Origin of the sequence: Candidatus Kinetoplastibacterium galatii TCC219 (assembly GCF_000340905.1) — a bacterium.
GTDB classification, from domain to species: domain Bacteria; phylum Pseudomonadota; class Gammaproteobacteria; order Burkholderiales; family Burkholderiaceae_B; genus Kinetoplastidibacterium; species Kinetoplastidibacterium galati.
This window is the reverse complement of the sequence record NC_020284.1, coordinates 749729-806884: the sequence shown is the minus strand read 5'-3', so window position 1 is coordinate 806884 and position 57156 is coordinate 749729. Positions and strand designations below refer to the sequence as shown.

The following is a 57156-nucleotide window of genomic DNA, read 5'->3' as shown; positions in this document are numbered from 1 at the left end:
GCTAATGGAGGTCCTTCTAAATTATTAAAAGGGTCATTGATTACTAAAGATTATCTTCGTTCTATTGATCATTGGCACTGGTTTGATATACGTCTTGAGTCAGAAGAGTTGGCTAATATCTTAGAGCAAGCAAAATACTCTCTTGAGCAGGAGCGGAAGCAGTTTGACTCATTGTTTGAGGAAAAAAGGAAAAAATTAACACAAGGAGACGAGTTGCCTCCTGGTGTATTGAAGATGGTAAAAGTATATCTAGCTGTAAAACGTAGGTTGCAACCAGGTGATAAAATGGCTGGTAGACACGGCAATAAGGGTGTTGTTTCTAGAATAGTTCCTGTCGAGGATATGCCTTATATGGCTGATGGAACACCAGTTGATATTGTTTTGAACCCTTTGGGTGTTCCTTCTAGGATGAATGTTGGTCAAGTTTTAGAAGTTCATTTAGGATGGGCTGCTAAAGGAATAGGAGCTCGTATTAGTGATGCTCTCAACTCTGAATTAAAACAACAAGTTTTAAAAATTAGAGAATATCTAAGCAAAATTTATGAATCTAATACTATTTCTGTAGATAATTTGACAGACAAAGAAGTTTTAGAGTTGGCTAATAATTTAAGATCAGGTTTACCTGTCGCAACTCCAGTTTTTGATGGTGTTAATGAAAGAGAGATTCAGGAGCTGCTAAACACAGCCTATCCAGATGATATTGCCGATGAAATGCAATTGACTAAATCTCGAGCACAGTCTTGGTTGTTTGATGGTAGAACAGGAGAGAAGTTTGAACGGCCTGTTACTGTAGGGTATATGTATTATTTAAAATTACACCATTTGGTTGATGATAAAATGCATGCAAGATCGATTGGTCCATATTCGTTGGTTACTCAGCAACCTTTAGGTGGTAAAGCACAATTTGGTGGTCAGCGCTTCGGTGAAATGGAGGTTTGGGCTTTGGAAGCTTATGGTGCTGCTTATACATTGCAGGAAATGTTAACTGTAAAATCTGATGATATTTCTGGGAGGACCAAGGTTTACGAAAGTATAGTTAAGGGAGATCATTTAATTGATGCTGGAATGCCTGAGTCATTTAATGTTCTTGTTAAAGAAATTCGTTCTTTAGGTTTGGATATAGATTTGGAGCGTAACTAATGAAAGCTCTTATTGATCTTTTTAAACAGGTTTCCCAGGATGAGCAATTTGATTCTATTAAGGTCAGTCTTGCTTCACCAGAGAAGATTCGTTCTTGGTCATACGGAGAAGTTCGTAAACCAGAAACTATAAATTATCGTACTTTTAAGCCGGAAAGAGATGGCTTATTCTGCTCAAAGATATTTGGTCCTATAAAGGATTATGAATGTTTATGTGGTAAATATAAGCGCCTAAAACATAGGGGTGTTATTTGTGAGAAGTGTGGTGTTGAAGTAACTGCATCAAAAGTTCGCAGAGAAAGAATGGGCCACATAGAACTTGCTAGCCCAGTTGCTCATATTTGGTTTCTAAAGAGTCTGCCATCTAGATTAGGTATAGTATTGGACATGACGTTACGTGATATAGAGAGAGTTCTATATTTTGAAGCTTGGTGTGTTATTGATGCAGGCATGACTCCTTTAAAACGTTGTCAGATTATGACTGATGATGATTTTTTGTCAAAAACAGAAGAATATGGTGATGAGTTTAAGGCTTTAATGGGAGCCGAGGCTGTGCGCGAATTGTTGCGCACTATGGATATTAGTCGAGAAATTGAAACTCTTAGAAGTGAAATTAAAAATACTACTTCTGAGGCAAAAATAAAAAAAATATCTAAAAGACTAAAAGTTATGGAAGGATTCCATAGATCTGAAATAAAAGCGGAATGGATGATCATGGAGGTGTTGCCTGTATTGCCACCTGATTTAAGGCCATTAGTTCCTTTAGATGGTGGACGTTTTGCAACTTCCGACTTAAATGATTTATATCGTCGTGTTATAAACCGTAACAATCGTTTGAAAAGATTAATAGAGTTAAAAGCGCCAGAGATTATTCTTAGAAATGAAAAGAGAATGCTTCAAGAGGCAGTTGATTCTTTGCTTGATAATGGTCGTAGAGGTAAAGCAATGACTGGTGTTAATAAACGTCAGTTGAAATCTTTAGCGGATATGATTAAAGGTAAGGGTGGTAGGTTCCGCCAGAATCTATTAGGAAAGAGAGTCGATTATTCAGGACGTTCTGTTATAGTGGTTGGTCCTCAGCTTAAATTACACCAATGTGGTATACCAAAACTAATGGCTTTGGAATTATTTAAACCATTTATATTCAACAAGCTTGAGATGATGGGGCTTGCTAATACAATTAAAGCTTCTAAAAAGATGGTTGATAGTCAAGATCCAGTAGTTTGGGATATATTAGAAGAAGTTATTAGAGAGCATCCAGTTATGTTGAATAGGGCGCCAACATTACACAGATTAGGGATTCAAGCTTTTGAGCCGGTCCTCATTGAAGGAAAAGCAATACAGTTACATCCATTGGTATGTGCAGCTTTTAATGCTGATTTTGATGGAGATCAGATGGCTGTCCATGTTCCTTTATCTCTGGAGGCGCAACTTGAGGCACGTACTCTTATGTTGTCTTCTAATAATATATTGTTCCCTGCTAATGGTGAACCATCTATAGTTCCCTCTCAGGATATAGTATTGGGTTTGTATTATGCTACTCGTGAACGTATAAATGGTTTAGGCGAGCACATGTGTTTTTCTGATGTTTCAGAAGTTCAGAGAGCTTATCATAATAATGAGGTTGAGTTACAAAGTCGTGTTTCAGTTCGAATTACTGAATATGAGCGTAATAATGAAGATGATTTTTGTCCAGTTGTTCATCGCTATGAAACCACTGTTGGTAGAGCATTGCTATCAGAAACATTGCCTAAGGGTTTATCTTTCTCTGTTTTAAATAAGGCATTGAAAAAGAAGGAAATTTCTCGTTTAATAAATTATTCTTTTAGGCGTTGTGGTTTAAGGGCTACTGTAATTTTTGCTGATAGACTTATGCAAGCAGGATTTTCTCTGGCAACTAGAGCAGGCATATCTATTGCTATGGAAGATATGTTAATTCCAAAAGCAAAGGCAGATATTCTTGCAGAGGCAAATAAAGAAGTTAAAGAGATAGATAAGCAATATTCATCAGGACTAGTTACATCTCAGGAAAGATATAATAATGTTGTAGATATATGGGGAAAAGCTAGTGATAAAGTAGGCAAGGCCATGATGGAATATATAGCCACTGAACCTGTATTAGATAGAAATGGGAATAGTACGAGTCAGGAATCATTTAATTCTATTTATATGATGGCTGATTCTGGTGCTAGAGGATCTGCTGCTCAAATACGTCAATTGGCTGGTATGAGAGGATTGATGGCAAAGCCTGACGGATCCATAATTGAGACACCTATTAGTGCTAACTTTCGAGAAGGATTGAATGTTTTACAATATTTTATTTCTACCCATGGTGCTCGTAAAGGTCTAGCTGATACTGCTTTAAAAACAGCTAATTCTGGGTACTTGACTCGTCGTTTAGTAGATGTTACTCAGGATTTAGTAATCACGGAATATGACTGTGGCACATCTCATGGCTATAGTATGAAGGCTCTTATTGAGGGTGGTGAGGTAATAGAATCCTTGCATGATAGAATACTAGGACGTGTTACGGCGTCTGATATTGTCAATCCCGATACTAGAGATATTGTTATTCCTGTTGGTACTTTATTAGATGAAAGTTTGGTAGAAAAAATAGATTCTCTAGGTATAGATGAGGTTCGAATCAGAACACCTTTAACTTGTGAGACAAGACGCGGTTTATGTGCTTCTTGTTATGGTAGAGATTTAGGCAGAGGTACTTCTGTTGATATAGGAGAAGCTGTTGGTGTTATAGCAGCCCAGTCTATTGGAGAGCCAGGTACTCAGTTGACTATGAGAACTTTCCATATAGGCGGTGCAGCTTCTCGATCAGCTCTTGCTAGTTTTGTAGAAACAAAATCAAATGGTGTTGTTGGTTTTATGGGGACCATGAGATACGTAACTAATCCGAAGGGTGAACGTATAGCAATTTCTCGTTCAGGAGAATTGGCAGTTTTTGATGAAAATTCTCGAGAACGTGAAAGGCATAAAATACCATATGGTGCCATTTTGTTAGTTGGAGATGGTGAAAATATTAAAGCTGGAATGAGATTGTCATCATGGGATCCTTTAACTAGGCCTATAGTATCAGAGTATTCAGGAGTGGTTAAATTCGAGAATATAGAAGAAGGTGTCACTGTAGCCAAGCAAGTAGATGAATTAACAGGTTTATCTACTTTAGTCGTGATCACTCCTAAAACTCGCGGTAATAAGATTATGATGCGTCCGCAAATCAAGCTTACTAATGATTCTGGAGATGATGTCAAGATAGCTGGTACAGATCATTCTGTGAGCATAGCTTTTCCAATTGGAGCTCTTATTACTGTTCGTGATGGTCAATCTGTATCAATAGGAGAGATACTGGCAAGAATACCACAAGAATCACAAAAGATACGTGATATAACTGGAGGCTTACCTCGTGTTGCTGAATTGTTTGAAGCTAGATCTCCGAAAGATTCTGGTATGCTTGCTGAGGTTACAGGAACAGTTTCATTTGGAAAAGAAACAAAAGGAAAACAAAGACTTGTTATTACCGATCTTGATGGTATATCTCACGAATTTTTAATTTCTAAAGAGAAACAAATATTGGTACATGATGGGCAGGTAGTAAATAAGGGCGAAATTATAGTAGATGGCCCGGCTGATCCTCATGATATATTGAGGTTACAGGGTGTAGAAAGCCTTGTATCTTATATAGTAAATGAAGTCCAAGATGTCTATCGTCTCCAAGGTGTAAAAATAAATGATAAGCATATAGAAGTAATTGTCCGTCAAATGTTGCGTAGAGTAGTTATCTCTAGCCCAGGAGATACTAAATTCATTCCTGGAGAGCAAGTAGAACGATCAGAGCTATTAAATGAGAATGATCGTGTTAATTCTCGAGGAGAGATGCAAGCAACTTACGATAATATTTTATTAGGGATCACAAAAGCTTCTCTATCTACAGATTCTTTTATATCAGCAGCATCCTTTCAAGAGACTACTCGTGTTTTAACAGAAGCTGCGATTATGGGTAAGCGTGATGACTTAAGAGGTCTTAAGGAAAATGTTATTGTCGGTCGTTTAATTCCAGCAGGTACTGGTTTATCTTGCCATAATGCTCGTAAGGCTAAGATCAGTCATTCTGATGAGTCAGATAAATCCTTGTCTAGAAGAGATCCTATTGATCCTTTCGAAAATGCTGTTTTTTAATGATTTGCATGACTGATTGTGTATTGTTATTTTTCTACTTTGACAATCAGTCATAACGAAGGTATTATCCTCAATTATGTCTTATTTTTATAATTGTGGTTATGTTACGGTGCTACTTTAGCATCTTTTGTTGTATTATTTGCGGGTCCCTATTTACAATATAGCCGTTTTAATGTGTTTATTGTTTTAGTTACCTGCTTTACTATTTTTTGCCTGTAGAAACATAAATAATTGTTAAACAGAAATGTAATATAAAGGGATTTTATAGTATATGCCTACTATCAGCCAGCTTGTGCGTAGACCGCGCGAGGTCAGCATTATCAAGAATAAAAGTCCAGCTTTGGAAAATTGTCCTCAACGTAGAGGGGTGTGTACCCGTGTTTACACAACAACCCCTAAAAAGCCTAACTCAGCTATGCGTAAGGTTGCTAAGGTTCGCTTAACCAATGGTTATGAAGTTATCTCATATATTGGTGGAGAGGGACATAATTTGCAAGAGCACTCGGTAGTTCTAGTTCGTGGTGGTCGTGTAAAAGACCTTCCAGGTGTTAGATATCATATCGTTCGAGGTTCCCTTGATTTGCAAGGGGTGAAAAATCGCAAACAAGCTCGTTCAAAATATGGAGCGAAACGTTCCAAAAAATCGTAATGCTACGATGAAAAATTATAGAAAGTGTGGCCATTTTTTATTAAATGGCATGTAAGTAGCTGCTTTTTAAGCAGCTTTGACTTTAATGGTTCAACTGAATTACACAAGGAAGTTAGTAAATGTCACGTCGTAGAGAGATTCCCAAGAGAGAGATTTTGCCAGATCCTAAATTTGGTAGTGTTGAGTTAGCTAAATTTATTAATATTGTTATGTTGAGTGGCAAAAAAGCTGTTGCTGAACGTATTGTTTACGGAGCATTAGATCAGATTGGCAATAAGACAGGTAAAAATCCTCTGGAGATCTTTAGTCTTGCTATCAGCAATGTAAAACCTATAGTGGAAGTAAAAAGTCGTCGTGTTGGTGGAGCAAACTATCAAGTTCCTATTGAAGTTAGACCTATTCGTCGATTAGCTCTATCTATGCGTTGGGTTCGTGAAGCAGCTAAAAAACGTGGTGAGAAATCTATGGATCTTCGTTTGGCTGGGGAATTAATTGATGCATCCGAATCTAGAGGTTCTGCTATGAAAAAGAGAGAGGATACTCATAAGATGGCAGAGGCTAATAAAGCGTTTAGCCATTTTCGTTGGTAGTTGGAGGTAATATAATGTCCCGTAAAACTCCGGTAGAATACTACCGTAACATAGGTATTTCTGCTCATATAGATGCAGGTAAAACTACTACTACAGAGAGAATCTTATTTTATACTGGTGTTAATCATAAGATTGGTGAAGTCCATGATGGCGCTGCTACTATGGATTGGATGGAGCAAGAACAAGAACGTGGTATTACTATTACTTCTGCTGCTACTACTGCTTTCTGGAAAGGGATGGCTAATAATTATCCAGAGCATAGAATAAATATTATTGATACTCCAGGTCACGTAGACTTTACTATAGAAGTAGAACGTTCCATGAGGGTCTTGGATGGTGCTTGCATGGTTTACTGCGCTGTTGGAGGAGTTCAGCCTCAATCAGAGACAGTATGGCGTCAAGCAAATAAATATAAAGTCCCTCGCCTTGCATTTGTTAATAAGATGGATAGGACAGGCGCTAATTTCTTTAAAGTTTATGATCAGTTGAGATTACGTTTGAGAGCAAATCCGGTCCCTATTGTTATACCTATTGGTTCTGAAGATAAATTTATGGGTGTTGTAGATCTTGTAAAAATGAAGGCCATTATATGGGATGAACAAAGTCAGGGTACTAAATTTAACTATCAAGAAATATCTTCAGATTTAAGAGATCAGGTAGAGAAATGGAGAGAGAATCTATTAGAAGTAGCTGCTGAATTCTCAGAAGAATTTATGAACAAGTATCTGGAAACTGGCAATTTGGATGAGTCAGATATTAATTCTGCTATAAGGGCCAGGACTATTGCTTGTGAGATCCAACCTATGCTTTGCGGCTCTGCCTTTAAAAATAAAGGCGTACAAAGAATGTTGGATGCTGTTATTGATTATCTTCCTTCTCCTATAGATATACCACCTGTTTCTGGTATAGATGATGAAGGTAATGAGATTCTCCGTAAAGCTGATGATAAAGAGAAATTGTCAGCACTAGCTTTTAAGTTAATGAGTGATCCATTTGTTGGCCAGTTAACTTTTATTAGAGTTTACTCAGGAGTTCTAAAATCTGGAGATACTATTTTTAATCCCATAAAGGGGAAGAAAGAGCGTATTGGTAGATTATTACAGATGCATGCTAATAATAGAGAAGAGATTAAAGAAGTTCTGTCTGGTGACATTGCTGCAGTTGTTGGCCTTAAAGAAGTTACAACAGGAGAGACTCTTTGTGATTTAGACTCGCATATTACTCTAGAGAGAATGATATTTCCTGAGCCCGTTATATCTCAGGCAGTTGAACCAAAGTCTAAGAGCGATCAAGAAAGAATGGGTATGGCCTTATCACGTTTAGCTCAAGAAGATCCTTCTTTCAGAGTCCGTAGTGATGAAGAGTCTGGTCAGACTATAATTTCTGGAATGGGGGAGTTGCATTTAGAGATTCTAGTTGATCGAATGAAAAGAGAGTTTGGTGTAGAAGCTAATGTTGGTAGACCACAGGTTGCTTACAGGGAGACCATTAGAAAAACTTGCGAAGAAGCTGAAGGTAAATTTATTAAACAGTCTGGTGGGCGCGGTCAGTATGGCCATGTTGTACTAAAAGTTGAGCCATTGTCTCCAGGGGAAGGATATCAGTTTGTTGATGCGATTAAGGGTGGTGTTGTTCCTAGAGAATACATACCTGCTGTAGATAAAGGTATTCAAGAAACTTTACCATCTGGCGTCCTTGCTGGTTATCCTATAGTGGATGTTAAAGTTACATTGTTTTTTGGATCATATCATGATGTCGATTCTAACGAAAATGCATTCAAGATGGCCGGTTCTATGGCATTTAAGGATGGCCTAAGGAAAGCTAGTCCAGTACTACTTGAGCCTATGATGGCAGTAGAAGTGGAAACTCCAGAGGATTATGCCGGTACCGTTATGGGTGACCTATCTTCTCGCAGAGGAATAGTTCAAGGCATGGATGATATCATGGGTGGGGGGAAAATAATAAAAGCAGAGGTGCCTCTGGCTGAAATGTTTGGTTATGCTACTAGTCTTCGTTCTTTAACTCAAGGACGAGCTACATATACAATGGAGTTTAAGCATTATTCAGAAGCACCGAAGAATGTAGCAGATGATGTTATTGCAGCAAGATCAAAGTAAATATTAACGAATATCGTTCACATTTTTATGTGAATGATATTTATCTGAATTTAAGAAAGTTTAAGGAATGACATATGGCGAAAAGGCAAGTTTGAACGTAGCAAGCCGCACGTAAATGTAGGTACGATTGGTCACGTTGATCATGGTAAAACAACTTTAACTGCTGCTATTACTACGGTTTTAGTCTACTAAAATTTGGTGGAGAAGCACGAGCTTATGCTCAGATTGATGCTGCTCCAGAAGAGAAAGCTAGGGGTATTACTATAAATACCGCTCATGTTGAATATGAGACATCAGCACGTCACTATGCCCATGTTGACTGTCCTGGGCATGCTGACTATGTTAAGAATATGATAACTGGTGCGGCACAGATGGATGGTGCGATATTAGTGGTTTCTGCTGCTGATGGCCCAATGCCACAGACTAGAGAGCATATATTGTTATCTCGTCAGGTTGGTGTGCCTTACATTGTTGTTTTTCTAAACAAGGCAGATATGGTTGATGATGAAGAGCTCTTGGAACTTGTTGAAATGGAAGTTCGAGAACTATTATCAAAATATGATTTTCCTGGTGATGATACTCCTATAATAAAAGGTTCTGCTAAATTAGCCTTGGAAGGTGATAAGGGTGAGCTTGGAGAACAAGCAATTTTAGCTCTAGCAGATGCTTTAGATACCTACATACCAACACCAGAGAGAGCAGTTGATGGTGCGTTTTTATTGCCTGTTGAGGATGTGTTCTCAATATCTGGACGTGGAACAGTTGTTACTGGTCGTGTAGAACGTGGAGTGGTAAAAGTAGGAGAGGAAATAGAGATTATAGGTATTAAGCCTACAGTCAAGACTATATGTACTGGTGTTGAAATGTTTCGCAAGATGCTTGATCAAGGTCAGGCAGGTGATAATGTAGGTATTTTGCTTCGAGGTACTAAGAGGGAAGATGTAGAGAGAGGTCAGGTATTAGCTAAACCAGGATCTATTACTCCACATACAGAATTTACTGCTGAAGTATATGTGTTATCTAAAGAAGAAGGTGGTAGACATACTCCATTTTTTAAGGGATATCGCCCACAATTCTATTTTAGAACTACAGATGTAACAGGAACTATTGAGTTGCCAGAAGATAAGGAGATGGTATTGCCAGGTGATAATGTTGCCATGACAGTAAGATTATTATCACCTATAGCAATGGAAGAAGGTTTTGCGTTTTGCTATCCGTGAAGGTGGTAGAACTGTTGGTGCTGGTGTAGTATCCAAAAATTATTGCTTGAAAATATAACGAAGGCAGTAGGCCTTCGTTTTTCGTTCTTTAGGAAGATTTATGAAAAATCAAAAGATTCGTATTCGCTTGAAAGCATTTGACTACAAGTTAATCGATCAATCTGCTGCAGAAATAGTTGATACAGCAAAGCGTACTGGTGCTATTGTCAGGGGTCCAGTTCCTTTACCGACTAGAATTCGTCGTTATGATTTATTGCGATCTCCACATGTTAATAAAACTTCTCGTGACCAGTTTGAGGTTCGTACTCATCAACGTTTAATGGATATAGTAGAACCTACAGACAAAACCGTAGATGCGTTAATGAGGCTAGACTTGCCAGCTGGAGTTGATGTAGAGATCGCTTTACAATAATTTTTATAATATTTTGTCACGTTGTGTTATCTTATGCGTGTATATAATTGCTCAGTTATAATTTAACATGGTAGAATCAAAAACTTGGGCAAATATAGATTGTTAGTTATCTATGTTTGTTTTTGTTTTATGTTTTTTTATTAAAGCTTAGTAGTACATTGGCCAATCGTAGCCAAAATGGAGATAATAATGTTGAATTCGACTTCTACGTCCTATAGATTAGGAATGTTAGGTCGCAAGATTGGCATGACTAGAATTTTTACGGATGAAGGTGAGTCTATTCCCGTAACTGTCCTGGATGTGTCAAATAATCGTATTGCACAAATAAAATCAGTAGAGAAAGATGGTTATGCAGCCGTTCAGTTGGCTTATGGTATTGGAAAACCATCACGTATTACCAAATCACTAGCTGGTCATTATTCTAAGGCTGGTATTGATTCTGGTAGCGTATTAAAAGAATTTCGCCTAAATCCTGCCGATTCTTTAGATTTTGCTGTTGGTTCTGTTTTAGATATAAATTCAATCTTTGAGGTTGGTCAGCAGGTTGATGTTTCTGGAACAACTATAGGTAAAGGTTTTGCTGGAGCAATAAAGCGTCATAATTTTGGTTCACAAAGAGCTTCTCATGGTAATTCTCGTTCCCATAGGGCTCCTGGCTCTATAGGTCAGGCTCAAGATCCTGGTAGAGTATTTCCTGGAAAAAAAATGCCTGGACATCTAGGATCTGTTTCTTGCACTATTCAAAATTTGGAAATAGTTAGAATAGATTCCGCTAGAAGCTTGATAATAGTTAGAGGCGCTGTTCCAGGTTATTCTGATTCTGAAATAGTTGTTCTTCCAGCCATAAAGAAAATCTTAAAGAAGAGGAGCTAGAAAATGGACATAAAGCTCCTTGATAATCAAGATCAGGCATCTATAATGAATGTTTCTGATCTGGTTTTTGGTAGCGAAGTAAATGAATCATTGATTCATCAAATAGTTGTTGCGTTCCAAGCAAATGCAAGATCTGGTAATCGAGCACAAAAAGATCGTGCAAGTGTTAAGCATAGTACTAAAAAACCTTGGCGTCAAAAGGGTACTGGTCGTGCAAGGGCAGGGATGACTTCTTCTCCTTTGTGGAGAGGGGGTGGTCGTATATTTCCTAATTCTCCAGAGGAAAATTTTTCTCAGAAGATTAATAAAAAGATGTATAGAGCTGGGATTAGATCTATATTATCTCAATTGGTCAAAGAAGATCGTATATTGGTAATTGATTCTTTAAAGCTTGATTCTCCAAAGACCAAAGAGGCTGCTTTAAAAATTAAAAATTTTGGCTCTGAATCAATATTGATTATATTAGACGAGATTGATGAAAATATTTATCTAGCTACTCGTAATTTATCACATGTAGCCGTTATAGAACCGCACTATATAGATCCATTGTCGTTGATTCATTATAAGAAGATAGTGATTGCAAAATCAGCTGTTAATCAACTAGAGGAGATGTTTGGATGAGTGCGGAACGCTTAATGCAAGTTATTTTAGCTCCAGTAGTTACAGAGAAAACAACAAATATTGCTGATAAGTATAGACAAGTTGCTTTTAGAGTTTTACCAGATGCTACAAAAATAGAAGTTAAGGCGGCTGTAGAGCTCTTGTTTAATGTAAAAGTAGACTCTGTAAGCATATTTAATAAAAAAGGCAAAGTTAAACGTTTTGGTCGTTTTATTGGCCATCGTCGTAATGAAAAGAAAGCTTATGTATCCCTTAGCGATGGTCATGAGATTAACTTTGCAGAGGTGGTGTAAATGTCTATTGTAAAGGTAAAACCTACTTCTCCTGGTAGGAGAGGATTAGTAAAATTAGTAAATCCATCCCTTCATAAGGGCGATCCTTTTTTTGCTTTACTGGAAAAAAAGAATCGCATCTCTGGTAGAAATAATAACGGTCATATCACTGTTAGACATAAGGGCGGGGGTCACAAGAAACATTATAGATTGATTGATTTTTGTCGTAGTAAAGACGGTATATCTGCTAAAGTAGAGCGTTTTGAATATGATCCTAATCGTAGCGCATATATAGCTCTTTTATGTTATTCAGATGGTGAGCGTCGTTATATAATAGCCCCTAGAGATCTTAGCGTTGGTGATGTTTTAATGTCTGGAATTGAATCTCCAATTCGTATTGGTAATGCTTTACCTATACGAAATATACCTGTTGGATCAACCATACATTGTATAGAGATGCGTCCTGGCAAAGGTGCCCAATTAGCTAGATCAGCTGGATCATCTGCAGTTTTGCTTGCTAGAGAAGGTGTTTATGCTCAGATTCGTTTGAGATCTGGAGAGGTTCGTAACATTCATATTGATTGTCGCGCAACTCTTGGAGAAGTTGGAAATGGTGAGCATAGTCTTCGTCAAATAGGCAAGGCAGGAGCAATGCGCTGGCGTGGTGTTCGTCCTACGGTTCGTGGTGTAGCCATGAATCCGGTAGATCATCCGCATGGTGGCGGAGAGGGTCGTACCGGTGAGGCTAGAGAGCCTGTAAGTCCATGGGGAACTCCAGCTAAGGGGTATAAAACTCGTCGCAATAAAAGGACTGATAATATGATAGTCCAAAAACGTAAGCGTAAATAATAAGAGGCGAACGAATATGTCACGTTCTATCAAAAAAGGACCTTTTGTCGATCTTCATCTGATGAAAAAGATAGAGGCAGCCTTTGCAAATAAGGATAAAAAACCAATTAAAACATGGTCGCGTAGGTCAACTATTCTCCCTGATTTTATTGGATTAACAATTGCAGTCCATAATGGTCGTCAGCAAGTGCCTGTTTATATAAACGAAAACATGGTTGGTCATAAATTAGGTGAGTTTGCTGCTACCAGAACATTTAAAGGACATGCTGCAGACAAGAAGGCTAAGAGGTAATTAAATGATAACTACTGCTGTTATCCGTGGAATTCATATGTCAGCTCAAAAGGTTCGATTAGTTGCTGATTTAATAAGAAATAAATCTGTTGCGCAAGCGGTTAATATATTAACGTTTTCGCCTAAAAAAGCTGCTTGTGTTATTAAAAAAGCTGTTGAATCTGCAATTGCTAATGCTGAGCACAATAATGGTGCTGATGTAGATGAGTTATATGTTAAAGAAATTTTTATTGACAAGGCTCAGTCTATGAAACGTTTTTCTGCTCGCGCTAAAGGTCGTGGTAATCGCATTGAAAAACAAACTTGTCATATTACCGTTAAGGTAGAATCCTAGGGAGAGAGGTAATATATGGGTCAGAAAATTTGTCCTACAGGGTTTCGTTTATCAGTCTCCAGGAACTGGTCGTCGCGTTGGTACGCTGAAGACCGTGATTTCAGCGGTATGCTGGCTGGTGATATACGAATTCGTGAATATTTAAAGAAAAAACTTAAAGGAGCTTCTGTCAGCAGAGTGCTAATAGAAAGACCAGCTAAGAATGCTAGAGTAACTATTTATTCAGCTCGTCCTGGGGTAGTTATAGGTAAGCGTGGAGAAGATATAGAAATTTTGAAGACAGATCTTCAAAGATTAGCTGGTGTTCCTGTACATGTTAATATAGAGGAAGTTCGAAAACCAGAAATTGATGCTCAACTAATTGCTGATTCTATAGCGCAACAGTTGGAGAAACGCATAATGTTTCGTAGGGCAATGAAACGAGCAATGCAAAATGCTATGAGATTAGGAGCAAAGGGCATTAAAATAATGAGCTCAGGAAGACTGAATGGTATAGAAATAGCACGTACCGAATGGTATCGTGAAGGCAGGGTTCCTTTACATACCCTTAAGGCTAATATTGACTATGCAACCTCTGAGGCTCGTACAACTTACGGTGTTATAGGCGTCAAAGTCTGGATATATAAAGGCGATATGTCTTTTTCTAATGAAGTGTTGTCGAATGATGTCAAGTCTTTAAAAGAAGAAGATAATCGTAAACCAAGACGTTCTTCAAAGGGAGATAGGTCAGATAAGGCGTCTCGTAATCGCGGATCTGGAAAAACTAACTATCGTGCCCAACAGAATAATAACGTTGCTTCTTCAGAAAATGAGGTAGGCTAATTATGCTACAACCAGCTCGTAGAAAATATCGTAAAGAACATAAAGGTAGAAATACTGGACTTGCCACTAGTGGAGCTAATGTGGCCTTTGGTGAGTTTGGGCTTAAGGCTACAGGTAGAGGAAGATTAACAGCTAGACAAATAGAATCTGCTAGACGTGCTATTAATAGACATATTAAGCGTGGCGGTAGGGTCTGGATTCGTATTTTCCCTGATAAGCCAATATCTCAAAAACCAGCAGAAGTTCGTATGGGTAATGGTAAGGGCAATCCAGAATATTGGGTATCAGAAATTCAGCCAGGAAAGGTGCTGTATGAGATGGAGGGCGTTAGCGAAGAATTAGCAAGAGAAGCTTTCCGTTTAGCTGCAGCTAAATTGCCGGTTTCTACTGTTTTTGTATCTCGTCGTATAGGTGCTTAAAGGGATTTTTATGAAAGCTAGTGAGCTTCGTTTAAAAAATAAAACTGATCTTAAGAGTGAGCTTGATAGTTTATTAAAAGCTCAGTTTAGATTGCGTATGCAAGTAGCTACAAAGCAACTTGTTAATACTAGTCAGATATGTAAAGTACGTAGAGATATAGCTAGGATACGTACTATATTGACAGAGGAAATAAGAAATGGATAATTCTGCTGTAATTCAGAATTCTAAACGTCAACGGACACTAATTGGAAAAGTTGTTAGTAATAAAATGGATAAGTCTGTTGTCGTTGTAGTTGAGAGAAGAGTAAAACACAATATTCTTGGCAAGATAGTAACTCGTTCTGTAAAGTACAAAGCTCATGATATAGATAATAAATATAATGAGGGGGATACAGTAGAAATAAAAGAATGCAGACCAATTTCTCGTACTAAATCTTGGCTTGTTGTGCGTTTAATTGATGCAGCAAGAGTTATCTAGTATTCTGAATTTATGTTTACTGTTTTTAGTTAGTGTATTCTTGTGTTCTTTATAAAAACATGAGACAATACCGGGAGATGTTTCTCTTATCTTAATGATGGAGAGACATTATATTAAGATTTCAACCCATATCTGTTTGGTCAATGTACCATGTCAGAAGAACGGGGCCAAAACTGACAACAATTGAATTGAGTTGTTAAGTTGGAATAGGAAAAATCATGATCCAAATGCAAACCACGCTAGATGTGGCTGATAATACTGGTGCGCGTCATGTTATGTGTATCAAAGTTCTCGGCGGATCTAAGCGACGTTATGCCGGAATCGGCGATATTATTAAAGTAAGCGTTAAAGATGCAGCTCCACGTGGACGTGTAAAAAAAGGCGAAGTGTATAATGCTGTTGTTGTGCGCACAGCAAAAGGTGTGCGCCGAAAAGACGGAGCGTTACTTAAATTTGATAGTAACGCTGCTGTGTTATTAAATGCAAAGTTAGAGCCAATTGGTACTCGTATCTTTGGGCCTGTCACGCGTGAATTACGTAATGAAAGGTTTATGAAGATTGTATCTTTGGCTCCAGAAGTTTTGTAGGGAAGCTTTGATGAATAAAATTCGTAAAGGTGATGAGGTTATTATTCTTACTGGTCGTGATAAAAAGCGTCGTGGAATAGTTTCAGCTGTTGTTGGAAAGGATCACCTGTTGGTAGATGGGATAAATGTTGTGAAAAAGCATATGAAAGCTAATCCAATGAATAATAATCCAGGAGGTATTACCAGCAAGTCTATGCCTATACATATATCTAATGTAGCTTTATTTAATAAGGTTACAGGAAAAGGAGAGCGTGTCCTTATTAAGGAATTAGATGGAGTAAGGACTAGAATATTCCGTTCCGATGGTTCTTCTGTAGATAATAAATCATAGGGAGCGAAGTATGTCTCGTTTGCAAGATTTGTATAAGAATACAGTTATAGATAGTTTAAAGTCCAAATTTGGATACAAGAGTGTAATGGAAGTCCCACGTCTTTCTAAGATTACTCTGAATATGGGAGTATCTGAAGCTGTTTCTGATAAAAAAATTGTTGATCATGCTGCATCTGATTTAACAAAAATATCAGGACAAAAGGTTGTTGTTACTAAAACTCGTAAAGCTATAGCTGGTTTTAAGATTCGTGAAAATTATCCAATAGGTTGTATGGTTACTCTACGTGGTGAACGCATGTATGAGTTTTTGGATCGTTTGGTTTCTGTTGCTTTGCCTAGAGTTCGCGATTTTAGAGGTGTCTCTGGTCGTGCTTTTGATGGTCATGGCAACTATAATATAGGTGTTAAAGAACAGATCATTTTCCCAGAGGTCGAGTATGATAAAGTCGATACTTTGCGTGGAATGAATATTAGCATCACTACTACAGCGAAGACTGATGAAGAAGCGAAAGCTTTATTAACAGCCTTCGGATTTCCTTTTCGTAATTAATGGGATTACAAAGTGGCTAAATTGTCCCTGATAAATCGTGATATTAAACGTACCAAATTGGTTAATAAATTCGCTGTTAAACGTGCTCAACTGAAATCTATAATTGATGATCAATCAAAAGGCGACGAAGAGAGATACCAAGCTAGATTACAGCTGCAGCAGTTACCACGCAATTCTAATCCCACAAGACAGCGTAATCGATGTGTTGTGACGGGTCGTCCGCGAGGTGTTTTTCGTAAGTTTGGATTAGCTCGACACAAATTGCGAGAAATGGCAATGAGAGGAGAGATTCCTGGAATGATTAAGGCTAGCTGGTAGGAGAAATAGCATGAGCATGAGTGATCCAATTGCTGATATGTTGACTCGTATCCGCAATGCGCAGCAGACTGATAAAGTAAAGGTTATCATTCCGTCTTCAAATATAAAAGTAGCAATTGCTACGGTTTTAAAAGAAGAGGGATATATAGATAGTTTTGAAATTAAAGGTGTTGCTAGTAAGCCAGAAATAGAAATTATTCTCAAGTATTATGCTGGACGTCCAGTCATAGAGAGAATTGATAGAGTTTCTCGCCCTGGTTTAAGAGTTTATAAAAAGAGTTCTAGTATTCCACAAGTAATGAATGGCTTGGGTATAGCTATAGTTTCCACTTCACACGGTGTTATGACAGACCGTAAAGCCAAAGCTAATGGTATTGGTGGTGAAGTTTTATGTTATGTGGCCTAAGGAGAAATTCTAATGTCACGAATTGCTAAATATCCAATTGATTTGCCTAGTAAAGTTGAGGCAAAAATTGAAGGTAACGAAATTACGATAAATGGCCCTCTAGGCTCTTTAAAACAGTTCCTTGTTGATGATGTAAAAGTAGAGCTTATTGATAATAAAATATTTTTCTCAATTGTAAATATTTCAGATAAATCAAAAGCTATGATAGGAACTTTACGTGCTCTTATATCTAATATGGTTGTAGGAGTTAGTAAAGGATTTGAAAGAAAACTAATGCTAGTTGGCGTTGGCTTTAGAGCTTCCGTACAGGGAACTATAGTTAAATTGCAGCTTGGTTTTTCTCATGATATCTTCCATCAGCTACCATCTGGAATTGTCGCAGAAAGTTCTATTCCTACAGAGCTTATTATAAAAGGCATAGATAAACAATCTGTAGGCCAAGTTGCAGCAAAAATTAGATCGTATCGTACACCTGAGCCTTACAAGGGTAAGGGAGTGCGTTATGCTGATGAGAAAGTAGTGCTTAAAGAAGCTAAGAAAAAGTAATTTAGGCAAAAGAGGAAGATATGAATAAAAAAAATTCCAGGTTGCGCCGTGCAATTCCAACTCGGCGAAAAATTAGTAGACTAGAAGTTAATCGTCTATCGGTATTTAGATCTAATTTACATATTTACGCCAATATTTTCTCACCGGAAGGAGATAGAGTTCTAGTAAGTGCTTCAACTCTAGAGCCTGAAGTTAGATCTTTATTGAGCGAGAAAACTACTAATGGTGGTAATAAGATAGCTGCTGCTATAGTAGGAGCACGCATTGCAGAAAAAGCTAAATGTGCTGGTATAGACTCCGTAGCTTTTGATCGTTCCGGTTTTCATTATCACGGCAGAGTTAAAGTTTTAGCTGAAGCTGCTCGTGAGGCTGGATTAAAGTTTTGATCGAGGATTTTATAAATGGCCAAAGTACAAGGCAAGAATAACGCGGAAAAAGATAACGAAGATGGCTTACGTGAGAAAATGATAGCCGTTAATCGTGTTAGTAAAGTTGTTAAAGGTGGTCGCACAATGAGTTTTGCGGCTCTTACTGTAGTTGGTGATGGTGATGGCCGTATAGGTATGGGGAAAGGAAAAGCTAGGGAAGTTCCAGTTTCTGTACAGAAAGCAATGGAGCAAGCACGCCGCAATATGTTTAAAATTTCTTTAAAAAGTGGTACGTTGCAACATGCTGTTGTTGGTAAGCATGGAGCCTCTAAAGTGATTATTTCTCCTGCAGCTGAGGGTTCAGGTGTAATAGCTGGAGGTCCTATGCGTGCTATTTTTGAGGTAATGGGTATCCGTAATGTTGTTGCCAAAAGTTTGGGATCTAGCAATCCATATAACCTAGTTAGGGCAACTTTTAATGGATTGCGTAATTCTATGACTCCCTCTGAAGTTGCTGCTAAAAGAGGTAAGAGTGTAGAGGAAATATTAGGATAGTTCTTATGACTCATGATCAATTAAAGATTAGACTTTTACGTTCTACTATTGGAACAAATAAATCTCATAGAGAGACTATTAGGGGTTTAGGACTTCGTAGAATAAATAGTATAAGTATTTTAAATAACACACCTGAGGTTAGGGGAATGCTTAGAAAAGTAAAATATCTTATTGATGTTTCGCATGTTTAGGAAAGCTATATGTTAGAAATAAGATTAAATTCAATAAATCCTGCTGAAGGTAGTAAATTTTCTAGGCGCCGTGTTGGTCGAGGAATAGGTTCTGGTTTAGGGAAGACAGCAGGTCGTGGTCATAAAGGACAGAAATCTCGTTCAGGAGGTTTTCATAAAGTTGGATTTGAAGGCGGCCAAATGCCATTACAAAGACGATTACCAAAAAGAGGTTTTAGGAAATTTGATGATCATTTGTACGCACAGATTAATCTATCTGATTTGCAGTCTTTACCAGTTGACGAAATTGATTTACAAGTATTGAAAAGTAGCTCCTTAGTTAAGGGAGAAGTAAGATTTGTGAAGGTTATAAAATCAGGAAGTTTGTCACGAAAATTAGTATTAAAAGGTATCGCAGCAACAGCTGGCGCTTCCTCTGTTATAGAAGCTGCTGGTGGATCAGTAATAGTTTAAGAGGTATTTATAAAAGTGACTAGATGGCAATCATCGCCGAAGACTAATTCTGGCTATTATGACTTGAAACGTAGGATTATTTTCCTTGTTCTTGCCATTATAGTTTATCGTGTTGGTACTCATATCCCTGTTCCTGGAGTTAATCCTTATGTTTTGGCTGATTTGTTTCAACAGAATCAAGGTGGAATAATAGGTTTATTCAATATGTTTTCAGGAGGAGCATTAGTCCGTTTTTCCGTGTTTTCATTAGGAATTATGCCTTATATTTCGGCTTCTATAGTTGTACAGTTAATGAGTATGGTAGTTCCTTATTTAGAATCTTTAAGAAAGGAAGGAGAATCTGGCCGTAGAAAGATATCTCAATATACTAGATACGGTGCTGTTTTAGTTGCTTCTATACAAGCTTTTGGCGTTTGCCTTGTGTTACAGTCTCAGCCTGGACTTATAATTGATGATGGTGTATTTTACTTGACAACTAGAATCCTAACCCTGGTTACGGGAACTATGTTTGTAATGTGGTTAGGAGAACAGATAACTGAACGTGGTATTGGCAACGGTATATCTATTATTATATTTGCAGGTATAGTTTCAGAGCTACCATCTTCTTTCTTGCTATTATTAGATATGGTTCGTGTCAATTCTATGTCTGTTCCATCAGCTTTCTTTATACTAAGCATAGTATTTTTAGTAACAGCATTAGTCGTATTTGTAGAAATGGGACAGAGAAAAATTCCTGTAAATTATGCACAGCGTCAAGTTGGTAATAAGTTGTATAGAGGACAAAGTTCACATTTGCCATTGAAATTAAATATGTCAGGTGTAATTCCTCCTATATTTGCTTCTTCTTTAATGTTACTACCAGGTACAATAGCAAGTTGGTTTTCTGGTGCTAGAGAAATCACTTGGTTGTCTAATTTAGCTATTATGATTTCACCTAGACAGCCTTTGTACATAGTTTTATACTCATTGTTTATTTTGTTTTTCTGTTTTTTCTATACCGCTCTTGTTTTTAATAGTAGAGAAACTGCAGATAATCTTAAAAAAAGTGGTGCATTAATTCCTGGAATTCGTCCAGGGGAACAAACATCTCGTTATATTGATAAAATTCTTGTGCGTCTAACATTGATTGGTGCAATGTATGTTGTGTTAGTGTGTCTCGTTCCAGAATTTTTAGTAACGAAATGGAATGTGCCTTTTAATTTTGGAGGTACTTCTTTATTAATTATCGTTGTGGTAACGATGGATTTTATGACACAAGTTCAATCTTGTGTAATGTCCTACCAATATGATTCCCTACTTAAGAAATCTAATTTTAAGAGTTAAGGAAATGAAAAATTTTTATTGTTTTAAGTAGAAGATAATGTCTAAGGACGATGTCATACAAATGCAAGGAGAGATTCTAGAGAATCTTCCTAATGCAAATTTTCGTGTAAAGCTTGAAAATGGTCATGTGGTTCTTGGTCATATATCTGGTAAAATGCGTATGCACTATATCAGAATATTACCGGGAGACAAGGTGACTGTTGAGCTTACACCTTACGATCTTACTAGGGCTAGAATTATTTTCCGTGCTAAGTAAGTCAAAAATTATTACGGAAAGTTAGGAGTTAACGATGAAAGTAATGGCATCAGTTAAGCGAGTTTGCCGAAATTGTAAGATTATTAAACGTCACGGAGTAGTACGAATTATTTGTACTGATCCGCGTCATAAACAACGTCAAGGATAGCATTTTGCTATTTTTGGCTATAATTGATTTATTCAAGGAACAGTCATGGCCCGTATTGCTGGCATTAATATCCCGCCACAACAGCATGCTGAGATTGGTTTAACCGCAATTTTTGGGATTGGACGATCTCGTGCTTGTAAGATTTGTGAAGCATCAAAGATTTCTCCTTCTAAAAAAATAAAGGATATGACCGATGCTGAATTAGAGCGAATTCGTGAGCAAGTTGGATTATTTACGGTAGAAGGAGACCTTCGTCGTGAGATTCAGTTTTCAATTAAACGATTAATCGATTTGGGTACTTACCGAGGAATGCGTCATAAACGTGGATTGCCTGTACGTGGTCAACGCACTCGTACTAACGCACGCACTCGTAAAGGACCACGTCGAGCAGCTGCTTCTCTGAAAAAGTAGTAATTGAGGAATTTATAGAATATGGCGAAATCTCCAGCAAGTGGCGCTTCTCGCGTCAGAAAGAAAGTAAAGAAAAACGTTTCAGATGGTATAGTGCATGTTCATGCTTCTTTTAATAATACCATTGTTACAATAACAGATCGTCAAGGTAACGCTTTGTCTTGGGCGACTTCGGGATCATCTGGATTCAAAGGATCCAGAAAATCTACTCCTTTTGCAGCACAGGTAGCAGCTGAAGCTGCTGGTCGTGCAGCTATGGAATTTGGAATTAAAACCCTTGAAGTAAGAATAAAAGGACCAGGTCCAGGTCGTGAATCTTCCGTAAGAGCTCTAAATGCTCTTGGAATTAAGATTTCTAGTATTTCCGACATAACACCTATTCCACATAACGGATGTCGTCCTCCAAAGCGTCGTCGTATTTAAGGATAAAATAATATTATGGCACGTTATATTGGACCAAAATGTAAACTCTCACGCCGTGAGGGTACAGATCTCTTTCTAAAGAGTGCTCGTAGATCGTTTGATTCAAAATGTAAATCGGAATCAAAACCAGGTCAACATGGTAGAACGTCTGGATCTAGACTCTCGGATTACGGTCTTCAAATGAGAGAGAAACAAAAACTTAAAAGAATGTATGGTGTTTTAGAAAAACAATTTCGTAGGTATTTTGAAGAGTCTGAGAGACGCAAAGGTAATACTGGAGAAATTTTAATTCAGTTACTTGAATCTAGATTAGACAATGTTGTCTATAGGATGGGGTTTGGTTCAACTAGAGCAGAGGCTCGTCAGTTAATTAGTCATCGTGCAATTGAAGTAAATGGTCATACTGTAGATATAGCTTCTTTGTCAGTAAAAACTGGTGATATAATATCCGTTCGAGAGAAGTCTAAGAATCAAAATAGAATCAAGGAAGCTATAAAATTAGCTGTTAGTATTGGTATTCCTCAGTGGTTAGATCTTGACTCCGAGAAGCAAATCGGAACATTTAAAGCTGTTCCTGATCGTTCTGATGTTGCTCGCGATATAAATGAGTCTATGGTGGTAGAGTTATATTCTCGTTAAGATATTAACGAGCTTAATTTATTATTTTTCAGCCTTATCGGTGTAACGAGCTGAGGGTATTGAATAGGAAATATGTATGTCTAATCAGGATTTTTTAAAACCGAGAGTGGTTGAGGTTGAGCCTATATCCCATAATAGGGCAAAAATTATTATGGAGCCGTTTGAGCGCGGTTATGGGCATACTCTTGGTAATGCTTTACGTCGCATTTTGTTATCTTCTATGGAAGGGTATGCTCCAACTGAAGTTCAAATTAGTGGTGTTGTTCATGAGTATTCTACTATTCCTGGAGTAAGAGAAGATCTTATCGATATATTAATGAATTTAAAAAATGTCATTTTTAAATTACATAGTCGTGATGAAGTAAGTTTATCTATTAATAAAAAAGGCTCTGCTGTAGTTTTAGCAAAAGACATAGAGTTACCACATGACGTAGAGATAATAAATCCTGATCATTTGATTTGTAATTTAACAGATTCTGGTCAATTAGATATGCATTTTAAGGTAAACAAAGGTCGTGGATATATTCCTGGAAATATACGTTCTTCTTCAGTTAATGATAAGAACGTTTCTATTGGAAAGATAATCTTAGATGCATCCTACAGCCCTGTACGTAGAGTTAGTTATAGTGTGGAAAGTGCTCGCGTAGAACAGAGAACTGATCTTGATAAATTAGTTATAGATATTGAAACCAACGGAGTTTTGACTCCAGAAGAATCTGTTAGACAGGCTGCTTGTATCTTAATGGATCAGGTTTCCGTATTTGCATCTTTGCAAGGGGCTCAAGAATCTAATGAGTCTCAGTCTTCTAGAAATACTCCTGGGATTGACCCTGTTCTATTAAAACCAGTAGATGATTTAGAATTAACTGTTCGTTCTGCTAATTGCCTAAAAGCAGAAAATATTTACTATATTGGCGATCTGATTCAGAGAACTGAAACAGAGCTTCTAAAAACTCCTAATTTGGGTCGTAAATCATTGAATGAAATTAAAGAAGTATTAGCTACACGTGGTTTAACTCTTGGTATGAAATTAGATAATTGGCCACCTGTAGAAATGGAATAATGTAATTATATCGATAGTTTTCTGAGAGATTGGAATGCATATTTCTTCTGATCTACTGTAGAACTATCTAAGTTAAAATAAATATGTCGAGCTTTGTATTTTTGATAAAGCTCTTTGGATACTGTAAAGGAAATTATTATGCGTCATGGTCATGGTTTACGCAAACTGAATCGCACAAGCAGCCATCGTCTTGCTATGTTTCGTAATATGGCTGTTTCTCTTATTCATCATGAGGCAATCAAGACTACTTTGCCAAAAGCTAAAGAATTACGTCATGTTATTGAGCCTCTAATTACACTAGGCAAAAATCCAACTCTTGCAAATAAAAGACTGGCGTTTTCTAGATTACGTGATCGAGATGCTGTAGTTAAATTATTTGCAGATATAGGACCTAGATTTTCTAGTAGACCAGGAGGTTATACTAGGATTTTGAAGACAGGATTTCGTAGTGGTGATAATGCTCCTATGGCCTATATGGAAATGGTAGAGAGAGTATCTAAGAAAGAAGTAAATGAGTAACATATTGTATTTATAATAACTCTTTAATTTACAGTAAATCTTGTTTATTTTTTTATATATTTTTGTAAAAAAAGCATGACTATATAACTATTATGGTCATGCTAATTATTTTTGAGTTTTATAAATCGTCTAATTGCGTTTTATTTTGATTTAATTAATAATTCTGCAGCTTCCAAAGCAAAGTATGTTAGTATACCATCTGCTCCTGCCCGTCTGAAACATATAAGAGATTCTAGTATTATCTCATCATTCCTTATCCAGCCATTTAGTGAAGCAGCTTTTATCATAGAATACTCTCCGCTTACTTGATAAGCAAAAGTTGGCATTCTGAATTTTTCTTTAATTTTAGCTAATACATCTAGGTATGGCATGCCGGGTTTAACTATCAGCATATCAGCGCCTTCAGTAATATCAGCAGCTGCTTCTCTAATAGCTTCATCTATGTTACTTGGGTTCATTTGGTAACTATTTTTATTTCCTTTTTTTAAATTATTGGTGGATCTTATAGCATCCCTAAAAGGTCCATAGAACGAACTGGAGTACTTAGCAGAATAAGCCATTATTATGGTGTTTTTATACTGATTAGATTCTAGTTCTTGTCTTATTACTCCTATTCTTCCATCCATCATATCACTAGGTGCTACTATATCTACTCCTACACTGGCATGTAAAAGAGATTGTTTTGTAAGCATTGTAATAGTTTCATCATTCAAAACATATCCATTGTTATCTAATATGCCGTCTTGGCCATGTATTGTATAAGGATCTAAGGCTACATCGGTCATGATTCCTAGTTCTGGAAAATGTTTTTTAATTTCAATTACCGTTCTAGGTATTAGTCCATCAGCATTAATCGACTCTATACCATTATTTGTTTTTAGCTCAGGATTTACAACAGGAAACAGTGCTATTGTAGGGATTCCTAGTTCTATACATTTCTCAGCCATATATAGTATTTCATCAATAGAATAAACATATATTCCAGGCATTGATGATACTTGTTCTTTTATTCTATTTCCCTCTATAACAAACAAAGGGAATATTAAGTTGTTAGTGGACAAATTATTTTCTGTTAGCATTCTAAGGATAAAATCACTTTTCCTAAGGCGTCTCATTCTTGATTTTGGATATGATGGAGAAAAAATTTGTGAGTTCATATCTAAGTCCTATTATGTAATTAATTTGTTTATAATATCAGATACCTCTGATATCCCTATTCTTTTAGTAGCGGAAAATTCTACTATGTCTGTAATATTTTTAAATTTAATTAACTTTTCAGTAGTTGTTTTTCTTATTATTAAACGTTCTGTATGATTTAACTTGTCAGCTTTAGTAAGCATTATTGTTATAGGTTTCGAGTTTACTAAATTTAGAAAATCATTATCTAGGGATGTAATACCTCTACGCATATCTATTAGTAGTATTATTCCTACTAGTGACTTTCTGTATTGAACATATTTAGTTAAATTTTTCTCAAAGTCAATTTTTTCTTGATTAGATAGATTTGCATAACCATAGCCAGGAAGGTCTACTAGATAACCAATGGTTTTGTGGTTTTTTTGTTCAACTATGTTAAACATGTTTATAAGACGGGTACGGCCAGGTGTTTTGCTTGAGAAAGCTAACTTTTTTTTATTTGTTATTTTATTAATTGCTGTTGATTTACCAACATTTGATCTTCCTACGAAACAGACTTCTGGGAGCTCATCTTGTGGCAATGTGTCTAGTATTTTAGACGAAGAATGGAAGTATATATTATGTAGTATTGACACTTTGATTAGATAATTGCCTTAATGATATAAATTATGAATCTTACCAACAAGACATCACTAATTAAAAGATGTCTTGTTTTTTATATTGGTCTTAAGATATGGTTGACTCTAGTCTTAATAAATCATCTATAGTTTCTCGTCTTTTTATTATATAGTAGTCTGATTTATCTACCATAATTTCTGCTGCACGTCCTCTGGTATTGTAATTACTTGCCATAGTCATGCAGTATGCTCCAATTGACTCTATTGCTAAAAGTTCTCCTTCTTGTAGCTCATTAAGCAATCTATTTTTAGCTAACCAATCAGAACTTTCACATATAGGGCCGACAACATCATACTCTTTTTTTGCTACGTTTCTTTCTACTACAGTGACTATTTCATGATATGAATGATATAGCGCTGGTCTTATAAGATCATTCATTGCAGCATCTACTATTGCAAAATTGCGATCTTCAGATTCTTTTAAATATTGAACTTTTGTGACTAATATACCGGCATTTCCTATCAAAGATCTACCAGGCTCAAGTATAACTTGTAGGTGTTCTAGATTATTATCTTCTAATTTATCAAAAACTTTATCAATAAGTTCTTTAGGTGATATACATGATTCTTCTTTATACTGAATACCTATCCCGCCACCTATATCAATATGTTTTATCTGTATTCCATAGGTATTAATTTTATTAATTAACAGTATAATTTTTTCTAATGAATCTATGAAAGGTTTAATTTCTGTAAGTTGTGAGCCTATGTGACAATCTATACCAACTATATCAATATTTGGAAGTTTACTAGCCACTTGATAGCAATCAAAAGCTGTATTTATCGATATCCCAAACTTATTTTCTTTTAATCCGGTAGATATATATGGATGAGTATTAGCATCTACATCTGGATTTACTCTTAAGGATATAGGGGCTACCAAGCCAAAGTGTTTTGCTATTCTTGATATATTATGAAGTTCTGCTTCAGATTCAACATTAAAACATTTTATGCCAGCTTTTATTGCTTTCTCTATTTCCCATGATTGTTTACCAACTCCAGAGAAGACAACTTTCTTAGGATCTGCTTTAATAGCAAGTACTCTTTCTAACTCACCACCTGAGACTATATCGAAACCAGAACCAAGTTTTGAAAATTCCTTTAAAACAGCTAAATTAGAATTTGCTTTCATCCCATAACATACCAAACAATTTCTATTTTTGATAGCCTGATAATAACTATCCCAAGCTTCCAATATTGCTTTTTTAGAATAAATATAGAGAGGTGTTCCTAACTTCTCTATAATAGAGGGAACAGAAATATTTTCTACGAACAAAAGATTATTTTTAAATTTAAAGTTATGATTCTTCATAATGTACAATTATTATTTAAGTGTATATTCTTATAATGGTTTTTATCTAATAGCATACTTATATTGTAGGTCTTATTTTTATAAATTGGATTGTTTGAATTAAGTTGACATTTGTATCCACATGAGCTAAGTGTACTACAAGTTAATATAACAGTGATTAGTGTAATGGTAAATTTCTTATTAGGCATGAAATTAGTAGGTGAATTAGTTTAACGTAGCATAATAGTTTTTGCTATTCTATATTTATTATTATTTTTAATAAAGATTATGAAAGATTCCGATTTTAGTATTTTAATTGATAAGCTTCTGGAAGATGTTGAAGATAAGATCAATGATCTGTTTTCATCTGAGGTAGACACTGCGAAGAATGGTAATGTCTTGAGCATCAGATTTGATAATGGAAGAAGTATGGTTATTAACAGTCAGAATAGTATACAAGAGTTATGGTTCGCTGTAAGTAATATTGGTGGATTCCATTATAAATACGATAATGGTAGATGGATAGATAACCGAAACGGTTTAGATTTTTATGATTTATTATCAAAATGTTGTTCAGATGTTATTGGCAGAAAAGTTGTTTTAAAGTTTTAGTTTTCAAATCTGTTTTGTATAACATTTCTTAATTCCTCATCATAAAACTCTTCTGATGGTTTAATTTCTGATATGGCTATCTCAGGTGGGAATTCTTTCAAATATAATTCATTGTTATATACAATTATTCCTTCTGGGACCTTTTTTTCTTCTTGCTCAGGATAATTTCTAATTACATCTTTCATATAATTAATCCATACCGGCATAGCTATGTTGCTACCTGTCTCATTTGATCCTAAGGATTTAGGCTGATCAAATCCGACCCATGCTGTTGCTACGATATCTTTTGTATATCCAGAGAACCATGCATCAACTGAATCATTTGTTGTGCCAGTTTTGCCGGCTATATCATCACGTCTTAGCGCTTTTTTAGCCTTAGATGCTGTTCCATGTTTCACAACACCTCTTAGGATATCATTCATTATATATGCTACACGTGAGTCTATGGCTTGGTTGCTTTTGTTAGGCCTGATTTTATTATGTTGCATGATGGTTCTACCATAACTATCAGTTACCTTCTCTATTAAGTATGGAGGTATTAGATGTCCTTCATTAGCAAATATACTGAAAGCGCTTGTTAATTGCAAAGGAGTTACTAGTCCTGTTCCAAGTGCTAGTGATATAACAGCAGGTTGACGTGATTTATCAAAACCAAATTTCTCTAAGTAATTTCTAGCGTATTCAGGCCCTATATTTTGCAATATTCTTATGGATACCATATTTTTTGACTTATAAAGACCATTTCGCATAGACACCATATCTTTTTCATATCTATGACCATAGTTTTTTGGATTCCACGCTTTTGATCCTGTTTGCTCTGCTGTCATAATTAAAGGAAGGTCAGAAATTCTTGTTGCAGGAGATATTCCTTTTTCTATAGCTGATGCGTATATGAATGGTTTAATACTCGATCCAGGCTGCCTCCATGCTTGTGTTACTCTATTAAAATTTCCTCTATAAAAATCGAAACCACCAACTAAAGAGAGTATCCGGCCATCTTGTGGTGATATAGAGACAAAGGCTGCTTGCAAAGTTGGCATATTTATAATCCTTAGTTCTTCTTTATCTTTATATAAATGTATTATTGATCCACGTTTTATTTCTTTTGATAATTCATTATTGTTTATATTGCTGTTTGCTTTATTTATTTTTACAATAACTTTATCTTTCTTTATTGCTGTTATATATTCATCATTAGCTGATATAACTAATGCTGCAGATATTTCGTCACTATCATTATATTTATCAAATATTTCTGTGATTCTGTTTCCAGACAAAATTGATGAAATGTCTAATTCTATTGGTATTTCTATTTGATCTTCTGGACCTAAATATTTTGTTTTTGTATAGTCAATAACTACTTTCCTTACAGCTTTATAGGCAGAATCTTGATCTTTTGATCTTATGGTAGTGTATACATTAATGCCTTTAGAATATAGGTCACTCTTGAAGTTTTTAAATAGAAGCTGTCTAACTAGTTCAGCTACATACTCCCCATGAACTTCATAAACATGTTGTTTTTTGAATGCATTGTAGATTTTTACATCTGTATCAATTGCTTCTCGATATTCATTCATTGTTATGTATCCAAGAGATATCATTCTCTTTAGAACATAATTTTGGCGTAATTTTGTTCTTTTAAAATTTGAAATGGGATTAAAAATTGATGGAGCTTTTGGTATTCCGGCAAGCATAGCGGATTCGGCCAAGTTAATTTCTGATAATGGCTTGTTAAAATATACTAATGAAGCTGCGGCAAAACCATATGCTCTATTACCTAGATATATTTGATTCATATAGAGTTCTAATATTTTATTTTTTGTTAGTTCAGATTCTATTTTTAAAGTTAGCATTAATTCATATAATTTTCTTGAGTATGTTTTTTCTGATGACAGATAAAAGTTACGAGCTAATTGCATTGTTATAGTACTAGCTCCTTGAGTTTTTGACATGTTTTTTAGATTTATTAATCCAGCTCTAACTATACCGATCCAATCTATTCCACCATGCTTATAGAATCTATCATCTTCTGCTGCTAATATTGATAATTTCATTATATTTGGTATATCTTGGAAATTGAGTACACTCCTACGTTCTTCTCCAAATTCTCCAATTAATATATTGTCTGAACTATATATTCTCAAAGGGATTCTTGGTTTATAGTCTATCATTGCACTAAGATCTGGCAGTTTTCTCCAAGTTAATGAAATAAGTATACAAATTACAAAGATAATAATGGCAAGTATACTTAGAGATATGGTGATGATATTAATCAAAAATTTTGGCAATATATATTTTTGTTTCATTACAAATATTGTTAGTTTTAATCAGTTTGAATTATTTAAGAAAATATTTTAAATGTGTTTAATTTATTTTAATTTTGTTCTTTATAAGTAATAATTATCTTATGATTAATTTAAGGAAATTATCTAAAATGGTTGATTTAGAGAGTATATTACCTGAATCTAGAAATCAAAATATGGAATTTGCAAATATTGTTAAGGAAAATCTACCTTATGACACACCAATTTTTTTAATTGGCATGATGGGTTCTGGCAAAACAACTATAGGAAGGAATATTTCTAATATTTTAGATCGGAAGTTCATTGACTTAGATCTTGCTATTGAGAACCGCTGCGGGGTAAATATACCAACTATATTCGAAATAGAAGGAGAAGTTGGTTTTAGGAAAAGAGAAGAGATAGCTCTATTAGAGTGTTCTAATGAAATTAATACAGTATTAGCAACAGGAGGTGGGGCTGTACTTTCTAATCAGAATAGAGATATTTTAAAGAAAAGAGGCATTGTCGTATATTTTCAAGCATCAATTGATGATTTATTTCAGCGTACTAGCTTAGATTCTAATAGACCGATTTTAACCAATACGAGTAAACCTTATGAAAAACTTAGAGATTTACTGAATCAGAGAGACCCTATTTACAGAGAAGTTGCTGATATCATTATAAATACTAGTAACACTAGTATTAGTGACTTAATTAATAATTTAGTATCTATTTTACAAACATACGAGAAATTTAAATGAATTTAGTTAAGGTAAATATTACAAATGGATTCTATCCGATTAATATTGAATCAGGTAGATTGGATTATTTAGATCATAGCATACCTGAAGATGCAACTTCTATTGCCATCATTACCAACTCTACCGTTGGTGGTCTATATGGTAAGCGTGTTAGAGATGTATTATTAAGAACAGGAAAAAATGTTTTCTATGTCGAATTACCTGATGGGGAAAAATATAAAGATTGGATTACATTGAATAAAATTTTCGATTCTTTATTAAGTTTCAAGCTAGATAGGAGAGCTGTATTAGTAGCTTTAGGTGGCGGAGTTATAGGAGACATGACTGGTTTTGCTGCATCAGTATATATGCGTGGTATCCGTTTTATTCAAGTTCCTACTACACTCCTAGCACAAGTAGACTCTTCAGTTGGTGGCAAGACAGCTATAAATCATCCTATGGGAAAGAATATGATAGGATCGTTTTATCAGCCTATTTCTGTAGAAATAGACACAGATGTTCTTACTACTCTTGCTCCTAGAGAAATTTCTGCGGGCTTAGCAGAGGTAGTTAAATATGGCCTAATACTAGATTATGATTTTTGGGAATGGTGTGAGAATAATGTTAATAATTTACTTGGCCTAGACGAGATCGCTATAGAGTACGCTGTTAAACGTTCTTGTGAACTGAAATCCTATATTGTTGGGGAAGATGAAAAAGAGTCTGGTATTCGGGCTATACTTAACCTTGGTCATACTTTCGGTCATGCAATAGAATCTGGACTTGGCTATGGTAAATGGTTACATGGTGAGGCTGTTGGCTGTGGTTTAGTACAGGCTGCCGAATTATCAGCATATTCTATTGGATTCAAAGAAACTGATGTTGCTCGTGTACGTTACATGGTTTCATCTATAGGATGTCCATCTAAGGCTCCAAATTTTGGTCTAGATAGATGGCTAGAATTAATGTTATTGGATAAAAAGAATGATAGCGGTGAAATACGTTTTATTCTTATGAAAAAGATAGGAGAAGCAGTTATTCAGAATGTATCAAATGACGCTATAGAATATGTGTTAAATAAAACAGCAACCGGTTTGTTTTGATTCTAGTGATATATAATAAGTATAGACACGGGCTGTTTATTTTATATTGATGTTGAGTTTTTCTGTGTCTATACTTTTTATTATTTTAATTAACACTCAGATTCTCAGATTATTTGTGATGAGAATGTTTTTATAGTCAATTTAAAATTCATTATAAGTATATACCAGTATAGCTATCTTTAGAGCTAGCTATTGCGTCTATAGTTCCTTGAGCTATAATAGATCCACCTTTTATGCCTCCTCCTGGGCCAATATCTATAACCCAATCTGCCATTTTTATTATATCTATATTATGTTCTACCACTATAACAGTGTTATCACTATCTATTATACGTTTTATTACATTTAATAAAAATTTAACATCATGATCATGTAATCCAACAGTTGGCTCATCTAAAATATATAATGTTCTACCTTTAGTTTGTTTCGATAGTTCAATAGAAATTTGAATTCTTTGAGATTCACCACAAGATAATGAATTGATACTATGTCCTAGTGATAAGTATGACAAACCAAACTCTATTAACATATCTATTTTACTAATTACTCTAGGTATATTTTTAAAGAAAGTTTTTGCTTCTCCGATTGTCATATCAAGCACATTACTAATATTTAGACCACCGTAATAAATTTCGAGAGTCTCCCTATTATATTTGCTACCTTTACATTCTTCACAAATTGCGTATATATCAGGCATAAAATACATTTCTACTTTACTTGTACCTGCTCCTTTACATATTTCACATCTGCCACCTCTTATATTACAACTAAATCTATCTGGAGCATATCCTCTTTTTTTAGATTCTATTGTTTTAGAAAAGAGCTCCCTGATTGTATTAAAAATCCCGCAGTATGTAGCAATATTACTATTAGTTGTACAATTCCTAATACTGTTTTGATCTATCTTTATTAAATCATCAAAAAATTCAGCTCCATATATAGAATCATATCTATCCGGAGAACTTTTATAATTAGATAGATTATTCATTATTCCATATTTGATTATATCATCTACTAGAGTTGATTTTCCAGATCCAGATACTCCGGTAACACATGTTAGGTATCCTACTGGTATGCGAACATCTATGGATCTCAGGTTATTAAACTTTGCTTTTTTTACTCGTAGCCATTTAGTTTGATTATTAATACATTTTTTTAAAGTTTTATCATTAAAATTATTTCTTAAATAAAATCCAGTTAATGAGTTAGGATTATCCATTACTTGTTTTGGTGTGCCTTGAGCTGTTATAAAACCACCTTTTTTACCACCCTCTGGGCCCATATCTACAATCCAGTCTGCTGATAATATAATTTCTTTATCATGCTCTATAATAATTACACTGTTTCCTAAATCTCTGAGATTTTTTAGTGCATTTATAAGTATTTTAGTATCATGTTTATGTAGTCCTTGGGATGGCTCATCAAGAATATAAGTTATGCCCATTAAACCTGAACATATTTGACTAGAGAGTCTGATTCTTTGGGCTTCTCCACCGGAAATTGTATTTATATTTCTTCCTAATGATAGATAACCTAGTCCCATTTTGATTAAAAAAGACAAGCGAGGAAGTATACGTTTTAATATTGGCTCTGATATGAGATCTCCGTGTTTTTTAAGATTCTCAAAAAACATTAAACAATCATCTATAGACATAGATTCGATTTCAGATATTGAAGTGTAATGATTTTTTTTATCTGTTTTAGAATCAGAATATAACATGACATGCCTAGCTTCTAGGCACAATTTAGTACCATTACATTCTGAACAAGGTCTTATGTTTTGACATTTATTTAATAATGATTTTAAATAACTTGATTTATTCTCTTTAGATAAATTTTCTAAGAAAGGAATTATTTCTTCAGGAGTGGGATTTATTTCCTCTTGTAACCCATGAGGTACTTTTATTTTACTAAGCATAAAATACTTTTTGTTTATATCTATGGAGTCAAATGATTCTTCGCTATCTAGTCCATAAATCTTAGATAATTTTTCTATTGTAATACCATTTTTTAGGCAATATATCTCTAGTATCTCAGATAATTTGCCATTATTAATAATAATGGATTTATCAAAATAGTGTTCTGTGCCTATACCCTTGCATTTTTTACAACATCCTTTACTATTAAAATTAAATAAATTTGGCTCAATTATATCTATAGAATAATTACAAATTGGACATGAATGCACAGTAGAGAAAGTTTTCTCATTACCACTACTTAGATTTTTTATTAATACATGACCTCTACCTATTTTTGTTGCTATCTCGAAACTAGAAGATAAACGATCTTTGTGATTTTCTTTAATCTTTAATCTATCTATGATTACGGCTATTTTTTTAATACCATCTAATTTTTTATCATTTATAGCTTCTTCTATTTCTATAATCTGATTATCAATATACAATCTTAAAAACCCTTGTGCCAATAAATTTCTACATATTGTCTCCAGTGACGCAAAGTCATCCTTTGTAACAGGAGAGAGTATTAGTATGTCGTTATTTTTTGGCAGAGACATTGTCCAATCAGTTATTTGACTAATATTTTTTACTATCAACGGTTCATTATGCTTTGGGCAAAAAGGTATACCGATTTTTGCAAATAATAATCTTACGTAATCATGTATTTCTGTTACTGTTCCAACAGTATTTCTTGTGTTTTTATAATTTGGTTTTTGTTTGATTGCAATAGCAGGCGACAATCCATCTATTAAATCAATATCAGGTTGTCTTAGCATATGGATAAATTGCCTAAAGCTAGTTGACATGCTCTCTATATATTTTCTTTGACTTTCTGAGTATATAGTATCAAATACTAATGAAGATTTTCCAGATCCTGATACTCCAGTGACAACAACTAATTTATTGTGAGGTATGTCAATGTGTATATTTTTTAAATTATTAGTGCGTGCACCTTGTATATGAATATAACTCATTATAAAATTTTCACTGAAGATAAGTGTTGTATTCTACTTCTATATAAAATATCAGAATATTTTATTCGTTAATATTAGAGACTTTATTTTTAGGTTAATTATCATGTTTAGTAATATCTAGAAATATAAAACATATATTCTATAGTTGCTATTAAACATTCCAAAAATTTATTTCATCTAATAGTTAAAAACAAATCTTATTAATAACTTGGAGTAATTATAGTGGCATCTGTTAATAAAGTCATACTTCTAGGAAATTTAGGACGCGATCCTGAACTGAGATATACTCCTGAAGGTTCTACGATCTGTAACTTATCTATAGCTACAACATCTCAATGGAAGGATAGAAATAGCGGAGAAAGAAAAGAAGAGACCGAGTGGCATAGAGTTGTTTTATATAACCGTTTAGCAGAGATAGCAGGAGAATTTTTAAAAAAAGGTAAACCTATATATCTAGAAGGAAGGCTAAAGACAAGGAAATGGCAGGATAAAGACACAGGGTCTGATAGATATATCACTGAGATAGTTGCAGATCAAATGCAGATGTTGGGTAACAAGGATACATCAGTCATGGAGTCCCAGGAGGGCACATCACATCATAAAGGAAATACCTCAAATAATGAGAGAAATAATATGAGTATCTCAGAAATGGAAGATGACATCCCATTTTAGTTTCAGTAAACCCAATATTAGTAAAAATATTACCACATAATTTATAAGAAAATATTAAACATGACTACTCTTCATCAAAATCGGAAAAATATACCTTTCATTAAAGAATCAAAAGGGAAAAGAAAACTAGTAATGTTGACAGCATATACTTCTTCAGTAGCTAATAATATTGATCCGTATGTGGATATTATATTAGTTGGGGATTCATTAGGAATGGTTATTTATGGCTTTAACGACACATTGTCAGTATCATTAGATATGATGATAGCGCACGGATCTGCAGTGGCTAGGAGTTCTAAAAATGCTTGTGTTGTAGTTGATATGCCATTTGGATCCTATCAAGAATCAAAATCACAAGCATTTAGAAATGCAGCTCATATATTATCAGCAACTAAAGCCAGTGGTGTTAAGCTTGAGGGTGGAGAAGAGATGGCAGAAACAGTCTATTTCCTTCATAAAAGAGGAATACCAGTTATGGGTCATATAGGATTAATGCCTCAAAAATTTAATATTTCTGGTGGGTTTAAGGCTCTTTCCCCAGATCAACATATTGTTGATAATGTTATATCAGAAGCTATTGCTTTAGAGCAATCTGGAGCATTTGCTTTGGTATTAGAATGTGTTGCTGAGTCTATAGGTAAAAAAGTAACAGAAGCAGTAAATATTCCCGTAATTGGAATAGGAGCCTCTTCCGATTGTGATGGTCAAGTTCTTGTGGTGGATGATATATTAGGAATGAATCCAGATTCTTCTTTAAAATTTGTCAAGACTTATGCAAATGTAGGAAAAGATATACAACATGCAGCTAAATGTTATGCTGAAGAAGTTCGTTCTGGAATGTTCCCTAGCAAAGAAAATTATTTCTTTGCTAAAAAATGAGTGCTTTTTATTTTATGAACATAGTACCTGTAAGTGAACATGATACTAGTAATATTCCGACCCAGATATTTTGAAGAAATAGATAGAAATTTCTCTTCTGATTTTTTGGTTGGAAATTAATAATTTGCCACATGAAATGTAAAAGAATAACCGTCATTCCTATGTAATAACTGAAATGTAATTTCAGGTTATATCCTACCAAAAACCAAAAAATTAATGCAAACAAGTAAAATAATGATATAAAAAATTTTCCATTTTCTGAGAATAAAATGGCTGTAGATTTTAACCCTATAGTTTTATCATATTCTGAATCTACATATGCATATATACTGTCATAACCTACTTGCCAAAATATTGCTCCAAACCATAATAAAAAAGTATTTAAAGTAATAGAGTTGGTCACCTCTGACCATGCAATCAGTATTCCCCAATTAAAGCATATTCCAAGAATGATTTGCGGCCAGTAAGTAAATCTTTTACATAAAGGATATATTAGAACTATGGGAACTAATATTATGCTCAGCAACTTACTGTTGTGGTTTATGAAAATTAAAAGTGATGAGCATAATATTAGTTGTATTAAAAGAAAGGTGATAGCTTTTTTCAAAGTTATACTACCTATAGCTAACGGTCTATAGCATGTTCTGCTTACTTTTTTGTCGAATTCATAATCACAGATATCATTAAATGTGCATCCCATGCTTCTCATTAATATTGCTCCGACAGAAAATATAACAATATTACTTATATTAGGTATTCCATCAGAGCATATTATAAGGGCACTGAAACATGGTAGCAAAGTTAGCCATATACCTATTGGCCTATCTAAACGACAAAGTATAATGAAAGGTATCCAATTGCTTGGTAAAATAGTGTTTAAGAAACTATTCGTATTGATGTCATTAAGGTTTTTGTCGTTTTTCATATTTTGTTTTATAGATTTTCTTTTATGAGTTGACCTAGTATAGAAATACCTATTTTTATTTTTCTTCTGGAACTGTCGCAAAACTCAGACGTATAGTATTGTTCTGTCCATATCCGGGGGCAATATAGAAAGGTCTGCCGGTCACAAAAGCAACGTTTCTATCTACTGCTTTTTTTAGAAGCTCTGTGCTATTAATATGTTCTGGTAATGTTATCCATAAAAACATACCTCCTTCTGGTTTTGTCCACTTTGTTTCAGCTGGAAACTCTTTTCGAATAGCTTCAAGCATACAACTACCTTGAGTTTTGTAAATATTTCTTACTTTTGGTAAATGTTTTTCAAGAAATCCATCCTTAACAACATCATATACAGCCATTTGAGTTAAGGTGCAAGTATGAAGATCAGCAGCTTGTTTTGCTTGAACCAATTTTTTAATGATATTTGTTGGGGCTACAATGTAACCTAGTCTTAATCCTGGGGCTAGAACTTTAGAAAAAGTTCCTAATCTAATAACAGTTCCACCAAGTTTATTGGATAGTGATAGGAGACTAGGCTTAGGTGTTCCATTATACCTTAATTCACCATAAGGATCATCTTCTATAATAGGTATATTTAAATTAGCCATTATGCTAACTAGTTTCTCACGTCTTTCTAAATTGAGAGTTCGTCCAGTAGGATTTTGAAAGTTAGGTAAGGCATATATAAAACGTGCATCCTTAGCAATTTGAGGTGTTATGGAATCAGGAACAAGACCACCATCATCTGTTAATACAGGCATATAGTTGGGTTGATAAACACTGAAAGCTTGTAAAGCTCCTAAGTAGCTTGGATTTTCTACAAGTATTTTATCTCCTTCATTAACCATTATTTTGCTTATCAGATCTAAAGCTTGTTGTGATCCTGATACCATTAATATTTGATCACTAGTTATATTTGCTCCCTCTTTATTCATTTCTTCAGTAATCCAATGACGTAAGGGCGCAAAACCTTCTGTTGTTCCGTACTGAAGCGCAACTTTACCATTATCACGTAATATTTTATCGAAAGCTGCTCTTATTACTTCGACAGGAAACCCACTGGGAGCTGGTAACCCACCTGCAAACGAGATTATTTCAGCTCTTTCTGTAACTTTAAGGATTTCCCGAATAGCAGAACTTGTTAATTGTTGAGCACGTCTTGAAAAATGAAACTCGTGTTCTATTGATTTATCCATAGATCATTCTCATACAGATTTAAAAAATTAAAATTTAGACATAGCAATTTAACATTACACTAGTGTAATGTTAAATACTAAAACATATGACACAGTGTCATTTCGAATTGGGTTTACTATCATGTAGTGTTTTGTGGTTTTTAGCTTTTTCTTGTGTGAAATTACAAACACCAGTTGTACAAAAGTATTTTATATAGGTTACATTATATGTTCTGTATTAACTAAATTCCATGTTTAATTCATGATTGTGATTTTATTGTGTAAAATCTAAATATTTTTAGTATTTAAATATTAACTAATTTATTTGTATATTGATGTTTCTTGTTTCTATGATCTTATGAAAACAAAATATAATTTTTGTAGAGTATTTTGAAAAACAAAATAAATTTAATTATCATAAGATTATATATTTACGATAAAATATACCCATTAGTTGTTGTTTGTTAAAGCATTTTTATGACTGTTTCTGCTTGATATATTCAACTCACTATTATAAATAATCTAAACTCTAACCGCTGGGGTTCTTCTCAGTAATGTTTTAAAAGTGATATCAATGTTTAAAAAATACTTCATTACTGGTTTGTTAGTATGGGTTCCTATAGTCATAACCTTATGGGTGTTAGGACTATTGGTTGGCATAATGGAAGCCTCTGTTCCAAATTTCTTATCTTCAAAATATTTATTTGGCTATGATATACCAGGCTTTCAGTTAATTATGGTTGTGGTGGTTATATGGACAAGTGGGGTAATGACTGCCAATTTGATCGGACGCACCTTATTAGGTTACTGGAATGCTGTTTTAGGTAAAATACCATTGGTACGTTCTATATATAATTCTGTTAAGCAGGTTAGCGACACGGTTTTGTCATCTGATAGCCAATCTTTTAGACAAGCTGTTCTAATTGAGTATCCTAGACAAGGTTGTTGGACTATAGCTTTCCTTACAGGAACACCTGGTAATAATATAGTATCTTATTTGCCACTCGATGAGTATATTAGCGTCTATGTTCCTACAACACCAAATCCAACATCAGGTTTCTTCTTGATAGTTGGGAGAGATGTTATTAAGCCTTTAGATATGAACGTAGATACAGCTCTGAAATATATTGTTTCAATGGGTGTTGTTTCATCTCACAAGATTAAATAATAATTCTAAATATTATGATTTAAAATATTAGTGTTATAGTACACCCTTATTTATTATTAAATGGAGTTATTCCAATGCGTACCTGCTATGTTGGACAGGTTTGTAGTAAAAATTTAGGACAAAAGGTCACTTTGTATGGCTGGGTACATCGTAGACGTGATCATGGCGGCGTAATCTTTATAGATTTACGTGATCGAACTGGTTTAGTGCAAATTGTTTTTAGCCCTGATAAACAAGTATTTAGTGCAGCAGAAACTCTTCGTAATGAATTCTGTATAGGAATCACAGGCATAGTTCAATCACGCCCAGATGGAACAGTTAATGTTGATATGTCTACTGGTAATCTAGAAGTTTTATGTGATGAGATTACAGTATTCAATGCAGCAATCTCTTTGCCATTTCAACTGGATGACACAAATCTGTCAGAAAATACAAGATTGCTCAATCGCGTATTAGATTTGCGCAGAGTTAAGATGCAAAAAAACCTAATGACAAGATATAGTGTTTCTTCTGCTGTACGTAGTTTCTTAGACAGGATGGGTTTTATTGAAATAGAAACTCCTATGCTAACAAAAAGTACTCCAGAAGGAGCTCGTGATTATCTAGTACCATCTCGTGTACATGGAGGGCATTTTTTTGCTCTTCCTCAATCACCACAACTTTTTAAGCAGATGTTGATGATTTCTGGGTTTGACAGATATTATCAGATTACAAAATGTTTTCGTGATGAAGATTTAAGAGCAGATAGACAGCCAGAGTTTACTCAGATTGATTGCGAGTTATCGTTTTTAGAAGAAGACGAGATACGTCATATATTCGAAGACATGATTAAGTTTATTTTTAAAAAAGTTAAGGATATTAGCTTACCAGAAACATTTCCAATTATGACTTGGAAAGAAGCAATGTATAATTATGGTTCTGATAAACCAGACCTTAGAGTAAATCTAAAACTTATAGATGTCACTGATATAGTGGCTGATTCTGATTTGAAAATTTTTTCTAATGCAGCAACTAGCTCTGATAGTCGTGTAGCTGCTTTAAAAGTACCAGGTGGTGTTAATTTTTCTAGAAAAGAGATAGATGATTATACAAAATTTGTAGGAATTTATGGTGCTAAAGGTTTGGCATATATAAAAGTGAATAAAGTAGGCGATGGTCGCGATGGATTACAGTCTCCAATATTAAAAAATATTAATGATTCAATTCTATTAAAATTAATGGAACATATTGAGGTATCAGATGGAGATATTATCTTTTTCTGTGCTGATAAAAATAAAATAGTTAATGATTCTCTGGGATCTTTGAGAGTGAAAATAGGTCATAGTGAGTTTGGAAAGGCCACAGGGATATTTTCAAATAGTTGGAGACCGTTATGGGTAATTGATTTCCCTATGTTTGAATTTGACGATAAAAATAATCGGTACTCTGCTGTACATCATCCTTTTACAAGTATAAAAAATGGTCATGATGCTTTCCTTGATAACGAAGAGTATGATAAGGTCATTTCTAAAGCTTATGACATGGTATTAAATGGATGGGAAATAGGAGGTGGCTCTATACGCATATCTAATAGTAGCTTGCAAAGTAAAATATTTAAAGCACTAGGTATTGATGAAGAGATGTCAAGAGAGCAGTTTGGTTTTCTGTTAGATGCTTTGAGATATGGGGCCCCACCTCATGGTGGTATAGCTTTTGGTCTTGACAGGATTGTTGCCTTATTAACTAATTCTGATTCTATAAGAGATGTTATAGCATTTCCTAAAACTCAGAGAGCTCAGTGTTTAATTACTGAAGCACCATCTATTGTTAATGATGATCAATTAAAAGATTTGCATATTAAATTGAGGTAAATATTAACGATTGATGTATAGAGAGTACAGTTATTTAAATAGACTGTTATTTATATATTTTTGTAACTAGTATTCTCTAACACAAAACTATCTAAAGTATTTATGGAGAGCGTTAGTTAGATTACATTGCTTTATTTTGTCTATCAATGTAATTATGAATATTGTTTTCCCATTAAGTTATTAATTAGGGAATATCTAATTCTTATGATCTATATGACGTATACTTTACTATTATATTTATGTGCTCCTTTTATTTGGATATATTTATTATTATGTGGTAGAAACAAAAAAACAATACAGGCTATTTTCTCTAGAGAGAAGTTTGGGATTTATAAAAACAAATTCAAAGAAGGTGTTATAGTATGGATTCATGCAGCTAGTCTTGGCGAGCTTAGGGCGTCTTGTCCACTTGTTCATCATCTATTAGACAATGGATTTTTAATTCTAATAACGGGTAATACTTCTAGCGTTAAGGAAGAGGGGCATAGATTATTTTGTAGTTATTTAATATCAAAAAGAATGGCATTGGTATTTTTACCATATGATTTCCCTGGCTGTGTTCAAAGATTTTTAAGTTGCTATAAACCTAAAATTGGAATAATTATAGAGAGAGAAATTTGGCCGAATTTGTTACATTATGCGCATAAATTGAGATTACCAATTGTTTTAGCTAGTGCAAGATTATCCAAAAGATCATTTATTAGAATGATGAGGTTTAAGTCAATAGTCCGTTTGTCATTGAAAAACATATCGCTAGTATTGGCTCAAACAACTTCAGATGCTTATTTATTAAAAAAAGCTGGTGCTTTGTCCATTATAGTTACTGGTAATATTAAGTTCGATATGGATGTTCCAAAATATCAAATATTGGCAGGAGCAAAGTTTAAAAAAAATATAAAAAAATCTATAGTGCTTATAGCCAGTATGAGAGAAGATGAAGAGACTATGTTTATAGAGCATATTAAGCAATCAAGAGAAGACAATATTCTATTTTTACTAGTGCCTCGTCATGAAGAAAGGTTTGATATTTTGGCTGATATTTTAAGAAGAGAGAACATACCGTTCGAAAGAAAGTCATCTATATCTGATAAGCATTCGCTGAATAATTTTAGTATTATGCTCGGAGATTCTATGGGTGAAATGTTTTTTTATTATGGTATGTCAGATGTTTCTATAGTTGCTGGTAGTTTTGCTCCACTAGGTGGTCATAATTTTATAGAAGCATGTCTTGCAGATGTTCCTGTAATTGTAGGTCCTTATACTTTTAATTTCCAAGACCTATCTATTGAGGCAGAAAAACTTGGTGTTATTTTAAGAGCAAATAATGCTGAGGAAGCAATAGATATGGCTAAGTGTTTAATGTACAATAAAAACAAAGTTTCTTTAATGAAACAATCTGCTTGGTCATGGGTAAATTCTCACAGAGGTTCTACTAAAAGGATAGTTAGAGAGATAGAAACTTTTTTATAATATGTTTCTAGCCATAATAGCTAATCCATCTAGAACTGGCCTATTTTCGTATATTATTTCTGTTTTTTTCTCACCTCTAAATTTTATTCCATTAATCAGTTGTCTTGTTTCTTTCTCTATTTCTGGCCATACTCCACCAGTTACATATATTATTGGAAATTGATTATATTCTCTAAATGTTACTATGCATTGTCTTACTAGCGCTCCTGATTGTGCTGAGGAAATTCCTGAATTTATAGAATTAATAGTATCTAATGGAAAGTCAGAGGATTCTCCGCTAGACATTGGTAGATTTGCTGTTCCATTTGTAAGAGATTGTCTCATCATAAAAGACCCAGGAAGTATTATACCTCCTACAAAAATATTATTAGGGCTTATGATATCTATCGTAGTTGCTGTACCGAAACTTGCTACAATTAATGGTGGATGAGTTTTCTTCTGTTTCTCTACTATTCCTAGCATTGCAGCCCATCTATCTGCTCCTAATTGATCATGGTTTTTATACTTGTTTATTAGTAACGATGTCCTTTCTTGAGCTATCACCCATTCAATTTTGCAATCTATATTATTTAACTCGTATTCTATTATATTTTCGCGATGTTTGCCTGCTACATTAACACCCAATGCGTAATTTGGTTTTTTGGGTAAACATTCTAGCCATTGACTAAGAGATTTTATATTTAAATTATCAAATATTGCTGCATGTGGTTCTCTGTGGATAGAACCATCTTTATTTAATAACCAACCTACTTTTATTCTACTGTTTCCAGAGTCGATTAATATTATCATGTTAGAATTTAACAGAGACGTTGCCTAGATGTACGGTATGAGTGTCGTTAATAGTCTTAACAATTAGATGTCCTTTATTATTTATGCCACATGCTATACCACATGTACTGGAATTATGGCTTTCGATTGTAACAGATTTGCCATATAAAATATCTACATTGTGAAATTGTCTAATAACTGATGGTAATTTATTGTTTCCTAACAAGTTTATAAATTTTAACCAAGATAAGGATAGTGATTGTATTATATTTATGAAATTATCGCTAGACACTGGACTATCGACGATTTGTTTCCAGCTAGTTATGTTTTGATCTATTTTTTCTGATAGCTTGTCCGTAATATCTATATTTATGCCTATTCCTATTACTATATTATTATTTTTGATTATTTCTATCAAAATTCCAGCTAGTTTCTTATTTTTCCAATAAATATCATTAGGCCATTTTAAACCTATATCTTTTCTGTTAGATAATTTCTGCAGTGATTTACAAGTAGCTATTCCTATAATTATCGGCAGTATACTCAAATCTATCCTTGATACAGAAAGATTAAAAGCACAAGAAAACATTAATGTTGATTCAAAATCATCTATCCAAATTTTACCATTTCTTCCTCTGCCATTGTATTGATGATTTGTTCCTAATAAACAAGGTAGTGAAGAATTATTGTTTCTTATAAGTGAAAGTAAATCTAAATTTGTAGAACCAGTAGATTCTTTCCAAGATATTTTTTTGAAACTTGTAAGATATTTTTCTAATTGCTTAACTATACCACCGATAGTCAAATTTTTATAGCTATCCATCATATATGAATTGTAACCTTACTGCATATAATATAATATTATCTTTGTATAATATATATTATGTGTGACCATAAAATATAAAATAATTGTTCATTTATAATTATTATTATAAGATACTTTATATTCATTGATATACAATATCTAACTTAAATCTTGATATTTCTTTGTTATTTTTATGCGCTCAATGGTTGAGAAAATTTGTTTTCGTGGCGAATCTGGTAATATAGATTGTGTCATAGAATGGCCACTAGATGATATTATAGGGTTAGCCCTTGTATTACATCCTCATTCATTATACGGAGGTTCTCGCGACAACAAAATAATTACTACTGTTGCTCGTGAATGTGTAAATAAGGGAATGGTATCTATTAGGCCAAATTTTAGAGGTGTTGGTGAGTCTGATGGTATTTTTGGCAATGCTATTGGAGAGACAGAAGACATGATAGCTCTATTGTCACAGATACAAATTTCTTATCCAAAGTTGTCCAAATTACCTATAATGTTAGCCGGTTTCTCATTTGGTTCCGCTGTAGCAGCACAAGTGTATTCTTCTTTGTTAGATAATGATAATTATTGCTTATATAAATCTTTAATCCTCATTGGTTCTGCTGTACATCGTTTTGAGTTTAAAAAAGTTTCTTTACCTGAAAATAGTTTAGTAATTCATGGGGAAGATGATGAAGTAGTACCTTTTAATGAGTTATTAGAATGGATCAGACCAAAGTCTCTACCTATTGTTATGATTCCTTCTTGCACTCACTTTTTCCATGGAAAGCTGCTAATATTAAGACGATTAGTAGCGGATTATCTCAGTATTAATGTGCCGTCTTGCTAATTATTTTATAATGACAGAGTAGTTTTTTAATTAAATGCCTGCTTAATTTATAAATGAGCATCACTGCTTAACCTGTTAAATCTTATATTAACTGATGAATATGTTTTTAAAAATTAAATGTACGTTAAGCTTCATTGTAAGACTTATTTTAGCCGTCTCTTTAATACTTTTAATGAGTTCATCTTTATCCGTAAGATCAGAAGATGACAAATTAGATGGTATTTTATCTGCTTACAATGATATTGATAAATTATCTATTCCTGTCAGTAATGTTTCATCTTTACCTAAACCTAAAATATCTTCCAAGTCATGGATAATTGTTGATGTGAATAGTGAACAAGTATTAGCATCTTCTAATCCAGATTTAAAAGTTGAGCCTGCTTCTTTAACTAAGATTATGACTGCATATCTAGTATTTGATGCCATAGAGGATAAACGTTTAGATAAAGATCAGAATGTTATTGTATCTGAAAAAGCCTGGAGAACTGTTGGCTCTAGAATGTTCCTTGAACCAAACAAAAAAGTACAAATTCGTGATTTATTACAAGGTATGATTGTGCAATCAGGCAATGACGCCTCTATTGTCTTGGCAGAATCTGTTAGTGGAGATGAGGATTCTTTTGTTTATTTAATGAATCGTGAAGCAAAAAAAATTGGTATGAATAGTAGTAACTTCACTAATGTTACTGGTCTGCCTGACTCGTGCCATTTAACTACGGCTCGTGATCTTGCTCTATTATCAATAAATTTTTTAAAGAAACATGAATCTTTCCTTCATTATTATAAACAAAAAGAATTTACTTATAATGGCATAACTCAATCAAATCGTAATCGTCTACTGTGGTCTGATCCATCTGTAGATGGTTTAAAAACAGGACATACTGATACAGCTGGATATTGTCTTGTCTCTACAGCTCTAAGAGGTGATCGTCGTATACTAGTCGTGTTATTAGGTGCTAATACAGAAGCAATAAGAACAGAAGAAAGCTTAAGACTTTTAAATTGGGGATTTCAAAATTTCGATACAATTGCAATGTTTGAGGATAAAATCTCGAAATCATTAGAAGCAAGAGTTTGGGAAGGAGTTTCAGATAAGATAAATCTTAGTCCAAAGAATCCACTATGGTTATCTGTTCCTAGAGGTAGAGCGGGTGATGTAAAATTGGTTGTAGAGAGAATTGAGCCATTAATAGCTCCATTACACAAGGATCAAATTGTTGGCATTTTGCAGTTTAGTATAGATGATCAGATATTGAAAACTGTTAAATTAAGAATACATGGTAGTATGAATAGAGCTGGTTTGTTTGGTCGAGTTAAAGATATGGTTAGACGCTGGTTTGAGAATTAGTGAAGTTTTTTATTGAAATCATGAATACAAGAATAAATTCTATTTACCCTAATTATTTTCCTATTAAAGTTATTGGAAAGAATGATCCTGGATTTGCAGATGATGTATTTAGCGTGTTAGATTCTAATGAAAACTCATTAGAATATTCTTATGATGAACCTACTTTAAGTAAATCCGGAAAATATATTAGTCTATCTTTAAATATTAATATTCTCTCTAGAGAGCATTTTGATAAGATATATAAGTTATTATATGATCATCCTAAAGTATCTTTTGTTCTGTAGATAGATAAAAAGTGATAATGATCATCTCTAATGTCATTATCACTTTTTATCTTTTTTATAAGATATACCTAGATAAGTCCTGATTTAATACTATTTCTTTCAGTTGCTGCTCAACATATATCTCATCTATTATTATAGTTTTTCCATTAGCATCAGAAGTATCAAAGGATAATTCTTCTAGTAGTTTTTCCATTAAGGTATATAGTCTCCTAGCGCCGATATCCTCTGTTCTTTCATTAACAGAATATGCAAGCTCTGCTATTTTATTGATACCATTCTTTTGGAAATCAAGTTTCACGTTTTCTGTTTCCATTAACGCCGAATACTGTTTGGTAAGAGATACATCTGTGTCACATAAAATATGAGAAAAATCTTCGATTGATAAAGAGTTTAATTCTACCCTTATAGGAAACCTACCTTGTAATTCTGGTATAAGATCTGATGGTCTCGATAAATGAAATGCCCCTGATGCAATAAACAAGATATGATCAGTTTTTACTATACCATATCTTGTATTTACGGATGTTCCTTCGACTAAAGGAAGCAAGTCTCTTTGCACGCCAAGTCTAGAGACCTCTGCATTATCAGATCTGTTTCTAGTTGCAATTTTGTCTATTTCATCCAAAAACACAATACCATTCTGCTCAACATTCCTGATTGCTTTGAATCGTATATCATCCTCATTGATTCTTTTTGAAGATTCCTCTTCAGTAAAAATTTTGAAAGCCTCTTTAATTTTTACCTTTTTTTGCTTTTTTTTCTCGCTAGATATTCCGGCGAAAACAGTCTTTAATTGCTCTGCTATTTCTTCCATACCTGGAGGAGTCATTATGTCGAATTGTGGTGCTGCAGCATTAACTTCTATTTCTATTTCTAAATTATCTAGTCTTCCTTCTCTTAAACGTTTACGAAATGTTTGTCTAGTATTATTTTCATTAGATTGTTCATATTCTTCATCTATATTCCTAGCATTAGGGATAAGTATATCAAGGATACGATTCTCAGCTGATTCTTCAGCCTGAGACTTGATTAATGATATTTCTATTTCTCTAGTTTGTTTTATTGAATGTTCTACTAGATCTCTAATAATAGTATCTACATCTCTACCTACATAGCCAACCTCTGTAAATTTAGTAGCTTCTATCTTAATGAAAGGAGCATTAACTAATTTTGCTAGTCTGCGTGCTATTTCGGTTTTTCCAACACCTGTTGGACCTATCATCAAAATATTTTTTGGATATATTTCTTGACGTAATCTTTCTGGTACTTGCTGTCTTCGCCATCGGTTTCTTAATGCTATTGCTACAGATTTCTTAGCACGATTCTGTCCAACGATATACTTATCCAGTTCAAGAACTATTTCTCTTGGCGTCATACTTGAAGCTGACATGTCTTAATTCCCTTATTAAAAGTACGTAATTACCAATTAATAGCAATTAACTATCTAAAGTTTCAATGATATGGTTACCATTAGTATATATACAAAGTTCTGATGCAATTTCTAATGATTTTTTTACTATCTCTATTGGAGATAATTCTGTATTGTGAATTAGACCCATAGCTGCTGCTTGGGCATAAGGACCTCCAGATCCTATGGCAGCTATACCATGTTCTGGTTCAAGAACATCACCATTTCCAGTAAGAACCAGAGTATGTTCTTTATCAGCAACTATTAACATAGCTTCCAAACGCCTTAGAATTCTATCTGTGCGCCAGTCTTTAGTCATTTCTACAGCAGCCCTTATTAAATTACCCTGATGTTTATCTAATTTTGCTTCAAATAATTCTTGTAAAGCAAAAGCATCTGCTGTAGCTCCGGCAAAACCTGCCAGCACTGTGTCTTTGTGAAGTCTAAGAATTTTTTTTGCTGTGCCTTTTATAACTATATTACCCATAGTTACTTGACCATCACCACCTAATGCAACTTTATCGCCACGACGGACACATACTATGGTCGTAGCATGAAACGACTCCATAAAACCTCCATGTTTTTATACAACTATCTGATAAATATACTTTTTAAAGTTTTATAGTTGGGTTATTAGGGAAAATTTATATATCAATTTGAAACCAAGTTAAATACAGATTAGTATACTTATTTCTATTCACCATATAGTTTTTGCCGTATTTCTCTTCTTTCTTGTGCTTCTAGAGATAAGGTTGCAGTTGGTCTTGCTAAAAGTCTAGGTATCCCTATAGGCTCACCTGTTTCTTCACACCATCCATATTCACCATTATCTATCCTAGCGATTGATATTTGTATTTTTTTTAACAATTTACGCTCTCTATCTCTAGTTCTGAGCTCAATAGTATGCTCTTCTTCTATAGTAGCTCTGTCAGCAGGATCAGGCACAAATTGTGTTTCTCTTAAGTACTCAGTAGTTTCTTCTGCTTTTAATAGAATTTCTTGCTCTAATTGTTTAAGTTTATTTTTAAAAAATGATAGTTGTAGATCATTCATATATTCTTCTTCTGGCATTGAAAGAATATAATCGTCACTTAAAAAATTATGATCTCTTGTATTTGTAATATCTGGACTTGTGTTTTTATCGTTATTTTTCATAAAGGTATCCATTAATCATTTAATACTGCTAAAAATAATTAATAATGTTAAACTTAGACTCATTAAACTTTAATCTGTATCCACAGTGCATTCATTTAGCTTATTTATAAATAGATTTTTAGGTAGTCTATGACCTATGAAAACTATTTTTGTATTTGGTTTTTGTGTGAATTCCCATTCATTTCCTTGCTCTGCTCCAATTAACATATGAACCCCTTGGAGTATAACTCGTCTATTTGTATCATCCATATATAGAATACCTTTATATCTCAACATATCAGGACCATATTTCTCTGTAAGTTCACCAAGAACCATTTCTAGTTTTTTAGAGTTAAATGGTTTGTTTGATAAGAAAGTAAATGAGTTTATTTCATTATCATGATGATGACATTTTTCAGAACATATATGTTCTTCTTGTTTTAAAAATTCTGAGTCTATATCAAGAGCATCATTTAAATTAAATCCATTAATATGTAATATATCATCTGTATCTATATCACCAAAGTTTATATTTTTTATAGGTGATTTTGGATTAATTCTAATTAGATATTTTCTTAACAAATTAATCTCGTCATCACTAACCAAATCAGATTTTGATACTAAAATTTTATCAGCAAATCCTACTTGTTTTTGTGCTTCAATTTGATTTTTTAGTGTGTCTATACCATGTTTAGCATCTACTAAAGCAACTACAGAATCTAGCCGATAATAATCAGCAACATCATTGTCTATAAAGAAAGTTTGGCAAACAGGTCCTGGATTTGCTATGCCTGTTGTTTCTATTATAATATGGTCAAATTTCAATAATTTGTTTAACTGTTTCATTTTTAGATCTAGTAATGTTTTTACTAAATCTCCACGTATTGTACAACATATACAACCATTAGATAGTTCTATAATTTCTTCTTTTGAATCCTGAACTAAGAGTTCATTATCGATACTTTCAGGGCCAAATTCATTTTCTATTATAGCTAGACGGTAATTCGTTAACTTGGACAGAATATTTTTTAGTAAAGTAGTTTTTCCTGATCCCAAGAATCCAGTAATTACTGTTACTGGTATCATTCTATCTAAATTTTTATAAGGAGCCATAACTATATTCTCTATTGATTTTATTAGTATATGCATAGAGATAATGCTAATATACTGCAAGGTGCAAGGTACTCATATACAATCAAGATTTTAAATTTTAGACTTGATTCGATATTTTTGTTTAGTTTGTTCTAGATTAGTCAGAGTTCATAAGCATATGTTATAAGAAATTAAGCGTCAATTTAATTTATCAAAATGATTATATAATTATTCATAATATTAGATTATTTTTTTCTGATCGCTCTTGGATGTGTCTTGTCATATACTGATGCCAAATGTTGAAAATCAAGTTTTGTATATATTTGAGTCGTTGATATGGTTTTATGACCTAGAAGTTCTTGTACAGCACGTAAGTTTTGTGAAGATTGTAGTAGATGGCTTGCAAAACTATGTCTAATCATATGAGGAGATATATGCATAGACATAGTTAAATTTTTTGATAGCTTTAATAACTGCATTTGTATAACTCTAGGTGATATTCTCTTTCCTTTTATTCCGAGAAATAGGGCATATCTATCATTCAAAGAACTGGTTTTTAGTACAAATCTATCACGCAAACCAACCCATTTTTTTATGGATTCTATAGCAGAATTTCCTATTGGTAGTTTTCTTTGTTTATTCCCTTTGCCTAAAACTACTACTTCAGATTGCCGTAAGTCAATCCAGCTTGTAGATTTATATTCAGTATTGTTTTCGTATTTTATATCAATTGAAATTAGTTCAGATAAACGAAGTCCGCTGGAGTATAACAATTCAAGAATAGCTTGATCACGTAACATAATGGGATCAAAAGATTTTTCTGCATTAGATTTGTTTCTATCAAGAAAATTTTTCATTTGATCTACAGAAAGTGATTTAGGTAGTGGACGAGCTGCTTTTGGTGAACGAATTCCAGATACTGGATTATGCGACATATTGACCCTTGGTCCCCACCAATCATAGAAACTCTTCCATGCTGACAAGGTCCTTGCTATTCCTCTAGGACCAATGCCATTGGAATATCTTTTCGAAAAAAAACTCCTTACATTTTCTGTTGTTATTTCTTCTAACGAGATGCTATTCTCACGTACAAATTTATCTAGTAAAGATATATCATGCTTATAGTTATTAAATGTATTCTTTGAGTAGCGCAAATTAGTATAAATATACAATAACCAATCATTCAATGGTTTTTTTAAACTACTTTCTTTAAAATTACTACTTTTCGTGCACAAGAATATTCCTCTATATAGATTAAACACCAGTAAAATATTATATTGTTTCGTTAGCGTTATTTTTTAGAGATAAAATATTAGTTATGTCTATAGTTCCATCAAAAACAAATTCAGCTGGTCCCTGCATTTGTACATTTTTTCCATCCCAGAATATTAACAAGGTGCCACCACGTGTATGTACATGTACTGGAGAATCCAATAAACCTCTTCTGATCCCTGATACAACAGCGGCACATGCTCCAGTGCCACAAGCTAAAGTTTCTCCTGATCCTCTCTCATAAACTCTTAGTGATATATTGTTACGGTCTCTCACCTGCATAAACCCAACATTTACTCCTTGTGAGAATCTTGCATTAGATTCTAAAAGAGGTCCTACTTTTTCAATAAAGTTATCATCAAGATTTTCTACACATATTACGGCATGAGGGTTAGGTATAGATAATGCAGAAAAATATATATTTATATCAGGAGCTAATTCTAGTTTCCATAATATCTCATGTGCTTGTGTTTTTGAATATAATCCTGAATTATTAAATGGAAGTGATTCTGGAGATAAATTAGGAGATCCCATATCAACTGTTACAGAGTTATCTGTATTCTCATGCAGAGATATTAGGATATCTCCTGATATCTCTGCTGTTATAGGATTTTTGTTTGATAATCCATTTTTATGTATAAATCTAACAAAACACCTTGCCCCATTGCCACAGTGTTCTACTTCAGTTCCATCTGCATTGAATATCCTATATCGAAAGTCAGCATTCTCATTATTGTTTTTTTCTACCAATAAGATCTGATCTGCCCCTATACCAAAATTCCTATCAGCTAGGGCCTTAGCCAGTTCTTTTGTCATCATCACAGATTGTTTTATTCCGTTTATAACTATAAAATCATTGCCTATACCATGCATTTTAGTGAAGTTTAGTTTCATTTTTTAATACCTTATTTTTATCGCTAGTAGAAACTCTTTTCCCCACTAGGTCTTGTTTTAAATCTTCTATGTATCCAGTAATACTGAGAAGGAGCTTTTCTTACCCAACACTCTATTTTCTGATTTAATAGTGTCGTCGCTTCTTCTACTGAAAGTTCTCCAGGAAAATTATCTAATGGATTCATTATTATAACTTTATATTTGCCGGTCTTTGTATCTATGTAAGGAACCATTGGTACTACTGTAATATCCCATTTTTTTGCTATAATGGCAGTTGTGGTCAATGTAGATGTTTGCACCCCAAAAAATGGAACAAATATAGATTGTTTTAATCCAAAATCCATATCAGGTAGGTATACAACAGGTCTATACTCAGAAAAATGTTTAATCATTTTTCTAATATTATTTTTGTTCGCTATTAGTATAGTTTGATTAAATCTAGATCTTCCTTTTTTCACAAAGTAGTTTAATTCATGATCGCTAGATGGTCTATATATGCATGCCATAGTCTTCAGGTTTAGACTCAATATAGTGCCTGCAGCATCCATTCCAAGCAAATGTGGCATAAGTACCATAACTTTTTTTTTGCTGTCTATTAGATCTTGAATTATACTTACATTTTCTATGCTAACTATAGATTTTATTCTTTCCTGATCTCCATACCATAATATACTTCTATCAATAACTGATATTGCTATTGCATTACAGTGTTCTAATAATAATTTTTTTATCGTTTTTTTATTTAAATCTGGGAAACAAGCACTTAAATTTTTACGTGCAATCTCTACTCTTTTCCTTAGAAATATGTAGATAATATATCCAAAAATAAAGCTTACTTTTATTCTGTACTCATCACTCAATCTAGATAATTTTTTAAATAAAAATTCTAGAATGAAGATTTTAAATTGTTTAAATTTATTATATAAGTAAGTCACTGTATTATTCAATTGTTAGAAAAGTTTTTTATATATTAGTCTATATTTAAATTCTAAATGGTGCATCCGCTTCACATTAGCTTTAAATAATAGAAAACTACTATATTAGTATTACGCTTATTTCAATACAATATTATTTAGTGCATTTACTACCTATATAATATTATAGGAAATTGGTTTTTCATATTACTCATATTACTAATTACTAATTTTAATATTCAATTATTAATATGATTTTCCGATCATAATTGCACGATTACTTTATATGCTGGATTATAAGTTTGTTAATATAATTTATAAATACAGTATAGATACTCTGCCTTTATCATTTCAATGTAGAATTATACATTATTGTATGAAAAATAATATTAATATAGCCATAAAACTAAAACCTGCTTATCCATAATCTATTTATAACAATCAATTATTAACTATTTTTATCATCTAAATAAAAATGAAATATATTTTTGGTGGAAAATATATTTTAATATTTGTAAAAGTTTATCGTTTCTAAAAACTGTAGATACTATTGATATAAGATTTAGAATTCACATGCCGGCATTCTAGCATTAGTTAGTTATAGATATAAGATCATTATAAAAAGTAACTTTATATAAACAATTATTTAAAATAATATATTATTAGTATTATGATTACTTTTAGTAGTAGGTGATATTCTTAATTTATAGATTAAGATAAAATAATCATAATAATTTAACCTAACAAACATTGTAAGGAATCATTTTTGTGTCAGATAACGATTTTTTATTCACTTCAGAGTCGGTTTCTGAAGGACATCCAGACAAAATAGCAGATCAGATTTCTGATGCGGTATTAGATGCCATATTAGCTGTTGATCCTAGTGCTCGTGTTGCTGCAGAAACTTTATGTGGTTATGGTTTGATAGTTTTAGCTGGTGAGATCACTACTTGTGCAAATGTAGATTATGTAAAAATTGCACGAGACACTATTAAAAGTATCGGCTATGATAGCTCAGACTATGGTATGAGTTATGACAGCTGCACAGTCATTTCTTCCTATGGCAAGCAATCCTCCGATATAGCTGCCGGGATATCCTCAAGCAATGATAAAAATTCTTTAGACCAGGGAGCAGGTGACCAAGGGCTAATGTTTGGTTACGCTTGTGACGAGACGACTTGTCTTATGCCAGCTCCAATATGGTATGCTCACAGACTAGTTCAGAGACAGAGTGAGCTAAGAAAAGATGGTAGACTGCCATGGTTACGCCCAGATGCAAAATCCCAAGTAACATTTAGATATGTTGATGGTAAGCCTTATAGTGTTGACACAGTTGTTTTTTCTACCCAGCATTCTCCTGACATTTCTCACAAAATAATAGTAGAGTCTGTAATTGAAGAAATTATAAGACCTAGCTTTCCTGAGAACATTATTACAAACAATACAAAGTTTCTTGTTAATCCTACTGGTCGTTTTGTAATTGGCGGCCCTCAAGGAGATTGTGGAATTACAGGTAGAAAAATTATTGTGGATACATACGGAGGTGCTTGTCCTCACGGAGGAGGAGCGTTTTCCGGTAAAGATCCTTCTAAGGTAGATCGATCGGCTTCTTATGTAGCTAGATATATAGCAAAAAATATTGTAGCATCAGGTTTAGCAAGGCAATGTCAAGTACAAATTAGCTATGCTATTGGGGTATCAGATCCAATAAATGTAACAGTTTACACTGAAGGAACTGGTATTATTCCAGACAGGGAGATTTCCAGAATAGTTTTAGAAGTCTTTGATTTACGACCTAAGAGTATAATAGACATGTTAGATTTATTAAGACCTATCTATCTTAAAACTGCTACATACGGTCATTTTGGTCGCTCAGAGCCAGAATTCACATGGGAAAAAACAGATAAGGTTGAGAAAATAAAGAATTTCATATGATTTGATTAATTCTTTTTAAGGTATATTTTCAAATGGTATTTGTTAAAAAATCCTCGGCAGATAATTCTAAAGATAGCATCTTAAATGCTACCGATGTTCCTTGTATAGGTGTTTGCACTACACTTTTCGATGATATTTGCCGTGGTTGTGGACGCACATTATTTGAGGTTTCAAACTGGGTATTTCTAAGTGACGATGAAAAACTAGTTGTATGGAAACGTATAAAGTCAGATGGTTATCCTCGGAAAAATAAGACTTAGCTTGAAAATATTTATAATAAGTAGAAATTTCTTTATGTTAGTAGGGATATGGCGAGAATTACATAGCACATATCCATACTATTTTTGATAGTGCTTTTATTTTATATAACAAATGTATTCTTGAGATTAGCATCATTCAGGTGGATTTTTTACCCAGCCTCTTGGTGTTATTATGGCATCTAGTTTAATATCATGTGAGGCAGCTTTATAAGGCCCTTCTATTAATCCATGATCCCAGGCTATTCCTATAGTTACAAATCTATATTTTTTGCTTATAAGTTCTGATAATGTTCTGTCATAGTAACCACTCCCATATCCTATACGATCTCCAGTGTTACTATATCCTAAGGTTGGTACTAATATTATATCTGGTCTTGTAATTATATATTTAGAATCTGGTTCCAATATCCCATACTTACCTTTTATTAGCGATATACTTCTATTCCATTCTTTGAATTCCAAATATTTATCAGAATCCTTAGTGACAGGTAAACTAAGCTTTACATTATCTAATTCTGTTAATTTGTTGTTAAGCCATATAATATTGGGTTCCAGTGGCATTGGCCAAAATGTTGTTACTTGTATGATATTACCTATCTTTAGTGATTTTGCAGCAATATTGCTAATCCATAGAAAAAGTTTTTTCTGTATTTTATAACTGCCCATATCCCTATCCTCTCTAGACATTTCTAGTCTTTTGTTTTTAAGGACTGATCTAATTTTTTTATTTGTCATCTCTTACTCATCTATTTGTTATATTTAATGTCATTATTACTATTACTAATTTATATAAATTCTATAAAATATTATACTGTTACCTAGTGTTAATAATATCAATGTAGTGCGCATTTTAAGAATTTCTAAGAAATCATTATTATATGAATGAAGATAAA

At 33.8% G+C, this 57156-nt stretch carries 64 protein-coding genes and 2 pseudogenes (2 of these 66 only partly in view); 49 read left to right on the top strand and 17 right to left on the bottom strand.

Annotated features, from left to right (window positions below):
• From rpoB to rplQ, 35 genes and pseudogenes are all read left to right on the top strand, one after another.
• Positions 1–1140 carry the final stretch of a DNA-directed RNA polymerase subunit beta gene (gene rpoB / locus ST1E_RS03800; RefSeq protein ID WP_041185991.1) on the top strand. It extends 2964 nt beyond the left edge of the window, so the window shows 1140 of its 4104 coding nt (coding positions 2965–4104); its start codon lies off the left edge, out of view; the stop codon is at positions 1138–1140.
• Complete coding sequence (gene rpoC, locus ST1E_RS03795) at positions 1140–5330, top strand: DNA-directed RNA polymerase subunit beta' (protein ID WP_015389921.1); 4191 nt, start codon at positions 1140–1142, stop codon at positions 5328–5330. Before rpoB ends, rpoC begins: the two co-directional genes overlap by 1 nt.
• Positions 5331–5601: 271 nt before the next feature.
• Positions 5602–5979: a 30S ribosomal protein S12 gene (gene rpsL, locus ST1E_RS03790; protein WP_015389920.1), complete on the top strand. Its 378-nt coding sequence runs from the start codon at positions 5602–5604 to the stop codon at positions 5977–5979.
• A gap of 119 nt (positions 5980–6098) precedes the next feature.
• On the top strand, positions 6099–6569 hold the full coding sequence (rpsG, locus tag ST1E_RS03785) for a 30S ribosomal protein S7 (RefSeq protein ID WP_015389919.1): 471 nt from the start codon (positions 6099–6101) through the stop codon (positions 6567–6569).
• A 14-nt stretch (positions 6570–6583) separates the two neighbouring features.
• The gene (gene fusA, locus ST1E_RS03780) at positions 6584–8686 is read left to right on the top strand and encodes an elongation factor G (protein WP_015389918.1); all 2103 of its coding nucleotides are present in this window, start codon (positions 6584–6586) and stop codon (positions 8684–8686) included.
• Between the two features lie 72 nt (positions 8687–8758).
• Positions 8759–9964, top strand: a pseudogene (gene tuf / locus ST1E_RS03975) (elongation factor Tu).
• A gap of 42 nt (positions 9965–10006) precedes the next feature.
• Positions 10007–10318 (top strand): 30S ribosomal protein S10, encoded by a 312-nt coding sequence (gene rpsJ / locus ST1E_RS03770; protein WP_015389917.1) that lies wholly within the window; start codon positions 10007–10009, stop codon positions 10316–10318.
• Positions 10319–10495: 177 nt separating this feature from the next.
• Complete coding sequence (gene rplC / locus ST1E_RS03765; RefSeq protein WP_041185990.1) at positions 10496–11191, top strand: 50S ribosomal protein L3; 696 nt, start codon at positions 10496–10498, stop codon at positions 11189–11191.
• Between the two features lie 3 nt (positions 11192–11194).
• On the top strand, positions 11195–11812 hold the full coding sequence (rplD, locus tag ST1E_RS03760) for a 50S ribosomal protein L4 (RefSeq protein WP_015389915.1): 618 nt from the start codon (positions 11195–11197) through the stop codon (positions 11810–11812).
• Positions 11809–12105: a 50S ribosomal protein L23 gene (gene rplW / locus ST1E_RS03755; protein ID WP_041185989.1), complete on the top strand. Its 297-nt coding sequence runs from the start codon at positions 11809–11811 to the stop codon at positions 12103–12105. The genes rplD and rplW overlap by 4 nt, the downstream gene beginning before the upstream one ends.
• A complete protein-coding gene (gene rplB, locus ST1E_RS03750; RefSeq protein WP_015389913.1) occupies positions 12106–12933 on the top strand; it encodes a 50S ribosomal protein L2 in 828 nt (275 codons plus the stop codon).
• Positions 12934–12949: 16 nt separating this feature from the next.
• Positions 12950–13225, top strand: coding sequence for a 30S ribosomal protein S19 (gene rpsS / locus ST1E_RS03745; protein ID WP_015389912.1), 276 nt, complete (start codon positions 12950–12952; stop codon positions 13223–13225).
• Positions 13226–13229: 4 nt separating this feature from the next.
• On the top strand, positions 13230–13559 hold the full coding sequence (gene rplV, locus ST1E_RS03740) for a 50S ribosomal protein L22 (RefSeq protein ID WP_015389911.1): 330 nt from the start codon (positions 13230–13232) through the stop codon (positions 13557–13559).
• Between the two features lie 15 nt (positions 13560–13574).
• Complete coding sequence (gene rpsC / locus ST1E_RS03735) at positions 13575–14381, top strand: 30S ribosomal protein S3 (protein WP_015389910.1); 807 nt, start codon at positions 13575–13577, stop codon at positions 14379–14381.
• Between the two features lie 2 nt (positions 14382–14383).
• Positions 14384–14800 carry a 50S ribosomal protein L16 gene (gene rplP / locus ST1E_RS03730; RefSeq protein ID WP_015237700.1) on the top strand — a complete coding sequence of 139 codons (417 nt, stop codon included), beginning with the start codon at positions 14384–14386 and terminating at the stop codon, positions 14798–14800.
• Between the two features lie 10 nt (positions 14801–14810).
• Entirely contained in the window at positions 14811–15005 is a 195-nt protein-coding gene (gene rpmC, locus ST1E_RS03725; RefSeq protein ID WP_015389909.1) for a 50S ribosomal protein L29, read from the top strand.
• On the top strand, positions 14998–15279 hold the full coding sequence (rpsQ, locus tag ST1E_RS03720) for a 30S ribosomal protein S17 (RefSeq protein ID WP_015389908.1): 282 nt from the start codon (positions 14998–15000) through the stop codon (positions 15277–15279). The genes rpmC and rpsQ overlap by 8 nt, the downstream gene beginning before the upstream one ends.
• A 218-nt stretch (positions 15280–15497) precedes the next feature.
• On the top strand, positions 15498–15866 hold the full coding sequence (rplN, locus tag ST1E_RS03715) for a 50S ribosomal protein L14 (protein ID WP_041185988.1): 369 nt from the start codon (positions 15498–15500) through the stop codon (positions 15864–15866).
• A gap of 10 nt (positions 15867–15876) precedes the next feature.
• Complete coding sequence (gene rplX, locus ST1E_RS03710; protein WP_015389906.1) at positions 15877–16197, top strand: 50S ribosomal protein L24; 321 nt, start codon at positions 15877–15879, stop codon at positions 16195–16197.
• Between the two features lie 10 nt (positions 16198–16207).
• Entirely contained in the window at positions 16208–16747 is a 540-nt protein-coding gene (gene rplE / locus ST1E_RS03705; RefSeq protein ID WP_015389905.1) for a 50S ribosomal protein L5, read from the top strand.
• Positions 16748–16759: 12 nt separating this feature from the next.
• A complete protein-coding gene (gene rpsN, locus ST1E_RS03700; RefSeq protein WP_015389904.1) occupies positions 16760–17065 on the top strand; it encodes a 30S ribosomal protein S14 in 306 nt (101 codons plus the stop codon).
• Positions 17066–17075: 10 nt separating this feature from the next.
• On the top strand, positions 17076–17471 hold the full coding sequence (rpsH, locus tag ST1E_RS03695; RefSeq protein WP_015389903.1) for a 30S ribosomal protein S8: 396 nt from the start codon (positions 17076–17078) through the stop codon (positions 17469–17471).
• A 12-nt stretch (positions 17472–17483) separates the two neighbouring features.
• On the top strand, positions 17484–18017 hold the full coding sequence (gene rplF / locus ST1E_RS03690; protein ID WP_015389902.1) for a 50S ribosomal protein L6: 534 nt from the start codon (positions 17484–17486) through the stop codon (positions 18015–18017).
• A gap of 20 nt (positions 18018–18037) precedes the next feature.
• On the top strand, positions 18038–18403 hold the full coding sequence (gene rplR, locus ST1E_RS03685) for a 50S ribosomal protein L18 (RefSeq protein ID WP_015389901.1): 366 nt from the start codon (positions 18038–18040) through the stop codon (positions 18401–18403).
• Between the two features lie 15 nt (positions 18404–18418).
• Complete coding sequence (rpsE, locus tag ST1E_RS03680) at positions 18419–18940, top strand: 30S ribosomal protein S5 (RefSeq protein ID WP_015389900.1); 522 nt, start codon at positions 18419–18421, stop codon at positions 18938–18940.
• Between the two features lie 5 nt (positions 18941–18945).
• Positions 18946–19131, top strand: a complete 186-nt coding sequence (gene rpmD / locus ST1E_RS03675; protein WP_015389899.1) for a 50S ribosomal protein L30 — start codon at positions 18946–18948, stop codon at positions 19129–19131.
• Positions 19132–19140: 9 nt separating this feature from the next.
• Positions 19141–19584 carry a 50S ribosomal protein L15 gene (rplO, locus tag ST1E_RS03670; RefSeq protein ID WP_015389898.1) on the top strand — a complete coding sequence of 148 codons (444 nt, stop codon included), beginning with the start codon at positions 19141–19143 and terminating at the stop codon, positions 19582–19584.
• Between the two features lie 15 nt (positions 19585–19599).
• A complete protein-coding gene (gene secY / locus ST1E_RS03665; protein WP_015389897.1) occupies positions 19600–20907 on the top strand; it encodes a preprotein translocase subunit SecY in 1308 nt (435 codons plus the stop codon).
• Positions 20908–20944: 37 nt separating this feature from the next.
• On the top strand, positions 20945–21163 hold the full coding sequence (infA, locus tag ST1E_RS03660) for a translation initiation factor IF-1 (protein WP_015389896.1): 219 nt from the start codon (positions 20945–20947) through the stop codon (positions 21161–21163).
• Positions 21164–21197: 34 nt separating this feature from the next.
• A complete protein-coding gene (rpmJ, locus tag ST1E_RS03920) occupies positions 21198–21311 on the top strand; it encodes a 50S ribosomal protein L36 (protein ID WP_081583118.1) in 114 nt (37 codons plus the stop codon).
• 45 nt (positions 21312–21356) lie between these two features.
• On the top strand, positions 21357–21722 hold the full coding sequence (gene rpsM / locus ST1E_RS03655; protein WP_015389895.1) for a 30S ribosomal protein S13: 366 nt from the start codon (positions 21357–21359) through the stop codon (positions 21720–21722).
• 21 nt (positions 21723–21743) lie between these two features.
• Positions 21744–22145, top strand: a complete 402-nt coding sequence (gene rpsK, locus ST1E_RS03650; RefSeq protein ID WP_015389894.1) for a 30S ribosomal protein S11 — start codon at positions 21744–21746, stop codon at positions 22143–22145.
• Positions 22146–22160: 15 nt separating this feature from the next.
• Positions 22161–22784: a 30S ribosomal protein S4 gene (rpsD, locus tag ST1E_RS03645; RefSeq protein WP_015389893.1), complete on the top strand. Its 624-nt coding sequence runs from the start codon at positions 22161–22163 to the stop codon at positions 22782–22784.
• Positions 22785–22860: 76 nt separating this feature from the next.
• Positions 22861–23847: a DNA-directed RNA polymerase subunit alpha gene (locus tag ST1E_RS03640; protein WP_015389892.1), complete on the top strand. Its 987-nt coding sequence runs from the start codon at positions 22861–22863 to the stop codon at positions 23845–23847.
• 138 nt (positions 23848–23985) lie between these two features.
• Positions 23986–24366, top strand: a complete 381-nt coding sequence (rplQ, locus tag ST1E_RS03635) for a 50S ribosomal protein L17 (RefSeq protein ID WP_041185987.1) — start codon at positions 23986–23988, stop codon at positions 24364–24366.
• A gap of 140 nt (positions 24367–24506) precedes the next feature.
• Here the strand turns inward: rplQ and hemB are convergent, their stop codons facing one another.
• From hemB to lysA, 3 genes are all read right to left on the bottom strand, one after another.
• Positions 24507–25523, bottom strand: a complete 1017-nt coding sequence (gene hemB / locus ST1E_RS03630; protein ID WP_015389890.1) for a porphobilinogen synthase — start codon at positions 25521–25523, stop codon at positions 24507–24509.
• Positions 25524–25535: 12 nt separating this feature from the next.
• On the bottom strand, positions 25536–26138 hold the full coding sequence (gene yihA / locus ST1E_RS03625; RefSeq protein WP_015389889.1) for a ribosome biogenesis GTP-binding protein YihA/YsxC: 603 nt from the start codon (positions 26136–26138) through the stop codon (positions 25536–25538).
• Between the two features lie 91 nt (positions 26139–26229).
• Complete coding sequence (gene lysA, locus ST1E_RS03620) at positions 26230–27492, bottom strand: diaminopimelate decarboxylase (RefSeq protein ID WP_015389888.1); 1263 nt, start codon at positions 27490–27492, stop codon at positions 26230–26232.
• Positions 27493–27759: 267 nt separating this feature from the next.
• On the opposite strand from lysA, the gene cyaY reads away from it, so the two are divergent.
• Positions 27760–28083, top strand: coding sequence for an iron donor protein CyaY (gene cyaY / locus ST1E_RS03615; protein ID WP_015389886.1), 324 nt, complete (start codon positions 27760–27762; stop codon positions 28081–28083).
• Here cyaY and ST1E_RS03610 read toward each other — a convergent pair.
• Positions 28080–30389: a penicillin-binding protein 1A gene (locus tag ST1E_RS03610; RefSeq protein WP_015389885.1), complete on the bottom strand. Its 2310-nt coding sequence runs from the start codon at positions 30387–30389 to the stop codon at positions 28080–28082. The genes cyaY and ST1E_RS03610 overlap by 4 nt on opposite strands.
• 101 nt (positions 30390–30490) lie before the next feature.
• Here ST1E_RS03610 and ST1E_RS03605 point away from each other — a divergent pair, with 101 nt between their 5' ends.
• Together ST1E_RS03605 and aroB are read left to right on the top strand one after the other, a co-directional pair.
• Positions 30491–31126, top strand: a complete 636-nt coding sequence (locus tag ST1E_RS03605; protein ID WP_015389884.1) for a shikimate kinase — start codon at positions 30491–30493, stop codon at positions 31124–31126.
• Entirely contained in the window at positions 31123–32208 is a 1086-nt protein-coding gene (gene aroB, locus ST1E_RS03600; RefSeq protein ID WP_015389883.1) for a 3-dehydroquinate synthase, read from the top strand. The genes ST1E_RS03605 and aroB overlap by 4 nt, the downstream gene beginning before the upstream one ends.
• Before the next feature lie 151 nt (positions 32209–32359).
• On the opposite strand, the gene uvrA is transcribed toward aroB, so the two are convergent.
• Complete coding sequence (uvrA, locus tag ST1E_RS03595) at positions 32360–35140, bottom strand: excinuclease ABC subunit UvrA (protein WP_015389882.1); 2781 nt, start codon at positions 35138–35140, stop codon at positions 32360–32362.
• A gap of 222 nt (positions 35141–35362) precedes the next feature.
• Here uvrA and ssb point away from each other — a divergent pair, with 222 nt between their 5' ends.
• Positions 35363–35812: a single-stranded DNA-binding protein gene (gene ssb, locus ST1E_RS03590; protein ID WP_015389881.1), complete on the top strand. Its 450-nt coding sequence runs from the start codon at positions 35363–35365 to the stop codon at positions 35810–35812.
• Between the two features lie 60 nt (positions 35813–35872).
• Complete coding sequence (panB, locus tag ST1E_RS03585) at positions 35873–36691, top strand: 3-methyl-2-oxobutanoate hydroxymethyltransferase (protein WP_015389880.1); 819 nt, start codon at positions 35873–35875, stop codon at positions 36689–36691.
• Between the two features lie 7 nt (positions 36692–36698).
• On the opposite strand, the gene ubiA is transcribed toward panB, so the two are convergent.
• Positions 36699–37616 (bottom strand): 4-hydroxybenzoate octaprenyltransferase, encoded by a 918-nt coding sequence (gene ubiA / locus ST1E_RS03580; protein WP_015389879.1) that lies wholly within the window; start codon positions 37614–37616, stop codon positions 36699–36701.
• Between the two features lie 8 nt (positions 37617–37624).
• Positions 37625–38829 (bottom strand): annotated as a pseudogene (locus tag ST1E_RS03575) (aminotransferase-like domain-containing protein).
• 553 nt (positions 38830–39382) lie between these two features.
• Between ST1E_RS03575 and ST1E_RS03570 the strand changes: the two are divergent.
• The 3 genes from ST1E_RS03570 to ST1E_RS03560 all read left to right on the top strand — a co-directional run bounded on the left by ST1E_RS03570 (position 39383) and on the right by ST1E_RS03560 (position 43296).
• Positions 39383–39976, top strand: a complete 594-nt coding sequence (locus ST1E_RS03570) for a DUF502 domain-containing protein (RefSeq protein ID WP_015389877.1) — start codon at positions 39383–39385, stop codon at positions 39974–39976.
• Positions 39977–40050: 74 nt separating this feature from the next.
• Positions 40051–41826 carry an aspartate--tRNA ligase gene (aspS, locus tag ST1E_RS03565; RefSeq protein WP_015389876.1) on the top strand — a complete coding sequence of 592 codons (1776 nt, stop codon included), beginning with the start codon at positions 40051–40053 and terminating at the stop codon, positions 41824–41826.
• Positions 41827–42039: 213 nt separating this feature from the next.
• Complete coding sequence (locus tag ST1E_RS03560) at positions 42040–43296, top strand: 3-deoxy-D-manno-octulosonic acid transferase (RefSeq protein ID WP_235043587.1); 1257 nt, start codon at positions 42040–42042, stop codon at positions 43294–43296.
• Here the strand turns inward: ST1E_RS03560 and ST1E_RS03555 are convergent.
• The gene (locus ST1E_RS03555; RefSeq protein ID WP_015389874.1) at positions 43291–44085 is read right to left on the bottom strand and encodes a type III pantothenate kinase; all 795 of its coding nucleotides are present in this window, start codon (positions 44083–44085) and stop codon (positions 43291–43293) included. The genes ST1E_RS03560 and ST1E_RS03555 overlap by 6 nt on opposite strands.
• A 1-nt stretch (position 44086) precedes the next feature.
• Positions 44087–44890 carry a biotin--[acetyl-CoA-carboxylase] ligase gene (locus ST1E_RS03550; protein ID WP_041185986.1) on the bottom strand — a complete coding sequence of 268 codons (804 nt, stop codon included), beginning with the start codon at positions 44888–44890 and terminating at the stop codon, positions 44087–44089.
• Positions 44891–45062: 172 nt separating this feature from the next.
• Between ST1E_RS03550 and ST1E_RS03545 the strand changes: the two genes are divergently transcribed.
• The 3 genes from ST1E_RS03545 to ST1E_RS03535 all read left to right on the top strand — a co-directional run bounded on the left by ST1E_RS03545 (position 45063) and on the right by ST1E_RS03535 (position 47354).
• Positions 45063–45722 carry an alpha/beta hydrolase gene (locus ST1E_RS03545; RefSeq protein WP_041185985.1) on the top strand — a complete coding sequence of 220 codons (660 nt, stop codon included), beginning with the start codon at positions 45063–45065 and terminating at the stop codon, positions 45720–45722.
• A gap of 94 nt (positions 45723–45816) precedes the next feature.
• Complete coding sequence (locus ST1E_RS03540; protein ID WP_015389871.1) at positions 45817–47070, top strand: D-alanyl-D-alanine carboxypeptidase family protein; 1254 nt, start codon at positions 45817–45819, stop codon at positions 47068–47070.
• A 20-nt stretch (positions 47071–47090) separates the two neighbouring features.
• Entirely contained in the window at positions 47091–47354 is a 264-nt protein-coding gene (locus tag ST1E_RS03535; RefSeq protein WP_015389870.1) for a YbeD family protein, read from the top strand.
• A gap of 55 nt (positions 47355–47409) precedes the next feature.
• Here ST1E_RS03535 and hslU read toward each other — a convergent pair whose 3' ends face one another.
• The 7 genes from hslU to ST1E_RS03500 all read right to left on the bottom strand — a co-directional run bounded on the left by hslU (position 47410) and on the right by ST1E_RS03500 (position 54089).
• Positions 47410–48744: an ATP-dependent protease ATPase subunit HslU gene (hslU, locus tag ST1E_RS03530; RefSeq protein ID WP_015389869.1), complete on the bottom strand. Its 1335-nt coding sequence runs from the start codon at positions 48742–48744 to the stop codon at positions 47410–47412.
• Positions 48745–48790: 46 nt separating this feature from the next.
• Positions 48791–49330, bottom strand: a complete 540-nt coding sequence (gene hslV / locus ST1E_RS03525; RefSeq protein WP_015389868.1) for an ATP-dependent protease subunit HslV — start codon at positions 49328–49330, stop codon at positions 48791–48793.
• Positions 49331–49455: 125 nt separating this feature from the next.
• On the bottom strand, positions 49456–49917 hold the full coding sequence (dksA, locus tag ST1E_RS03520; protein ID WP_015389867.1) for an RNA polymerase-binding protein DksA: 462 nt from the start codon (positions 49915–49917) through the stop codon (positions 49456–49458).
• A 69-nt stretch (positions 49918–49986) separates the two neighbouring features.
• Positions 49987–51009: a CobW family GTP-binding protein gene (locus tag ST1E_RS03515; RefSeq protein ID WP_041186028.1), complete on the bottom strand. Its 1023-nt coding sequence runs from the start codon at positions 51007–51009 to the stop codon at positions 49987–49989.
• Between the two features lie 224 nt (positions 51010–51233).
• On the bottom strand, positions 51234–52250 hold the full coding sequence (locus ST1E_RS03510) for a tyrosine recombinase XerC (protein ID WP_015389865.1): 1017 nt from the start codon (positions 52248–52250) through the stop codon (positions 51234–51236).
• A 10-nt stretch (positions 52251–52260) separates the two neighbouring features.
• A complete protein-coding gene (gene dapF, locus ST1E_RS03505) occupies positions 52261–53154 on the bottom strand; it encodes a diaminopimelate epimerase (protein WP_041185983.1) in 894 nt (297 codons plus the stop codon).
• Positions 53155–53177: 23 nt separating this feature from the next.
• A complete protein-coding gene (locus tag ST1E_RS03500; RefSeq protein WP_015389863.1) occupies positions 53178–54089 on the bottom strand; it encodes a lysophospholipid acyltransferase family protein in 912 nt (303 codons plus the stop codon).
• Positions 54090–54836: 747 nt separating this feature from the next.
• Between ST1E_RS03500 and metK the strand changes: the two genes are divergently transcribed.
• Together metK and ST1E_RS03490 are read left to right on the top strand one after the other, a co-directional pair.
• Positions 54837–56003 carry a methionine adenosyltransferase gene (gene metK, locus ST1E_RS03495; protein WP_015389862.1) on the top strand — a complete coding sequence of 389 codons (1167 nt, stop codon included), beginning with the start codon at positions 54837–54839 and terminating at the stop codon, positions 56001–56003.
• A gap of 32 nt (positions 56004–56035) precedes the next feature.
• On the top strand, positions 56036–56263 hold the full coding sequence (locus tag ST1E_RS03490) for a DUF1289 domain-containing protein (protein ID WP_015389861.1): 228 nt from the start codon (positions 56036–56038) through the stop codon (positions 56261–56263).
• Between the two features lie 132 nt (positions 56264–56395).
• Here ST1E_RS03490 and ST1E_RS03485 read toward each other — a convergent pair whose 3' ends face one another.
• Entirely contained in the window at positions 56396–56998 is a 603-nt protein-coding gene (locus tag ST1E_RS03485) for a 5-formyltetrahydrofolate cyclo-ligase (RefSeq protein WP_015389860.1), read from the bottom strand.
• 143 nt (positions 56999–57141) lie between these two features.
• Between ST1E_RS03485 and ST1E_RS03480 the strand changes: the two genes are divergently transcribed.
• Positions 57142–57156, top strand: partial view of a tRNA nucleotidyltransferase/poly(A) polymerase-related protein gene (locus ST1E_RS03480; protein ID WP_015389859.1) — the 5' portion only. 1080 nt of this gene lie beyond the right edge of the window; the window shows 15 of its 1095 coding nt (coding positions 1–15); its start codon is at positions 57142–57144; its stop codon lies beyond the right edge, outside the window.

What these genes read in the sequence shown, in the direction of transcription:
- rpoC (WP_015389921.1), top strand. Translation starts at nt 1,140, where the DNA reads ATGAAAGCTCTTATTGATCTTTTTAAACAGGTTTCCCAGGATGAGCAA.
- rpsL (WP_015389920.1), top strand. Translation starts at nt 5,602, where the DNA reads ATGCCTACTATCAGCCAGCTTGTGCGTAGACCGCGCGAGGTCAGCATT.
- rpsG (WP_015389919.1), top strand. Translation starts at nt 6,099, where the DNA reads ATGTCACGTCGTAGAGAGATTCCCAAGAGAGAGATTTTGCCAGATCCT.
- fusA (WP_015389918.1), top strand. Translation starts at nt 6,584, where the DNA reads ATGTCCCGTAAAACTCCGGTAGAATACTACCGTAACATAGGTATTTCT.
- rpsJ (WP_015389917.1), top strand. Translation starts at nt 10,007, where the DNA reads ATGAAAAATCAAAAGATTCGTATTCGCTTGAAAGCATTTGACTACAAG.
- rplC (WP_041185990.1), top strand. Translation starts at nt 10,496, where the DNA reads ATGGAGATAATAATGTTGAATTCGACTTCTACGTCCTATAGATTAGGA.
- rplD (WP_015389915.1), top strand. Translation starts at nt 11,195, where the DNA reads ATGGACATAAAGCTCCTTGATAATCAAGATCAGGCATCTATAATGAAT.
- rplW (WP_041185989.1), top strand. Translation starts at nt 11,809, where the DNA reads ATGAGTGCGGAACGCTTAATGCAAGTTATTTTAGCTCCAGTAGTTACA.
- rplB (WP_015389913.1), top strand. Translation starts at nt 12,106, where the DNA reads ATGTCTATTGTAAAGGTAAAACCTACTTCTCCTGGTAGGAGAGGATTA.
- rpsS (WP_015389912.1), top strand. Translation starts at nt 12,950, where the DNA reads ATGTCACGTTCTATCAAAAAAGGACCTTTTGTCGATCTTCATCTGATG.
- rplV (WP_015389911.1), top strand. Translation starts at nt 13,230, where the DNA reads ATGATAACTACTGCTGTTATCCGTGGAATTCATATGTCAGCTCAAAAG.
- rpsC (WP_015389910.1), top strand. Translation starts at nt 13,575, where the DNA reads ATGGGTCAGAAAATTTGTCCTACAGGGTTTCGTTTATCAGTCTCCAGG.
- rplP (WP_015237700.1), top strand. Translation starts at nt 14,384, where the DNA reads ATGCTACAACCAGCTCGTAGAAAATATCGTAAAGAACATAAAGGTAGA.
- rpmC (WP_015389909.1), top strand. Translation starts at nt 14,811, where the DNA reads ATGAAAGCTAGTGAGCTTCGTTTAAAAAATAAAACTGATCTTAAGAGT.
- rpsQ (WP_015389908.1), top strand. Translation starts at nt 14,998, where the DNA reads ATGGATAATTCTGCTGTAATTCAGAATTCTAAACGTCAACGGACACTA.
- rplN (WP_041185988.1), top strand. Translation starts at nt 15,498, where the DNA reads ATGATCCAAATGCAAACCACGCTAGATGTGGCTGATAATACTGGTGCG.
- rplX (WP_015389906.1), top strand. Translation starts at nt 15,877, where the DNA reads ATGAATAAAATTCGTAAAGGTGATGAGGTTATTATTCTTACTGGTCGT.
- rplE (WP_015389905.1), top strand. Translation starts at nt 16,208, where the DNA reads ATGTCTCGTTTGCAAGATTTGTATAAGAATACAGTTATAGATAGTTTA.
- rpsH (WP_015389903.1), top strand. Translation starts at nt 17,076, where the DNA reads ATGAGCATGAGTGATCCAATTGCTGATATGTTGACTCGTATCCGCAAT.
- rplF (WP_015389902.1), top strand. Translation starts at nt 17,484, where the DNA reads ATGTCACGAATTGCTAAATATCCAATTGATTTGCCTAGTAAAGTTGAG.
- rplR (WP_015389901.1), top strand. Translation starts at nt 18,038, where the DNA reads ATGAATAAAAAAAATTCCAGGTTGCGCCGTGCAATTCCAACTCGGCGA.
- rpsE (WP_015389900.1), top strand. Translation starts at nt 18,419, where the DNA reads ATGGCCAAAGTACAAGGCAAGAATAACGCGGAAAAAGATAACGAAGAT.
- rpmD (WP_015389899.1), top strand. Translation starts at nt 18,946, where the DNA reads ATGACTCATGATCAATTAAAGATTAGACTTTTACGTTCTACTATTGGA.
- rplO (WP_015389898.1), top strand. Translation starts at nt 19,141, where the DNA reads ATGTTAGAAATAAGATTAAATTCAATAAATCCTGCTGAAGGTAGTAAA.
- infA (WP_015389896.1), top strand. Translation starts at nt 20,945, where the DNA reads ATGTCTAAGGACGATGTCATACAAATGCAAGGAGAGATTCTAGAGAAT.
- rpmJ (WP_081583118.1), top strand. Translation starts at nt 21,198, where the DNA reads ATGAAAGTAATGGCATCAGTTAAGCGAGTTTGCCGAAATTGTAAGATT.
- rpsM (WP_015389895.1), top strand. Translation starts at nt 21,357, where the DNA reads ATGGCCCGTATTGCTGGCATTAATATCCCGCCACAACAGCATGCTGAG.
- rpsK (WP_015389894.1), top strand. Translation starts at nt 21,744, where the DNA reads ATGGCGAAATCTCCAGCAAGTGGCGCTTCTCGCGTCAGAAAGAAAGTA.
- rpsD (WP_015389893.1), top strand. Translation starts at nt 22,161, where the DNA reads ATGGCACGTTATATTGGACCAAAATGTAAACTCTCACGCCGTGAGGGT.
- ST1E_RS03640 (WP_015389892.1), top strand. Translation starts at nt 22,861, where the DNA reads ATGTCTAATCAGGATTTTTTAAAACCGAGAGTGGTTGAGGTTGAGCCT.
- rplQ (WP_041185987.1), top strand. Translation starts at nt 23,986, where the DNA reads ATGCGTCATGGTCATGGTTTACGCAAACTGAATCGCACAAGCAGCCAT.
- hemB (WP_015389890.1), bottom strand. Translation starts at nt 25,523, where the DNA reads ATGAACTCACAAATTTTTTCTCCATCATATCCAAAATCAAGAATGAGA.
- lysA (WP_015389888.1), bottom strand. Translation starts at nt 27,492, where the DNA reads ATGAAGAATCATAACTTTAAATTTAAAAATAATCTTTTGTTCGTAGAA.
- cyaY (WP_015389886.1), top strand. Translation starts at nt 27,760, where the DNA reads ATGAAAGATTCCGATTTTAGTATTTTAATTGATAAGCTTCTGGAAGAT.
- ST1E_RS03610 (WP_015389885.1), bottom strand. Translation starts at nt 30,389, where the DNA reads ATGAAACAAAAATATATATTGCCAAAATTTTTGATTAATATCATCACC.
- ST1E_RS03605 (WP_015389884.1), top strand. Translation starts at nt 30,491, where the DNA reads ATGATTAATTTAAGGAAATTATCTAAAATGGTTGATTTAGAGAGTATA.
- aroB (WP_015389883.1), top strand. Translation starts at nt 31,123, where the DNA reads ATGAATTTAGTTAAGGTAAATATTACAAATGGATTCTATCCGATTAAT.
- uvrA (WP_015389882.1), bottom strand. Translation starts at nt 35,140, where the DNA reads ATGAGTTATATTCATATACAAGGTGCACGCACTAATAATTTAAAAAAT.
- panB (WP_015389880.1), top strand. Translation starts at nt 35,873, where the DNA reads ATGACTACTCTTCATCAAAATCGGAAAAATATACCTTTCATTAAAGAA.
- ubiA (WP_015389879.1), bottom strand. Translation starts at nt 37,616, where the DNA reads ATGAAAAACGACAAAAACCTTAATGACATCAATACGAATAGTTTCTTA.
- ST1E_RS03570 (WP_015389877.1), top strand. Translation starts at nt 39,383, where the DNA reads ATGTTTAAAAAATACTTCATTACTGGTTTGTTAGTATGGGTTCCTATA.
- aspS (WP_015389876.1), top strand. Translation starts at nt 40,051, where the DNA reads ATGCGTACCTGCTATGTTGGACAGGTTTGTAGTAAAAATTTAGGACAA.
- ST1E_RS03560 (WP_235043587.1), top strand. Translation starts at nt 42,040, where the DNA reads ATGACGTATACTTTACTATTATATTTATGTGCTCCTTTTATTTGGATA.
- ST1E_RS03555 (WP_015389874.1), bottom strand. Translation starts at nt 44,085, where the DNA reads ATGATAATATTAATCGACTCTGGAAACAGTAGAATAAAAGTAGGTTGG.
- ST1E_RS03550 (WP_041185986.1), bottom strand. Translation starts at nt 44,890, where the DNA reads ATGATGGATAGCTATAAAAATTTGACTATCGGTGGTATAGTTAAGCAA.
- ST1E_RS03545 (WP_041185985.1), top strand. Translation starts at nt 45,063, where the DNA reads ATGCGCTCAATGGTTGAGAAAATTTGTTTTCGTGGCGAATCTGGTAAT.
- ST1E_RS03540 (WP_015389871.1), top strand. Translation starts at nt 45,817, where the DNA reads ATGAATATGTTTTTAAAAATTAAATGTACGTTAAGCTTCATTGTAAGA.
- ST1E_RS03535 (WP_015389870.1), top strand. Translation starts at nt 47,091, where the DNA reads ATGAATACAAGAATAAATTCTATTTACCCTAATTATTTTCCTATTAAA.
- hslU (WP_015389869.1), bottom strand. Translation starts at nt 48,744, where the DNA reads ATGTCAGCTTCAAGTATGACGCCAAGAGAAATAGTTCTTGAACTGGAT.
- hslV (WP_015389868.1), bottom strand. Translation starts at nt 49,330, where the DNA reads ATGGAGTCGTTTCATGCTACGACCATAGTATGTGTCCGTCGTGGCGAT.
- dksA (WP_015389867.1), bottom strand. Translation starts at nt 49,917, where the DNA reads ATGAAAAATAACGATAAAAACACAAGTCCAGATATTACAAATACAAGA.
- ST1E_RS03515 (WP_041186028.1), bottom strand. Translation starts at nt 51,009, where the DNA reads ATGGCTCCTTATAAAAATTTAGATAGAATGATACCAGTAACAGTAATT.
- dapF (WP_041185983.1), bottom strand. Translation starts at nt 53,154, where the DNA reads ATGAAACTAAACTTCACTAAAATGCATGGTATAGGCAATGATTTTATA.
- ST1E_RS03490 (WP_015389861.1), top strand. Translation starts at nt 56,036, where the DNA reads ATGGTATTTGTTAAAAAATCCTCGGCAGATAATTCTAAAGATAGCATC.
- ST1E_RS03485 (WP_015389860.1), bottom strand. Translation starts at nt 56,998, where the DNA reads ATGACAAATAAAAAAATTAGATCAGTCCTTAAAAACAAAAGACTAGAA.